This is a genomic window from Microbulbifer maximicatervae (SeqCode) (assembly GCF_052467825.1).
Genome location: NZ_CP174327.1, coordinates 582,664 through 640,142, shown reverse-complemented (window position 1 = coordinate 640,142; position 57,479 = coordinate 582,664). Strand labels below are relative to the sequence as shown.

Sequence of the window (57,479 nt, the reverse complement as noted above, 5' to 3'; positions counted from 1 at the left end):
GGCCTAGGGATTTGATACCGAATTCTTTCAGCTCGAACTCAGTGGTTCCACTGAAGCCCTGGCGGTAGCCACCCCAAGGGTCTTTACCGCCACCGATATTGGTAACGTCAATTGTGATTGGCTTAGTGATACCGCGGAGGGTCAGTTCGCCATTTAGACGGGCTTTGCCGTCTTCCAAAGGTTCAAAGCTAGTGCTCTTAAAAGTAGCAGTGGGGAATTTGGCAGCGTCGAGGAAGTCATCGCTGCGCAGGTGCTTGTCGCGCTCAGCGTGATTGCTATTGAGGCTGGTTACATCGATGTCGACATTGATAGAAGATTTTTCCGGCTGCTTTTCATCGTAAAAGAAGGAGCCGTTGAAGTCATCGAAACGGCCGTATAGCCAGCTGTATCCAAGGTGCTTGATACGAAACTGCACAAAAGCGTGAGCCCCTTTGGTGTCGATTTTGTATTCCGCTGCTTGAGCTACAGTCCCCATCAGAGCTGCAATAAGAAATACAGAGAGCTTCTTCATGTCATTTTTTCCTTATTTGGTGGTTGAGAGTGTTGTTTGTACGTGTGAGTGATTGTCTGTAGAACTTTTTACACGGATGCCGATGATTCTGCGCAGTGTGCCGTCACGGTCAATAAAGTGGTGCTTGAGGGCTGCCAAGACATGTGCTGCTACGAGTCCAATCAGGCCCCAGGCAAGGATTTCGTGGATAGATCCCGCAATGTCTTCCTGATTGGGAATTCCTTGTAAGGTTGCAGGGATGCTCACTATGCCGAAGACATCGATAGGGCGGCCATCGGCGGTAGAAATCAGATAGCCGGAAACCATGATTGCCAGTAGTAACAGGTAAATCAGTCCATGAGTGGCGGTGGCGGCAAATTTCTGCCAGTTGGGAGTTTGGGGGTTGCTCGCCGGAGATGGGTTGGCAAAGCGCCAAGCCAGCCTGAAGAGTAGAAACACAAGCAGGATGATGCCTACCCCTTTGTGAATTTCAGGGCCTCGTTGATACCATGGATCGTAGTAGGATAGCTGGCGCATCCACCAACCGAGAATAAAAGTCCCTATGATCGCAGGGGCCATTATCCAATGGAGGACGATGGCTACCCAGCCGTAGCTGGAGGAGCTGTTTTTGGCCTGCACTTCTCTCTCCTATTGGTAGTACGTCACACTTAGATTTGCTAAGTGCCACTAGGGTACAGCCTTTGGGCTCTACCACCAATGGGGAGTTCATGAGTATGGGAAAGGAGTCAAAGGTGTTAGTAGGTAATGCCGCGCTATATCGAGCGCCCCGGAGAGCTTTCGCGCTCGGCCGCCTGAAGGATGCGCTCACAAGATAGCCGATCAAGCGCGGAAGAGCGCTGTGCCAGTTGGTCCGCCAGCCAGCTGGTGGAGTGCTCTTCATCCCCAAGGGCTAGTTGTTCCAGCTGCCAGATAACATTCAGTAGGGTCTCACGCTCAAACCCGGTCTCAACCGCCTGGCTGGTAAACAGATGGGGTTCCAGTTGTTCCAAATCGTTGCGCTTGAGCACTAACTCCGCATAGGTAGGGTACCAGCGGCTGCTAAACGGTTCTGGCCGCTGGTGGTAGTCGAAGGTGATTCGCAGCCGGTTTCCGTCGGCATCTTCCAGAAGCGGGGTGTCATGTTCGTAGGCGGGCAGCGCTGGATTGTTCCGCAAGATATCCACGATGGCGTGCCAGTCACTGGCATTTTCGTAACAGAGCCGGACGGGCTCTACCAGTTCACGGGTCCCCTTGTGATCTTCCAAGGACAGTTTTTGGCCTGGACGGTACCAGTACAGGTTAAGAAGCTGCTCATCGGCCAGGTCTGCAAGATGTGCACTGGTTAGTGGCTCTTCAGACAATGCACTCAGGTGGTCAACGGCCTGCTGTACGCTGAGCCATTGCTTGCGGTGGAAGTGTTGCTTATTACCTGTAATTCCCATTCTATTCTCCCGGCGCAATTCTACGACCTGGAGCCCCAAGTTTAGCAGGATGCAATGCTGCTCCAGTTACTATCGTGCCTTTGCGGCGTGGGAAGATAAAAGTTACTAATTCATGGTTATAGAAAAGGTACAATGGCGCCTTTTCATATCCAGGACATACTGAAAAAATGAGGCCGCTCACCGGGCTGCTGTCACTGGTTTTATCCGTGCAGTTTGCGCTGATGTATCGCCGATAGATTCAGACTATTCAGTCAAAAAATATGGGGTTGAAATGCGTGTTACTCTCCCAGAGTTGCAGCGGTTTGATATTGCCTCTGGCGCGGCTAAAGCCTAGGCGCTCGGCGCATGAATTTATTGTAGTGGAGCAGTTTCCCATGAGCCATAAATATACACAGCCATGTTAATTGCGATAGGCAGCCTGTAGCCCGGATTATGTAAATACACTGATGAGAGCAGAGTCCGCTTAGTTTTTGATAAGTGGATTTCAAGATATTAAAAAAGAAACGGGTAACCTGTGAATATGGCGTGACAGCCTGACCTGTAAGCCCGGAAAATTAAAAGAGCCTTTAGATGTTTAACTTTCTCCCCTCGTTTTTACTGTTGGTCATATCTTCGGTGTTGCTGGCCATTAGCACATTGGTTTGTGCAGCCCCCATACTCTTGTTTTCAGTTTTTAGGTTTATTCTCCCTTTTGCCTTTCTGCAAAAACTTTTCATGGGTTTTTTTATTTCTTGGGCAGAAATGTGGATAACCCTAAATAAAGGCTGGATGAAGCTAACCCAAAGAGTCCAGGTGGATGTACAGGGGATAGAGCATCTCGATCAACATGGATGGTATCTGGTCACAGCGAACCATCAAAGCTGGGTTGATATCTTTATTATGCAGTCGATTTTTAATCGAAGAATTCCATTCCTGAAATTTTTTGTGAAGCAAGAGTTGATCAAAGTTCCTGTGATTGGAATGTGCTGGTGGGCACTCGACTTTCCATTTATGAAGCGTTACAGCAAAGAATTTTTGAAAAAACATCCAGAGATGCGCGGTAAGGATCTTGAAGCGACGAAAAAATCTTGCGAAAAGTTTAAACTAATGCCCACCAGTATTATGAACTTCCTTGAAGGAACAAGGTTTAGCAAAGAGAAGCATCAAAGACAGCAATCGCCTTTCAAACATCTTCTAAAGCCCAAGTCCGGAGGGATTGCTTTTGCAATGCACTGTATGGGTGAGCAGTTGAACCAGCTACTGAATGTCACCATTGTTTACCCTGATGGTATACCTACTTTTAAAGATTTCCTTTCTGGTAAGTTAAAGAAAGTGATTGTTCGTATTGAGAAAGTCCAGTTGCCCAGCCGGTTTTTTGAGAGAGACTACGCAACCGATCAGGAGTTTCGGGTGGAGTTTAATCAGTGGGTAAATGAGTTATGGACTGAAAAGGATGCCCTGATTGATAAACTTTTAACAGAAAGCAGGGCTTAAGTGGGGTTCGTAGAGAGGTTCACTCGTGAGCCTCTCTACTGGCCGAACGTTACTATAGCCAAATAGGGAGCTGAGCCCGGATCTCCTCGGGTTCACAAGCCACCAGATTTTTTCCTGTTTCTCCTGCTATTGTTGCGCGGGTTGGAGATTTCAAGGCATCCCTCAAGCTGCCAACCATATAGGGTTCTGCGACAATATACAGTTTTTCGTACTGGCCCTCCTGTCTTCCCCTCTCCAGGGTATGTGCAATTTCTCTGGCAAAATTCTCACCTTCACGGCGATGTAATCCTGCAGAATTACCTACTGAGTGCCTTCCTTGACCATAGCTGTCGAAAGTGCGTCCGGGTGCATCACTCTCTTGGTCTCTTCCAGAGAGCCGTGATTCTGGATGGAGAAGTGCCTGGATTTCATTGAGATTTCCCGCGCGTTTGTTGGCTTCAAAAATTCGCGCTTGGGACTGGTTAGCCACAAGGACCCATGCTAAGGCCATGAACATATCCTCGTTTAACTGCCTTATTTAATCCTAGTAAATAGCCATATTGGCCACGAGCCCTGGTTGCTTATTGATGGATATGGAGGTGGAAATTCTCTTTAGGTGCACTTGGAAAGGAAGTTTTTAATATTTATATGTACAAAAGAAATATACGACAGCTCTCATATTCAATTTGTAATGGCTTTTATCGGCACTTAATCCCTTCGTTTGTCGCAGTATTTCCTAGACTGTACTCAAGATGTAACAGGCGCAAGACGGACTCTTGAGTTTTCTGGCGCCTTTTGCGGCTTAGCGTAAAAAGAGGTTGTAGATATGAGTCTGATTCCCAGAGGGTCCCTATTGGACCTTGATAATATGTTTGAACAAATGCTCTCACCGACCCGTGCAATCGGATCTGAACGCGAGGGATTTTTTTCTCCGCGTATTGATGTGAGTGAGCGCAAGAATATGTATGAAATTAGCGCTGAGCTGCCGGGAGTGGGTAAGGACGATATCAGTGTAACCCTAGAAAATGGGGTTTTGACCCTTGAAGCTGAGGTGCACCGCGAGGTTAAGGAGAAGAAGGATGGCCGCGTGCTTCGTCAGGAGCGGCGTTACGGCAAGTTCTTGCGAAGTTTCAATCTTGGTGAAGATGTTCGCGAAAGTGAGATTGATGCAAATTTCAAAGATGGGATTCTCACGCTCACGGTACCAAAACATGAGGGGCATCCCCCGCAAAGAAAGCGGATTGAAGTGCACTGATCTATAGGGGTTAAGGGTGATGGGTGTTACCCATCACTCTCTTTGGCATTTGTCTTAAGAGTTTTGAGGTACCTATGAAAGTTAAACACGCAATGCATGAGGGGGCTACCTGGTGCACCCCGGATACTCCACTACAGGAGTTGGCAAAAATATTGCGCGATGAGGATATTGGTGCAGTACCGATTGGAGAAAATGACAAGCTTGTAGGAATAGTGACTGATAGAGATATTGTATGTCGCGGTGTGGTTCAGGGAGGTAATCTAAGCTCTCTATCTGCCCGCGATGTTATGACAGAAGGGATTGAATGGTGCTGGGAGGAGGATGATCTGCTGTCTGCTGTCCACAAAATGGAGCAACAGCTGTTACGCCGGATGCCGGTACTCAATAGTGAAAAGCGCATGGTCGGTATTCTCAGTTTAGGGGATATTACCAGTGCCATCGCCAGCAAGCAGGGTGGGCAGTTCGCAGCAGCGGTCTCCTCGCACCACTGAGTGTGGGACTTAACGCATAATGCTCTTTACAGTCGTCAATCTATATTGGCGGCTGTTGGAAGTCTTAGTGCTCTAGAGTGTCTTGTCTGAAGCCTGTGAATCCCTCGGCAACCTGATGGCTCCATCTACTACTGGGCTGTTGATAGTCTTATTTACTTCCTGTCTGAGCTTGATCATGTTCACGGTCGACCCCGATGTCCGTTAAATGTGATTATTTGGGAGGCGTGAAGGAAGAATCAGTCGTATAATCCCTACTTTTTTTGAGGTTACTTATGGCTGTGACTCAGGAGCAGTTGGCACAACGCAGTGGAAATCAGTGCGAGCTCTGTAAAGCAGAAAATGGCTTGGCGGTTTATGACGTACCCCAGTCAGAGGGCTATCCAGATGCGGCAGTATTATTGTGTCAAACCTGTAGGGACCAGCTGGAAAATCCTGCACAGCTGGAAAGTGCGCACTGGCAGTGTCTGTCGGAGTCTATGTGGAGTACCGAGCCGGCAATTCAAGTGTTGGCATGGCGTATTCTAAAGCGCTTATCTGGCGAGACCTGGGCCCAAGACTTGTTTGACATGTTGTATTTGGATGGCGATTTGCTGGCCTGGGCAGAGGCCGGGGCAATACCAGAGGCTGGTGAGTTGGTGATTCATCGGGATAGTAATGGTGCCCAGTTACAAGCTGGAGATAATGTAGTTATTATCAAAGACTTGGATGTAAAAGGAAGCAGTTTGGTTGCAAAACGGGGAACGGCAGTTCGCGGTATCAGCTTAAGCGATAATCCTGAGCATATCGAAGGACGGGTCGAGGGTCAGAGAATTGTTATTCTGACAAAGTTTGTGAAAAAGAGTGGCTGATAAATATTTCAGAAATAACTTCATTTTCTGAAAAGGGTATCTGCCGGCGGACCCGAAATACTCCCCTATCCGTCTTAATTATGAAAATAAGAAAGGTATAGTTTACCTTTCTTATTTTTTTGCAAAATATTTCCGCTTTTATAAATTAACTGATAATTTTTAGAGCAAAATACGGTGTAATATTGAAGACGATAATAGCAATTTTGTATTGTGCTAGATATTGAAAGTATGCACGGCCTAAATCTTGTTCATTAAGCTCAAATATTCGTGCGTGAATCCTGGTGATCGACTTCCTCAGGCAGACAAGTCCAATAGTTGATAGCAGTAGTATCAATATGTTTATAATCGAAGCCCAGCCTAAAAATAGTGTTAGATTTTCAGTTTCCATGTGAAATTTCCTTGCAGTTCTTTCTCGTATAAACCGATAGTTTTATGAGTAGATAGTGGAAAGTGCCACAATAGTCAGGCACTAGCTTTCAAATAAGTTGCGTTTGTGGATAGGGGTAGTCCCAGTTAGTTGAAGAGCTATGTTATATGATATAGCTATTGTCCGATGCTCATTATTCCTAGACACTGTGTGATAGTGCAAATGAGAGGTTGGCAATATGGTAGCTATAAAACATGAAGCCTATCTATGAAATTCGCAGTGGTGCGCTGGCTGGGTTTAATCTATTGGTGCCACAGCTCGGTGGTCAGTCATCAGATTTTTTAGCGCAAGTGGGGCTTCCTGCGGATTGTACACGTCGTCCAAATATCTTGATTCCCATTGCAACGCTGGTGGACCTCCTTAATTTGTGTTCACGGGACTTGTCCTGTAGTGACTTTGGCTTGCGATTGGCGGGGAAGCAAGGGCTACGTATGCTGGGCGTCCTTGGTAAGCTGATACTGGAAAGTGAGAATCTATCCAGTGCTTTGACAGTAACTCATCGGTATATGGTGTTACACAACCAGGCGGACCACTGGAAAATTTACCAAACCGATGACTGCTTGATTGCAGAGAGAGTTAATCACTTCCCCGACGCAATTCCCGCGCAACAGTATACTGAACTTTCAGTAGGCGCCGCCTATCGCCTGATACAGGAGATGGTTGGCTCTAAAGTATCTCCCCGCTCTGTTTCATTTCGGCATAAGCCCCAATCTTCGCTGAGTAGTTACCAAAATTTTTTTGGCATTGAGGCTAGTTTTGAGCAAGATCGAGATCGCTTGGTTTTTGATGGATCATTGATGAACTATCCCCTCGCTAAACCCAGCAGCGGTCTTATGAGATATTTTGAGGAGTTTTCCAAGTGCTTATTGGCAGAGCACAAGGGTGATATCAGCCGACAGGTTCAAGTCTTAATCCTTCAAACTCTCGGGGCCCAGCAGCACTCCCTGGAGCAAATTTCTCGCTTACTCGGTATGCCAATGAGAACGCTTCAGCGCCGTTTAAATGAAGCGGGAACCTCCTTTAAGCAGTTGGTACAGGGGGCGCGAATGAAGACTGCTCGCTGGCATCTACGGGCCTCAAGTATTGATGTGGGATTACTATCAGCAAGTTTGGGTTATACCGATATCAGTGCTTTCTCAAAAGCATTTCGAGCCATTCATGGAAGCTCCCCACTGCAGTGGAGGAAGCGACAAGCTATTAATTGTTAGTCAATTAAAGGAATTATTTTGAATAATTGTTCAGCGCTACCAATTATTACTATAAGGGTGAGCTTTTAGATTTTTCCTGATTTTACTTCAGCAGCGGCGCTTGGCTTTGCACCAATAATCCTAGGGGACTATGCTGGGCGCCACTGGAACGAATGATGAAAGGCAGAATTGAAAATGAGTGCAGAGACAATCCGTTGTAAAGCAGCTGTAGCTTGGGGGCCTGGGGAGCGTTTGGTTATTGAGGATGTCGATGTTATGCCTCCCCAACGGGGTGAAGTTCGCGTGAAATTACACGCCACCGGCGTTTGTCACACAGATGCGTTCACTTTGTCAGGAGATGATCCTGAAGGGGTATTCCCGGCAATCCTCGGCCACGAAGGTGCGGGTGTTGTTGAGTCCGTTGGTGAGGGGGTGACCAGTGTCTCTGTCGGGGATCATGTAATTCCTTTGTATACCCCCGAATGTGGCGAATGTAAGTTTTGTCTCTCCGGAAAGACCAATTTGTGCCAAAAAATCAGGGGCACCCAGGGTAAAGGGTTAATGCCTGACGGTTCGACACGCTTTTCGGTAGATGGGAAACCCATTTTCCATTATATGGGATGCTCTACTTTTTCTGAGTACACAGTCCTTCCTGAGATATCTGTGGCAAAAATTAATCCCGAAGCCCCCTCAAATGAGGTTTGTCTGCTGGGTTGTGGTGTTACTACGGGAATGGGAGCCGTTACCAATACCGCCAAGGTTGAGCCGGGCTCCTGTGTGGCAATTTTTGGTTTGGGCGGAATTGGTTTATCCGCAGTGATCGGAGCCAAGATGGCTGGTGCCTCACGAATTATTGGTGTCGATATTAATGAGGACAAATTTGCGCTGGCGAAGAAATTGGGAGCCACTGAGTGTATTAACCCCAAGGCTTACGATAAGCCTATCCAAGAGGTTATCGTAGAGCTTACCGATGGCGGAGTGGATTATTCTTTTGAGTGTGTGGGCAATGTTAACCTGATGAGAGCTGCCTTGGAGTCTTGCCACAAAGGATGGGGGGAATCCATTATTATTGGAGTGGCAGGTGCGGGACAGGAAATCAGTACACGCCCATTCCAGTTGGTTACAGGGCGGGTTTGGACGGGATCAGCATTCGGCGGTGTAAAGGGGCGCTCTGAATTGCCTTCTTTTGTAGAGCGTTACCTGGCTGGAGAATTTAAATTGAATGACTTTATTACTCACTCAATGCCCCTTGAGCAAATAAATGATGCCTTCGATTTAATGCACGAAGGTAAAAGTATTCGCAGTGTTATTCATTTCCAGCAAGCTTGATAGGACCACTTAAAATGTCGATTGAATTGGTTGGCAGTACTAAATCTTTTGACGGTTTGCAGCAGCGTTACCGACATAAATCCAGCACGCTCAACTGTTCTATGGTCTTCTCCATTTTTTTACCACAGGATGCAGAGGGGAATACACAGAGGAAATATCCTGTTGTTTATTGGCTATCGGGCTTGACGTGCACGGATGAAAACTTCAGTCAAAAGGCTGGTGCTCAGAGAGTCGCTGCAGAGTTAGGGATTATCTTAGTGATACCCGATACCAGCCCCAGAGGAGACGATGTGGCGGATGACCCGGGTTATGATCTGGGGCAGGGGGCTGGTTTTTATGTAAATGCGACTCAAGAACCCTGGAAGCAGCATTATCAAATGTATGACTACATCGTGGATGAACTTCCAAGCCTGGTAGAACTTCATTTCCCCACCAATGATCGACGCGGGATTTGCGGACATTCTATGGGCGGGCACGGTGCCCTGGTCATCGGTCTGCGAAACCCCAAGCGATATCAATCAATTTCTGCTTTTAGTCCAATTTGTAATCCTATTGCTTGCCCTTGGGGAGAAAAGGCGCTGGGAACTTACTTGGGAGCTGATCCCAAGAGCTGGGAACCATATGACGCAACAGTGCTAATGGGGCGCGCTGTAGAGAAAACTCCGATTTTGGTTTCTCAGGGGGAGCAGGATGAGTTTCTTGAGGAACAGCTGAGACCACATTCCCTGCAAACAGCTGCCGAAGCCAGTGATTATCCTCTTCGGATAGAGCACCATGCAGGTTACGATCACAGTTACTATTTCATCGCTTCATTTATTGAGGAGCACTTAAGGTTCCATGCAGACTCATTGTTGAGCAGGCATAGGTAATAGACAGTGTAAATCGCGGACTAGTGAAGTTAGCCCCTCAGTTGAGGGGCTGTTTGGGTAAAGGGTTTCGCGCCCTGGGCAAGTTGCTATGTATAAAGCGATACGAGCAGAATACATAGAGCCAAAGTGAGAGGCGTAAGCTTATCGTGCAACCGCCCGACACTCGCCAATAATTTCAGCTCTGTTCTGGTCAAAAGTTTGTTCGATCAGGAACCAGCCATTGGGACAGAAGCCACTTTCGGCTAGCAAGAGTTCCATTCTCTGCCGGGCAACTTTCTTCACATCTCCAGAATTGGCGCCGCCGGGACCGCCACCTCCTGGGCCACCACTACCCTTACCACTGCCGCCGGGACCACCACCACCGGGACCACCACCACCGGGACCACCACCACCGGGACCACCGCCACCTGGACCTCCACCACCCGGACCACCACGCTTACCGCCTTGGCCCTTGGGGCCAGCTCCAATGGTTGCCTTGTAGGTAAAGCGACGATGGCCCAGTTCGGTGATGTCAGTGACAAACGATTCAGTGGTGGGGATCTCTGGTGTAGAGCTACAGCCAGCAGCGATCAAAATCACAGCTGCAGATGCAAAGAGATGAACCTTCATTATTGTTACCCCATATTTTGATAAAAGCTTTAGTCCGACATTAGCTAACCACAAATGTTGGTTAAGCAGAGTAAACATTTGTAAAGGGGGGCTATTGCAGCAGGATTGTTTGTGCGCAAACCCAAAACTGTAAGGTACTGCATGTCCCGGAAGGTTCCGTTGTAGAATCCTTCACCGGTTTGCTCTATCCACAATATAGCTGCATTTTTTAGAGGGTTTCCGATAAATTTGAGATACTTCTGGTGATCAGAACAAGTCCCAAAGAGAAGCTATGGCTTACCTGGATGTCATTTAGGCCGGCTCCTAAGGAAGCCGGAGATAACATGGAATTAATCAGAATTTTCTAAATAATCCCCCTGCTAGCAAAGTGGTACGTGAATTGCCAACAATACTTAATATAAAGAGTTTTCCTATGAAACAAGCACTGCTTGCATTACTTGGATGTACTTTTGCAGGAATATGTTCTGCAGAGTCACTCAGCATTGAACGGTTATTCTCCGACCCGGCTCTGAGTGGTACCGCTCCCCGAGCGCTGGAATATTCACCTGATGGGCAGCGCGTAACTTTCCTCAAAGGTAGAGTTGAAGATTACAACCGTTACGATCTTTGGGAGTACAACCTGAAAGACGGTCAGTCCCGAATTTTAGTCAATTCCGATAGTCTGCACAGCGGTAGTGAAACTCTTTCGGATGAGGAAAAGGCAAGACGGGAGCGCCAGCGAATTTATGGTAGTGGAATAATGGAGTACAGCTGGTCAGAGGATGGTCGGTCTCTGTTGTTCCCTTTGGCCGGCGATATTTACTATTACGATCTCAAAGACCGTTCTTCGCGTCGACTGACTGAAACGGAAACCTTTGAAACCGATGTAAAGGTTTCTCCCGAGGGGCACTTTGTTTCGTTTATTCGCGACCAAAATATCTATATTGTCGATCTGAAAACCGGTAGGGAAAAGCAGCTAACCAGCGACGGCAAAGATCATATTAAAAATGGAATGGCTGAGTTTGTTGCCCAGGAGGAAATGGACCGGATGACCGGTTATTGGTGGTCTCCTGATGATCGGCATATTGCTTTCCTGCAAGTTGATGAGTCGCCAGTTGATCAGGTAACCCGTAGCGAAATCTATGCGGATCGTATCGAAATGATACAGCAACGTTACCCCGCTGCTGGGCGTGCGAACGCAAAAATCCGACTTGGCCTTATAGATATTGATTCGGGGGATATCCGTTGGGTCAACCTGGGAGATAATCAGGATATTTATATTCCCCGAGTAAAATGGGCCCGTGATCACCTACTAACTTTCCAGTGGCAATCTCGAGACCAGCAAAAGTTAGAGCTTCGTGCTTACAATCTCAATACGGGAAAAACCCGAACGCTCCTTACCGAGTCTAGCGATACCTGGGTTAACCTGAGCCATGATCTCCACTTTTTGGAAGATAGCGATGCTTTTATTTGGTCATCGGAGAGGGATGGCTTCAAACACCTGTATAAATATGATTTTGGCGGCAGATTACAGGCACAATTGACTAAGGGAGATTGGGTGGTTGACGAGTTAGAGGCTGTTGATGAGCAGGCTAACCGTCTGTATTTTACCGCACGAAAAGATACTCCAATCGAGAGGCATCTCTATGCAGTCTCCCTGCAAGGGGAGAGCGACATTAAGAGAATTTCACAGCGTAGTGGTATGCACTCTATCGAATTTTCTGAGGATGCCTCTGGATATATTGATAAATTTTCCAGCGTTACTACGCCCCCTCAGGTGAGCCTGCACAGCAGCTCAGGGGCCAGAATCACCTGGCTTGAGCAGAACGCTGTAAATCGTGATCACCCTCTCTATCCTTATAAAGATCAATGGATCACTCCGGAATTTGGCAGTATTGAGGCGCCCCATGGCCAGGAGCTTTTCTACCGCTTGTACAAACCTGCTAATTTTGATGCGAGGAAAAGTTACCCGGTAATGGTGTTTGTCTATGGTGGTCCACACGCTCAGGTGGTTACCAATAGCTGGGATAAACTATTCAACCAGTATATGGCCCAACAGGGTTATATTGTTTTTTCCCTAGATAATCGTGGTTCAGCAAACCGCGGTACCACTTTTGAGAATCCTATCTTTAAGAATATGGGATCTCCTGAAGTGGAAGATCAAATTACCGGCGTTGAATTCCTGCGTACCCTGCCTTACGTTGATAAAAATAAAGTAGGTATCTTCGGTCACAGCTACGGTGGTTACATGGCACTGATGAGTATGTTCAAAGCCGGAGACTACTTTAAGGCGGGGGTATCGGGTGCGCCGGTTACGGACTGGACGCTGTATGATACCCATTACACTGAGCGTTATATGGGCAATCCAACCAAGGATATGGATGCCTATGAGGCATCTTCTGTGTTTCCCTATGCGAAGGGCTTACAAGGTGATCTGCTGATTTATCATGGCATGGCGGATGACAATGTGTTGTTTACCAATACCACTAAACTCATAAAACAGATGCAGGACAACGGCCAACAATTTGAGCTGATGACTTATCCAGGCAAGAAGCATAGCTTGCGCGGTAAGCAGACTCGCATCCACCAATACAGCATGATCAAGCGATTTTTTGATCGGCATTTAAAGGGGCAGGATTAAAACTTAAATAATCTCCCAGAAGAAAAAACCGAGGCTAGCCTCGGTTTTTTTCTTAATTGAGGTACATGATCCCTAAGACTGAGGCTGATCAACCCGATCCAAATTCATTACTTTGGTCCAGGCCTGCACAAAATCATTTATAAACTTGTCAGCGCCATCACTAGAAGCATAAACCTCTGCGACTGCCCTTAATTCAGAGTTTGAACCAAAAATCAGATCTACAGGTGTGGCTGTCCACTTTGCCTGGCCACTTTTGCGATCTTTTCCTTCATAGATACCTTCTGATTTTGCCGACTTGGACCAAACAGTAGATATATCGAGCAGGTTCACAAAGAAATCATTCGTCAGTGTGCCGGGGCGCTGAGTAAGTACACCATTCTGTGAGGAGTCGGTATTTGCATTAAGTGCGCGCATTCCTCCAACCAGAACAGTCATTTCAGGCACACTCAGGGTTAACAGGCTGGCTTTATCAACTAATAACTCTGTAGGGGTTCTCCCATAACCATCGCCAAAGTAGTTGCGGAAGCCATCGGCCAGAGGTTGTAGTACCGCAAAAGAATTAATATCTGTTTGTTCCTGGGAAGCATCGGTGCGTCCAGGTTTGAAAGGGACCTGAATTTTATGTCCGCCTTGCTCTGCTGCTTTTTCAATGGCTGCTGCGCCCCCAAGTACAATGATATCTGCCATTGAGATTTTTTTGCCCCCGGATTGGGAACTGTTAAATTCCTGCTGGACTTTTTCCAGCGATGCCAGGACTTGTGATAGTTCAGAGGGATCATTTACCGACCAGTCCTTTTGGGGTTCCAGGCGAAGACGGCCACCATTGGCACCACCGCGAAAATCTGAACCACGGAAGGTAGAAGCTGAGGCCCAGGCAGTCCTCACTAGATCGGGAACGCTAATGCCTGCCGCCAGTATTTTTGCTTTGAGAGAATTTATATCCCGGCTGTCAATCAGAGGGTGATCAACTTTGGGGATAGGGTCTTGCCAAATTAAATCTTCTTCGGGTACCTCCGCTCCCAAATAGCGCGCGCGAGGGCCCATATCCCGATGAGTCAACTTGAACCAGGCTTTGGCAAAGGCGCGTTGAAATTCTTCCGGATTTTCCTGAAACCGTTTGGCAATTTCTTTGTAGCTGGGATCGAACTTAAGGGATAAATCCGTGGTAAACATGATGGGGGCATGGCGCTTGTTCTTGTCGAATGCATCGGGCACCAGATTTGCCGCGCTCTGATCATCGGGAATCCACTGAACGGCACCAGCTGGACTTTTTGTCTTCACCCAATTGAATTTAAACAGGTTGTCCAGATACTGCTGGCTCCAATTGATCGGGGCGGCAGACCAGGCCCCTTCTAGGCCGGATGTCATTGTGTCGTCGGCATTTCCTTTCCCACACTTATTTTTCCAGCCAAGCCCCTGCTGCTCAATTGGGGCGGCGGCGGGCTCTGGGCCGAGGCAATCAGCTTTCACTGCACCGTGAGCCTTACCAAAAGTATGCCCTCCAGCAATCAAGGCTACTGTCTCTTCGTCATTCATCGCCATGCGGGCAAAGGTTTCGCGGATATCTGTGGCGGCAGCCACCGGATCGGGATTGCCATTGGGGCCCTCCGGGTTGACATAAATAAGCCCCATTTGCACAGCGCCCAGGGGCTTGTCCAACTCTCGGTTGCCGGTGTAACGCTCATCTGCGAGCATCTTGGTTTCGGGCCCCCAATAAACCAGGTCGGGCTCCCAGTCATCCTGTCGCCCCCCGGAAAATCCGTAAGTGGGGAATCCCATGGACTCCAGGGCTACATTGCCGGTTAGCACCATAAGATCAGCCCAGGACAATTTGCGCCCATATTTTTGTTTGATGGGCCAGAGTAGACGGCGGGCTTTATCGAGGTTGGCATTATCAGGCCAGCTGTTGAGGGGATCGAAACGCTGTTGGCCGCCACGGGCACCACCGCGACCATCACCGATCCGGTAGGTGCCAGCGCTGTGCCAGGCCATTCGGATCATAAATGGGCCGTAATGACCGTAGTCTGCGGGCCACCAGTCCTGTGAAGTTTTGAGCTGAGTTTCGATGTCCTGTTTTACCGCTTTAAGATCCAGGGTTTGGAATTCGGCAGCGTAATCAAAGCTGTCACCCATTGGATTGGATCTTGGAGAGTGTTGCCTGAGGGGACGCAGATCCAGCTGATCAGGCCACCAAAACCGATTGGACTTTGGCTGTCCTTCTACTGCACCCTCAAGAATTACTGGATCAGTGACGACTTCCTCATGGGTATCTGCGACACTAAATGGCGCGACTATAAATATTGAGATTAATAAAGCGACATAACTACGATTATATTTTATTAACATTTACAGTATCTCCGTACGATCGTTGGTACATCCTTTGGCTCATTATTTATTTGATGATGAAATACCTGACTCTATTCCTTACCGCTGATTTCTTTTGCCCTTTGGCTGAAGCGTAGTCTTGGATATGGGGTTAATAGTATATAAATTTTATAGTGTCGCGTTTAAAAGGAATTAATTAGGTAGATTGGTAAACTTAATTACTGGTTCTTTTATTTAAAGGAATTATGGTTTTGGACTAGGGCGACGTTGATATTTTTATATTTTGAAGAAATTCGTGCCAAAAAATTTGGATTGTAAATATAAACCAGTGTTGGAGAAATAAGCTACACAGAACGGGATAAATAAGGCTCTCCGGACAGAGAGCCCTGAAGGCAATTAATTACAGAGTGTCTGTAAGGTAAGAAGAGGGCTCTGCCCGCTCTCTTTGGAGCTTAAATCCAGACCGTTAATGCCCCGTTCCGATGCGATGACCAGGCCGTTATTATTATCGTTTAACCAGCTGTCGACGATTCCTGAGGCTCCCAGGTCAATGAGATGCCGGCCGGTAGAGGAGGGGATAAAACTGCCCACCTGGAGTCCGAGAATAGAACTACCCCCGACAGAATCCCAAGTGGCCGACTCTTCCCGCCAACTTTGTGTTGCCATGTAAATGCCGTAGCTATTGCTGGAGGTATTGGTTACATTCAACTCGAGTGTCGCATCAATATACTGGCGACAGCTTAAATCTGATAGGTCAAAGCGAATGAGGCTATAGAGAGTTCCATAGGTTAGATCACTGCCGTCGGCGAGGAGTCCATCGCTATCAGCATCGAAATTATCATCCTCTTTTCTAGATGAAATAAACACATCGTCTGAAGCAACTTGAGATACCTCTTCACTAATAGAATCGCTGCAATCGGCGGTTACCCTGAGGGCTGGGGCAATACCGGTTTCTTGTGAAGAGATATCTACCCCATCACTGCCACTCAGTGAGGCAATGACTAAGCCAGTATTTTCATTGTTCAGCCAACTATCCAGAAGACTTGATGAACTCAAGTTCACCACTTGGGTTCCAGTAGACGACGGGGTAAAGCTGGCGGCCAACTGTGAAAGCACCGTTGATCCACCGACAGAATTCCAGGTGGCTGATTCCTCACTCCAGTTGGATTCTGCTAAATAGATACCGTAACTATTACTGGAACGGTTGGTGATATTTAACTCGATCTCAACTGAATTTATCATTGAGCAGTGAGATAAATTGGAGAGATCAAATTTAATCAGTGAGTAAAGCATTCCATAGGTGCTATCGCTGCCATCTGCCAGAAGGCCATCTGAGTCATTGTCAAAATTACTGGAAGAGTAGCGCGATGAAATAAATGTGTCATCAGTCACTGGTAGTGACAACTCGCCATTACCACTGTCGTCCTCAAGCATAACGCTCCTGCCAACGTTATTTTGTGCGAGAACCATAGCTTCACCAATTCGGTTGGCGCTCCACCAATTGATATTTTCCGGTAATACAAGAGGATTATTGGCTCGATCTTCTCGCGTCAGGGTACTTGCGCTGTTATCGAACTGTGCTGTGCGTACAGTGAGTTGGTCAAAGCTGACCTGGATAACTTTAAACTGCTGGATGCTGGCCATATCTATGGTCCAAAACTTGGCATCATTTGCTGAGCGAGCTGGTGCTCCCCAGCTTCCCTCACCAACGTAAACGGTGCCGCCTGTTTCGTTGGTTGAAAAATCGCTATTACCGGGGGCAACGACTTCGGTGACTTTGGTGAGATGGGTATCTGATTCGACCACCATATTCATGGCATAGTCATAAAAGGGTTGTGCCCACCAATTAAATAATGTGGGGTTGTCAGATTTACCGCTGTAGTGGGGGAACATGGGCTTGTGGTACTGGGCAAAGCGCCAGTGACTGTAGGCGCCAGTTCCTGCTAAATCACTCTCAAGCCAATTGTTCATGGCGGTAGCATAAGATGACCAGCCGCTTTCCTGGAATTGGCTGTTTAATGTATAGACGCGCAATAGGGGGGAAATTTGTACTGCGCCGTAGGTATCACTAGGGCTACAACTACCATCCGCATTGAAGTCCACACCAAAGACCTGGCAGGTGGTTGAATAGTTGTCATCCTCATGATTCCCATGCGTAGGTATTAGAGGGTAAATACGTTGATAGCTATAGCCATTAATTTCGTCGTTGGAGTAGGTCAGCGTCCAGTCTTGTAAAAAGTCATCCATTTCCGACGCACTGTTGGCGTTGGTAAAATCACCGCCATGCATAACGGCCAGCGGGCGAATTTTGGCTAGTAAAGCATTGCCCTCGCGCCGTGTTGTATGCCCCGTGCGGGTATCTCCCCCAGCGACTATGACGAAGGGAGACTCCTCCGCAGGAGCCGTTTTAAACCAGAACCGGTCGCCACAGCCGTCCTGATCACACACACGATAGTAAACTGCTGAATCCGGTGTTAGGTTTTCCAACCTGACAAAGTAGCTATCTAAGCTGCCATCGAAGGTAGATGTTGAATCAACCCCTTGACTGCTCCAGCTATTTTCATTGGTTGAATAGCCAAAATTAATATAAGGATTACTACTGTGGCCGTCTGGCGAAAAACCGATAACGGCACTGGTGGATGCATCACCATCCCAGGCCAATCTGTGGTGTTTAGTTGCTGAACTGGCATTAATTGCCAAACATAGAGTCGAGATAGCAAAAGCAGCGCTTAAGAACCGTCTCATCGGGGGTTTCCTGTAAGTAGTGGTTATTATTTTCAGGCGCAGCAGCTATAGAGATTAGTCGCAAAAACTTGTGCGGCGCGCCGGAATTATTGTGGATCTTTATTACAGGCCGTTGAATGATTGGAGACTAAACGAACGAAAGCGGCGTTTCGGTAGGGAATTGTGACGGTTTTTGCATTCATAAAATTAATTGCGCCAGCACCTGTTCCCAGGTATTGGTAGATGCCATATAAAGGCCTGTCAAAATTACGGGTCCAGTAATCTCCCTTTTGAGTTTTCGGGAAATATTCAGTCGCAATTAGAGGTCTGCCAGATTTACTCTCCTGCAGGATAATGGATCGTAACTCTGTAATATCGGGGAGCCTCCAGTTTTGCGTTGCACACAATTTCTGTTGATTGGTATTGCGAATCAAGTCCTCGGTATCACACCGCTCTTCTTCAAAATAACAATCTCCATTATTATCTATACCCTCTTCATATTGATACCATGAATAGGTCCACCTTCCATCGTGAATTCCTTCGTCGTCGGTTTTTACTTCCCAAAGAAGCCCAGTATCGGTATCGCAGATACAGGACCAGGGGCCTGCCCAAGCCTCGATAGGCTCCCCATTTTTATCAATTTTAACTAAGTGATATTCCCTTGGCAGAGGTTGTGATGGTTGGTGCAGTATGACTGCATAGACCGTGATTGCAGGAAAAATGAATACCCAAAATATGCGCACAAACATTATTGATCTGCCAACTTGATTTTGACGGGGAGGGCATGGCGAGTGTGGGCGATTTGCGAGTGATCAAAGGCAGAAACCCAGAGGCAAATACCGTCTTTTATTGCTACATCTAACGCTGACCCAGTATTTAAATTACGCACCATCTCCATAGACCATTGGCCGTCCTGCCAAACAGCATAGGCCCTGACATCGGCACGATCTCCCTCAAAGCGATTTGAGGTATAGAGGACTGAAGGCATAATCGTATTGATAGGATAATTGTCATCTTCAGCCGTGTATGGTTGGTAATCAAACCAGGAAATAGTCCAATCGCCCTTTGTATCCTCGTTTTGATATGGAGTCAGGCTGGAGGGAGTTTTGGGTAGTCGTTTTGGTGTAACGTTTTTTGAGGAGAACCACTCCCAGTTCATTAAGTATGCCCCGGACTCTTTGCCATCCTGGAGGTACCCTGCCGTATAGCGGCGTGCTCCTGGCCTTACAATGTCAGGCCTGCCAATATAATTGTCATCTGCCAGATGCATTTTATTGGTTCTTACCGCTTTCCAGTGCCAGAGATCGTGTATTTCATCGGATGAGCTGTAGTGGTAGCCCTTGCCGTGCCAATTTGCGGGCAACTGTGCTGATGGTTTGCGGCCCAGGTGAGAGGTTCCCGAAGCACCGAAATCACAGGAACTGGAAAGCAGGATGGCAAACTTATCTTCATAATGACGGGTTTCATTAAAACTTTGAAAACCTTGCTGTTGTATTTCCCAGTCAGAACCAACTTTTTTCAGCGGTAGGTGTTTCAGGCTTTCAGTGGGATCTTCCCAAGTGATATGAAAAAATATTTCCTGTTGGTTATGCAAGGCTCTCAAGTTGACGGTTGAGCTACCATCAATAAAGTTAGCACCTCCGTCAGTATGGATTTTAAGTGATATGGCTGAGGACCATGCGGATTCTTGGGGGATTCCATCTATGTTTATAAAGGTTTCCGGACTTATTTTCTCAACTGTAAGATCGTGGTAACTGTTATTTGTAACAATAATCCAAAGTAATAAAGTGATACAGCCGGTAGATAAGTAGGTAAAAATTGAAGTTCGATAGCCCGATCGAGTATTGGGAAGTAAATAACTCAAAGTCTTCAGGCCATAGGTTGTTAGGTAAACGCCAGCGTGAAGGAATATATAGAGTAGGATCGCAAAAGCACTATAAAAGTGTGCCTGGCGAAAGATAGAAGCATTGCCGGAACCAATAAATAAAATCCAGCCACTTAAGATCATGAGTATTAAAAAAAATGAACCGATGCGTGTTACTACTCTATGGTAGCTAATTGATGTTTTATTAGGTTCACTGTATGAGTTTGTATTTTTTAATTTAATTGTTACTTTATAGAATAAGTAACAGAGAAGGATGGCTGAAGTAACAATTGCTACAAAGAAGTGAATATCATGAATCTGTCCCTGGGGTAAAAGCTCTTCGATATTTCCAATACTTGGCTTAGTCAAGGTGGAGATACGGAGCCCCGTTAGCAGGCTACATAAAACTGCAATAATGGCCACGCTGTGCAGGATTATCCAAAGAGTACTCTTCGGTTGTTTGGCCATGGGAGTATTCCAAAAGGGGTTAGGCTAGTAAAAAAGTGTGGCATTTATATTAATTAAAATAGACTGTTTTCTAATGGTAGAGTCACGGCTCCTAAAAAAGGAAGAATGCACTGCGCTGTAGTAACGCATAAAGAATGAATTCCGATTCCGAGCTTACCGAGATGTAATCACAGCGAGTCTCAGTGGTAGAGTCACCTTTCCGCCTGACCCAAGAGTGTACTACTCAGTATTTTAACCTGTTCAGAACAAATAGCGGGATAACTTATTCTTGTCGGTATTCCGCATTCTGTAACTACTCATGCAGCTGACACTTATTCAGGCTTTCACTTTTCTCCAAATCTTCCGATATGGCCATAAGTTTCGGGTGGTCACTTCTCCAGTCAAAATCTTCATGGCGAAAATCAAGATAGGATAGTGCTGAGCACAAGTTAATATGTGGCAAACTAAGACTGGCGGGTAATCGATCCAGGTGCTTTTCCAGGTAATCAAGAGATCTCTCAATAGCACTGAAGTAGCGCTGCCACCAAAAATCAGACCTAAGTTCTTCCCGTGCACGCAGCTTTTCCATTTGCAGATGCACTGCTGCGTCCATTAATCCAGAGCTGACACTGTGAAAAGTATACAGATCCCAATTGTTGTCCAGTGGTGCAGATAAGTGACCATCCCCTAAGCTTTTATCAAGAAATGCACAGATGACTTCGCTGTCAATGATCGAGGAGCCATTATCCAGGGTTAGGCAGGGGACTTTTCCCAAGGGGTTACTGGAAATAAGTTCGTCGTCATTGTGAAAGGGGTGAGAGAAATGCTCTGTTACCACAGAGTGCAGACGCTGTTCTTGCACAACAATGCGCGCCTTGCGCGCAAAGGGGGAGGAAAAGGTCAGGTACAGTTGCATAGGCCAAGCTCTTTTTGGCTGCCTGCCCTTTCGGCAACTGCAGCGACCGCCAGTGCTGCTACGAGCAACTGTTAACGCGTACTTTAGTGATGGGTAATCACTGAAGTAATGCGGTTATAGAGGTGCTGTTTTAAGTAGGCTCTCTGTTTTTTGAGGCTGGAATAGTGATCGTCGTCGGTGCCAATACCACTATCCTGAAGGCCTCTTATTTGTTTATCCAGTTTGCTGTAGATGTCGTTTTCAAGTTTGAATTGAATATCGTCTTCGATGAGCTGCTTGATTGTGTCTGCATATTCTGGGAAATCCACCGAGAGCTCGTGTGAAGCAATGGGCATAAGGGACCTCCACAATCGATATTAGTTAATGAAGTGTAGGTTCAGTCTTGCCAGTTACAAAAATGCAATTCTAGCGCTGCTTCCCTTAATCAACATAGTTATAAAGTGAAGTTAATATAAGTTTGTATATAGCGATTTGATATATATAAAAGTTGAAGCTATTTTATTAGCAAATATTTTTTACTCTCTTTTTTTTGATTATTGGTAATTGTTAGTCAGGTGAGGCTTAAACAGAGGGCAGAGTGGAAGTGACAGGCACAAAAAAGCCCGACAATTACTTGTCGGGCTTTTTTATTGCGGTTCTGCTACTGGGCTTAGGCCGAAGCCTCCAGTGGGGCAAAGCGCAACTGGCGCCTCTGCAAAAGCTCACCGAGGTAGAGCTTTAAGTAGGCTGCAGCGGCCCGTTTCCCCTCTGCTGCGGAGTCTTCTGTTATTTTCCCAAAGCGGGAATAAGACTGGGAGCAGAAAGAGTCGTTAATGTTGATGGCACACATAAACCGGTCTCGCCAATCCTGAGAGGGTGGTAACTCAAACTCCCGAGACAGGTTCTTGATCAGAGTATCTGCCAGGCGCCAATTGTTTTCCATTTGTAGTTGGCGTAATGCCCAACTGGACTGAGGTCCAAAATGTACTTTTAGTGCCGCGAGATTCTCTTCATAGTAGCCGCGCACAAGGTCGCACAGCTGATTAAGCATATCCTGCCAGCTTTCTGACGGAGAAAAATCCGAATGGCCCAATACTACGTCACCGAAAGACTTATAGTGACGTTCGGCCAGGGCGGTTAAGCTGGCATCTACACTTGGGAAGAAATGATAAACAGACGCTGCTGGAACACCTGCAACCTGACTAAGGTTTGCGAGGCTAATATCCGTAGAGTCTTGTTCAGTAATTAATACTTCAAGGGCGTCAAGAAGCTTTTCATACTTCTCCCGGCCATTTTTGCGTTGTGGTTTGCGCGGACTGGCGGTGTCGCGCCGGCTGATTGCTCGTCGATCGATTTGGTTCAAACTACCTCCCCCTTTAGACAAGCGGTACTGGCCATGGGCTAGCATACGCTTTACTTCCATGTAAAAAATTGTCTTTTGGAATTGATTATTATAATCGTACCAAATTCGGGCGAGCAAGAAGAACTTGTTTGATTTGTGGGGTAGTTCCACCTTAATTAATTAAATTCGGCTAGCAGGTATTTCTGCCAGCCGAATGGAAATGTAGCTAGTGATAATGTAGCTCTGTCGCCTTTCCTCGGAAGACGTAATAAGAGAAAACGGTATAGGCGAGGATGACGGGAACTACTATTACCGCACCCACAAGAATAAATTTTAATGAGGCGGTGGCACTGGCTGCCTGCCAAATATTTAGTTCGCCGGGAACAATATCAGGGAAAAAGCTGAAGGCCAGGCCGATAAAGCACATCAGGAAAATAACGACGACCGTAAAAAAAGGAACCGCTTTATGTCTGTCCGCAGGCTTAGGCATTCTCGCCAGCAAAACATCATTGGAGACAAAAGCGATAAAGCACAGGGTGGGGACGAGTAGTACAAACATAACCAGAGGGTAGGTAAACCATCGGTCGAATACGGTTGGGTTTACCAGTGGGTTGATGGCCGATACTGCAACCACCCCAAGCAGGGTGGCCCGTCCTGCGTAACGGGTCCATGTGGTCGCTCGTTTTTGCAGCTCCGACTCGGTTTTAAGAACCAGCCAGGCGCCGCCAATATAGGCGTATGCGGCGGTAACTCCCAGAGCGCTGAGCGCTGAAAAAAGCTGTGCAGACCAGTCGGGCTTAAAGCCAATCACGTACTGTCCCAGCATGTACCCCTGCGCAAGGCTGGTAATGATAGACCCCGCTTTAAAGGTTCGATCCCAGGTTAGCTTTTTGTCGATGGCAGCCTTGGCACGAAAGTCGAATGCCACTCCTCGCATGATTAGCCCGACCAGCATAATCGCAGCTGGTATATATAGGTGCATTAACACCAGGTTGTGTGCGATTGGGAATGCAATCAGGAGCAAACCGATTGCCAGCACCAGCCAGGTTTCGTTGGCATCCCAAAAGGGGCCAATGGATGCGATCATGGTATCCCGCTGGGATTCTTCCTCTTCTCCCATGGGGAGCAAAATGCCCACACCAAGATCGTAGCCATCCAGAATTGCGTAGACTATTACCGCTAGGCCCATAAGGGCGACAAAGGCGACAGGCAGCCAATAGGCCGCTGCAGAAGCGCTACCGGTCATTTGCCTTCTCCCTTGTCATTTTTCTCGGTATCTTTTGGGCGGTTGGTTAAGCTAGTTCCGGCGAATAGTTCCTGAGTTTCAAACTCCTCGACTTTTACAGACTTCAGGGCCATCACTTTCAGGGTTCTTATGTACGCATAGAGCAATATCACGTAGACAACCAGATAGAGGGTTAGGGAAAAACCGACATGAGAAGGTGGTACTGGAGTAACAGCGTCGGCGGTTTTCAGTACTCCTGTTACGAGCCAGGGTTGGCGTCCAATTTCTGTGACATACCAACCGGCCAAGGTGGCTATCCAGCCGGAGAATGTCATCGCGACCAGGGTTTTAAGCATCCAGCGAGGCAGCTCACCTTTACGCAATAGATAGACCCCTCCCCAAGCGGTTAGCAGCATCAATATGCCTATGCCGACCATAATGCGGAAGGCGAAAAATACGGGGGCTACCGGTGGGTGATTATCGGGGAAATCATTAATTCCTTTGATCTCACCATCCCACTCATGGGTAAGGATAAGGCTGGCCATCTTGGGAATGCCGATCGCCAAATGGTTGGTTTTCTCTTCTCCGTCGGGTATCGCAAATAACAGCAGGGGTGCGCCGCGCTCTGTTTCCCAGACTCCCTCCATTGCGGCGACTTTTTGCGGTTGGTGCTCAAAAGTGTTGAGTCCGTGTAAGTCACCCACATAGATTTGAATCGGAATAAAGATGGCAGCGAGAATCAGTCCTGTTTTAAGGGCGAGCCGGGGCGCGCGTTTGGGGTCTCCTTTAAGAATCCGATAAGCGGAAATCCCCGCAACAAAGAAAGATGCCGTCAAACCCGAAGCCAGCAGCATATGTGTAAGTCGGTAGGGGAAAGAGGCGTTAAAGATAATTTCCATCCAGCTTGCCGGGTAGGCGACTCCATCCCGTAAATCGAATCCGGCAGGTGTTTGCATCCAGGAGTTGAGAGCAATAATCCAAAAAGCGGATAGAGTGGTTCCTGTTGCCACAATAAAGGCAGATAAAGTATGTATTTTGCTTGGCACCTTATTAATGCCAAACAACATAATGCCGAGAAAGGTTGCTTCGAGAAAGAATGCAGTAAGTACTTCGTATCCGAGAAGCGGGCCGGCGATATTGCCGACCTGGGCCATAAAGCCGGGCCAGTTTGTTCCGAACTGGAATGACATGGTGATGCCACTCACTACGCCGAGAGCAAATGTCAGGGCAAAGACTTTTACCCAAAAACGATATGCGCGCATCCAGACCGGATTATTAGTTTGGTCGTAGCGTAATTTAAAAAAGAAAACGATCCACGCGAGTGCGATGGTGATTGTTGGAAATAGAATATGAAAGCTGATATTTGCGGCAAACTGTATCCTGGAAAGGATCAGGGTATCTAGCATGAGAGCCTCTGCTGGTCTGAGATCTTTGAACCAGTGAGCCGATTAGCACCTCCTGTGCTAATCGGCACTGCAAGAAAATATAGAGGCAGGTGTGTGTTCCCGCGTATACAATCCTGCAGGAGCCGACTTTGGATCGGCAGCGGCACGGCCTTGTGCCGTTTTTAATCCAGCACTATGGGCTGCTGGATTAAAAATATGCCGGGGCTTTTAGCCATGGATTTAGCCCTATGGGTTTCTCCCCGGAATAAGTGCTTCAGATGAAGGTGTTATTTCGCTTTGAGTGCAGCGGTATATTCCTCGTGCTAGCGTTTTTTTCGCTAGTTTGAGGTGTTCTGTCCACCTGTCATCTTACTTTTGAGTTCCAGTAGCTTGACGATACCGGAGCCTAGCTTCATCAATTTAAGCAGGTCCTGGTGTTCTAGCTTGCTGAGTGTGTTGGCAAATTCTTCGAGCAGCTCCAGCAAGCTGTAAACTTCCTGGATTTTTTCCTGTGCCTGGGCATCCAGCTCATCTTGGGGTTCATTGAGCAGTAGCTGGCGAAGCAGACTTAATGTAGGGTCGAGCTCTCGCTTGCGGCGCTCCTCGAAGACAGTGCGAGCGAGGTCCCAGATTGACCCAGCTGCAGTGAAATAATCTTTGCGATCGCCCGGTTGATGGTGCAGCTCAACCAAGCGCCAGGCCTGTAGCTCTTTGAGCCCCATACTGACATTGCCACGACTGATCTTCAGTGCCTGGGCCAATTGCTCGGCATTGAGTGGCGTGGGATGAATGGTGAGTAGGGCAAACATTTGTCCCACCGTGCGATTGAATCCCCAGCGGCTACCCATTTCACCAAAGTGCAGTACGAATGCCTGGGCTTGACTCGATAGTTTCATTTACTTCTTAAGTTTCAGAAATTTCTGAAAATTGTAAATGTAAATTGATCTATGTCAATCACCAATTTAGAAAATAATGTGAGGCCAGCGAGAGGCTCCCGGATTCTGATCTGGGGAGAGGCTGGCGCAGCCGGGGTTATATGCTCAAGCTACTTTTGGCTCTTTGGTACCAGTTATCGGGCACGATAAAGCCTCTGCTGGCTTCGCCGTTTTTATCGACGGCGGCGATGCACAGTGGGTGGGTAAAGCTTTCGGGCAGCAGCGCCTCTAGCAATTGATCGGCAGTCATGCCGGTGGTGCTGCTCTGAGGCGCCAGCCAGGCTTGCTTGGGGAGCGCTAGCCACTCGAGAGCACTGCAGTTTGCCTGGCTCAAGGAGAATGACCGAAACTCAGATAACGATACCCACCAAAGATCATGACTGGAGGGCCGGTGAAGTGTATCCAGCAGTTTGAATAGTCTCCCGGGCATTAGCGCCCACTGGCGATCTATCTCTAGGCCGTGCTCTTTCAGCATTGATTGAACTGCCGGCATTTCAATCAGTGGCAGTTGATGATCTGCCATTCTTGCCAGTTTGATATCCAGTCGGTCCTTGATTCCAGGCCCCACCCAATGGATATCGGTAACCTGGAGATAAAATTTTACGGCAATTTCCCAGTGTTCACACTGGTTGCTGGGCAGGTGTTGCACGACGAAGTCGAGTTCCCCCAGTGTCTTGCCGCCGGACCTTAGAGGGAGGTTTTGGTAGAGCAGCTGGTAGTCGGGATGTTTGTCAAAGGCAAATGACCAGAGCCTTTCAAAGTAAGTGCCCAAGCGGTTGTTGGGTTTGTTGAGGTTGAGTTCGTGCTGGTAATTATCCAGTTCAGGGGAAAGTGCATTTTTTACTTTCGGGCAGGAGAAGTATTCCAATAGGGACTTTCGTCGCGTGGGTAGAAGCCAGGGGAGTTGGTTAGCTGCACTAAAAGCTGTAACGGAGTCCTCGCTAGTGGGAATATCCGAACTTCCCACGGACCACATTAAGTTGTCCCAATTATCTACCTGTCCGCTTTTCAGGGAGGAAATCATGGCCTTCTGTATCGTTTCCTGAGTCATTAAACTTCTGTATATTGCTAAAATACAAGACAGATTGGTGAAATCATCTATGATTGCTTTACCATCTGAACTAAAAATAATAATTACACTTATAAGAATCGATCCGAGCACCAAAAAAATCAGTGAATTACCGATGTCGAAATAAGTCGCCTGGCAGTGAAGTTTCTGCCTTGATTTCGTTATCCATCTCCAGTGCCAGCTTTATTCTGGGAGTTGATTTTGGTCGGGTATTTTTCTTACAGTGACTGATACTGGAGAAAATCATGGAATCAGGTCCCCTTATTTCGATCGGCTTGCCTATCTCGCTGTTTATCATCATGGTGGGAATAGGGATGACCCTAACTGCCAGGGATTTCCATCAGGTAACGGTAAAGCCCATTGGCCTTATTATCGGAACTTTTACCCAAATTCTCCTGATGCCAGCTATAGCAATTGGCCTCTGCTGGGGATTAAATCTACCACCGGCCATTGCTGTTGGCCTAGTCATTATTGCCGCCTGTCCGGGAGGCACAACATCGAACCTGTTTACCTTGATGGCTCGCGGTAACGTGGCGCTTTCTATTGTATTAACAGTTTCTGCCAGCCTGATTACTATTGCCAGTTTACCGCTTTTCGCAAATTATGCGCTTCGAACTTATTTCGGCGCTGACCAGACTATAACTCTGCCATTCGCCAGTACAGTGGTGATGTTATCCAGTATTGTCCTCTTGCCTGTTGTGATAGGGATGCTATTTCGCGCCTGGAGACCGCACCTGGCTCGCCGCGCAGAGGGAATAGTCAGTATTTTTGGCGGGGTTGTATTGCTTGCACTGGTAGCAGGCCTTATCTGGGGAATTCGCGATCGCCTTGCAGACTTGATGGTTCAAGCTGGCCCCTCGGTCATTCTATTGAATCTCTGTGGTGTGCTATTGGGGCTTCTTATCAGCCGGGTTGCTGGCCTGCCAAAGCGGGAGGGGGTTGCGGTTGCAACGGAACTCGGTATTAAAAACAGTACCATCGGAATGATGGTAACCCTCACGCTTTTACACTCGAGTGAGATGTCCGTGCCCTCAGCAGTTTACGGTGTATTGATGTTCCCATCTGGCGTTCTTTTGGCGTTATATGGTCGCCGTGGTGCAGCGAAAAAACTGGCCTCTGAGACGGAAGGAGCAGGTGAAGTAGGGTAGTAAATGTTGCATTTACCGAAAACTAGACCATACCTTTACTATTGAGGGTGTGGTCGATCTTGGAAAATTGAGCTCGCCTATACCAATTTCTGTTACTGCACTATGAATTTCAATAATTCTAATGTGCGGTCACAGATTACTGAATGTCCTTTTTAGGTATATGTCTAAAACCAGACATTGAGTTGTCTCAACCCCAGATTGTAAAGTCAATATGTTCAAGGGTTTTACGGCGAAGCGCAGCAAGAAAAATACAATCAACAACAACCTAAAATTAGATGCTCTGGTCTGGAAGAGAATATTGGAGCAGTCGACCCTCAGTGGTAATGATTCTGGGGTAGGTAATGCGGCTAAACACAGTATTGTTGTTTCTCTGACTAGCTATGGAAAGCGAATCCATGATATCCATTTGTGTATCGAGAGTTTATTTCAGCAGTCGCTAAAGGCGGATTTAATTGTACTTTGGCTATCGACCAAAGAATTTCCAGATTATATGTTGCCCAATATTTTAATGAAGCAGGTGGATCGTGGGTTGAGAATTGAATTTGTTGATGAAGATCTAGGACCTTACACAAAGTATTATTATGCGCTTCAAAAATTTCCTGATAGCCTGATAGTCACGGTGGATGACGATATCCTCTACCCGATGGATGCCATCGATATGCTGTATCAGTCATATTTAAAGTTTCCGTCACATATTTTCTGTCATCGAGCTCACAGGATAGGTGTTGATAAAAAAGGTAATGTATTGCCTTACAATAAATGGAGGACAACGCGGGAAACTTGGAAGTGCAATATGAATATCAAACCTTCTTATCGCGTTTTTCCTACTGGAGTTGGGGGTGTTTTATATTATCCCGGCTCTTTACATCCCGATGTTCTGAATAAAGATAAATTTTTGGAGTTATGTCCTAATGCGGATGATATCTGGCTTAAAGCCATGAGTATGAGGCAAGGAGTCCGTTGCGCAAGAGTGCCAGATGTTCGTTTCTGGAGGGATAGGTTTTTAACAATCCCTGGGTGTCAGGCTAGCGGCTTGAAGAAACAGAATTTAAAGGGAAAGTGTGGTAACGATAAGAAAATACGCAGAGTATTCTCTGAATATAATTTATCTCAGTTACTGTTAGAGTGAATAGGCGCTGCTTAATATAGAGTTAATGTAGCTGTCGCACTCTAAGGTTGATATTTTGCTTTCAGTTTAATCTCAAACTGCTACCACTTATAACGAAACCCTAATTCCAAGCCTCCGGAAAAACTATTCCCCAGGTTTTCCAAACTGCTGCTGTAATAAATTTCTGAATAGATAGAACAGTGATCACCGCACTCATCGTAGCTCGCGCCCAGGCGCAATTCACCGTACCAGGTATCAGGTTTTTGACTGAGTCGGGTTTCCGATACGAGTAAATTAGTCCTCTGGTCGATATTGTAAATAAGGCTCGGAGTTGCGAACAGAGAGAACCTTTCCAGGGGAATTGAGCCATACATATTGCGACTGCTCTTACGCTGGCTCTTGCGCTTTTCAAAGATGGTTCCCAAGCGTAAGAGGAAGCCATTGTTATTGATATCTGTAGCTTGTACTGCATAGATATCCTGCAAGTTATTGGCTTCCTCCGAGGTGTAAATCAATTGCGCATGGGGTGTCCAGGAATAGTAATCATGCAGTTTAAAACTCTTGCCGCCCTCGATAGACAAGGCGTAACCAAATGCTTCATCGCTATTATTGAGTTCGCGCAGTGATTTGGCATCCATTTCAAAGTCAAACCAATTTAGCTTAAGTTGACTATCAATAAAAATGCCATCCAATCCATACCAGGTGACAAATGCGCTGACGCCGTAGTTACTCGCATCGATTGAGCCATCACCAAAAAATGAACTCACATCGTTATTTGAATCGCCGTAGTGCAAAGCGGCGCTGCCAATAAGTTGGCTTCCAAATACGGAGACTTGTATTGGTAAATCAAAGCCCACTTGTACTTGATAGTAAGTCTGTTTCCAGTTTGCACGGGTACTGGATTCATTGGGGTCAAGGGTAATATGCCGGGCAGAGTTCCTGATCCAAAGTCCACGATTATCAATTGCCTGCTCTTGGGCATCGCTATACTCGCTACTGGCCAAGTCCAAATAGCTTGTACCTACCCAATAGCGATTGCCCAGGCGGCTGCGCAGTGAAGAGGGAATATTGAGTGTTCTGAGAATTTGCGGGAGGGCTTCGTAGAGTACTGCAGTAGGTTGCCAGCGGATCATTCCGCCTTCAGGAAATACTGAAGAGTTATCCACAGTTGAACGCAAATACCAGCTGCCTTCATCACTTCCTCCTGCGCCGTTCTGGTGCAATGTGTAAGCATAGGCTCCACCTATCACTGCCTGCTGATCATCTTTACTGACAAAGTCCCCTGCCAGAGTGAATTGTGCATTTGATTCGCCTTTGACGGAAACCACCTTAATACCATTGCCCTCTGTCCGCTTTCCTTTACCTGAGCGGTTAAAGACAGAGATAGTGGTGGTGCCAGAGCTGTCTCCTTCCACAATTAGTTGATCGCTCTGTGAAAAATCATCTTCAAGGACGGCGTCTACCCATAGGCGCCCATTATTAGAGCGGTATTGCCCATAATTTCCATTATCGTCTTTGGCTATGGTGAGGGTGTTGAACCTATTGTTGGATAGATCAATGGTTCCACTATTGGATACATCTCCTGAAATTACATAACTGTCGCTATCAAAAAATGCCTGTCCACCCCAGCGAATGTCCAGGCCGAGGGAATTCCCCTCCGAATCGAGACCTCCTCCGACAGCTAAACTCCCAGTAAATGTCATTTTGGAGCTACCCCAGATAACGACTCTTTCCCAGTTATTTAGAAGAGTCCCATCAACGGAGTAATCCAATTTAAATATTAAATTGTCGACTTCACCATCATTTGCACTGAGATCATCACCACCATCCAGTATGACGTCTCCATCGAAAGAGTGTGAATCTATCAGTAGGGTGTCTGATCCGGAGCCGCCTCGAATTTCGTTACTGATGCCCTCATCCCAATAGATGTAGTCATCGCCGTTTCCGCCATCCAGGTAGTTAAAAATGAACCCTCCATCCAAGGTGATTGTATCGTTTCCTTCTCCTCCCCAGACGTGAAAGGACAGCCCATCGAGTAGAATCAGGGTGTCATCTCCATCGCCTCCATGAATGCCTCCTCCCCCCAGATAATTCCCTACATCACTGGATCGCTCGTCGAGAGTTATCGTATCGTTGCCAGCGCCACCGTCGGCAAATAAGGTAACAATTCCTCCCGTGATAATAATTTCGTCATCTCCCTCTCCCGCAAGTACATTTTCCGCCGTCCCACCGTTGAGAATGATGGTATCGTTGCCGGCATAAGTTTCTATGTCCGCACCATCGGGGTCATTGTCTTCGTCACAGGTGATTTCATCTGCGGCAGTGGTGCCACTATTGCCGGGGGTACATTGTGCTAGAGAGTGGCGGCTAAAAATAAGCAGTGCAGAAACCGTCATAATGAGTAGGAATATTTTTACGAATCCTACAGAAGAAAGCTGGAAGCCAGTTTTTTGGGGAGACACAGTTATTCCTTTTATTGTGCCAGACAGTTGTAATACCGATTAGGTTTTTAGCGGCGAAGTTATAGTTGGGGACAACGCAGCTCGTGTATGAAATAACTTCAAATTTTAAGAGTATTCGCTGTCGCCCAACTGTATGAAATTGCTCCGGGAACTAAAATTTAATACCTACCCCAAAATTTATGATCCAGGGGTTGTAGTCAAAATGGGCATAGAGGCGATCCCTGCCTAGTTCAGTGGGGAAGTCGACGGTGGCATCGGTGTCTGCCAAGTAGTAAACCGTGGACAAGTTAAGCACTAGAGGATACCTCCAGTCGCGGAAATCAAAGATATAATCCAGGCCGGCTTGTAACCCCCAATCCCAGGAGTGCCCCATGTTTAATGATCCTGGTGCAACTGACAGTCCAGAGTCTAAAAGGTATTCGTTAAACTGGCGGCTGATTTCAACCGTGTGAAAGTTGGTGTAATTGATCCCTGCACCGACGTAAGGGCGAGCGCGATAGGATGGATCTAAGAAGTACCAGTTGCCGAAAACCATTGTCGTTGTAGTGCTAAAGTCGCCGAGCTGGATTTGGTTTCGCCCAGGGTTGCCGGTGAAATTATCCAGTTTTGTACCATAGCTGGCGCCATTAATATGCATTAATTCTATGCCCCAGCGATCGCTGGGCCGCCACACTCCCGAAATTTGCCATGCATGAGTCGTGTCGATTTGCCAGCTGCTGTTGTATAAATCCCATTGCTGTAAAACTCTATACTTAAGCGCTGTACCCTCATCGTTTGGCTGGACATAAGTCAGGCCAAAACGAACAATGAATTCACCCCATTCGATATCACGCCAATCATCCTGGGCATGGGTCGATAATGCTGAGAGAGTGAAAAGTAGGGTAATAATTCCTTTATTAATTCCTTTTGCGGTCATCTCGATATCCATCTCTGAAAATCCGGACACAGGCAAAACAGCTTATCTGCCATAGGTGGCTTTGGTTGATAATTATTGGCAGTGCATGGGCCAAGTACCCCAAAAAGTAGCAGGACTGAAAAAGACCGCAGGGAATTTTTCAAAATTTGAGGCCTAAATTATCTAGCCAGGTTTACAGGGAGAAGGGAATTTATAAGGAGAGAAAGAATAATGCGCTTGGTGCCTTTGGGGGTATAAGTGTCTATTCGAGTTTACAGGGAAATTTCCACTGCGAGTATTGGGTGCAGTGTATTCTTTCCCTCTTTTCCAATGATAAGGCTGGGCTACGGGAGATTACCCAGGGGCACTTTTTCCAGATTGCGGGCGTACTCCAGGAACTTCTGTGCTGCTGGTGATAGCGGACGTGATTTGCGTCGAGCCAAATACCAGTGGGTGACAATGGGAAGCTCTTCGACATCGAGAATTGACAAGCCTGCACGCCCGCCAAATGCCAGGGTATGCTCCGACAATATAGAGACCCCGAGACCGGACATAACTGCGTGCTTAATGGCTTCATTGCTCTCAATGGTCATACGGAGCTTGAGGTCTACATTACGTTTGCGCAGGAACTGTTCAATGGCATGGCGTGTACCGGAGCCCTCTTCCCGATGTAGGAACTGACATCCTGCAAATTCTTGCAGGGAGATTTTCTTGCGGGAGGCCAGTGGGTGCTTCTCAGGCGCGATAGCCAGTAATCGGTTGGGTAGAAACTCAACCAGCTCCAGGTCCTGGCTCTTTGGAGGATGGCTGAATACGTAGAAGTCATCTTCATCCTCACCAGTGTAATCAATGATCTGTTGGCGGTTGCCCACCCTGAAGTGGATATCCAGTCGCGGATGCTGCTGATAAAACTCCCCGATCAGGTGTGGGATAAAGTATTTGGCGGTGGTCACTACTGCCAGTTGTAAGCTGCCGGTATCCAACCCTCGCAATTGGGCCAGTTTCAGGTCCAGATACTCGTAACTCTTCAGGATTTCCCGGGCACTTTCTACCAGGGTTTGCCCGGCCTCCGTAAATTGCAGTTGCCTGCCCACCGAGTAATACAGAGGTAAACCCACCGCATCGGAGAGTTTGGCCAGTTGCATCGATACGCTCGGCTGGGTTAGGTGCAGTTTTCTGGCTGCGGCGCTGATATTGCCCAACTCATAGACGCAGAGCAGGATCTCCAGTTGTCGAACGGTTCCAATGCGGGCATGGGCACGAGTTAGGGGCACAAAATCACCTATATAGGTTTTGGTTTATAGTTTACATAATAAATATCTATTTTTATCTATCAATAGCAATTCCGATAATGCGTCAATTTCAATAACCAGTGGGGGCATTATCAATGCAGAGATCACAACTCTTCTTTGGCGTGGTTGTCGGCTTGTTAGTTTTATGCGCAGGCTTGTCAGTAAATCTTGCCGGTATGAACGGGGTTCCCTTGATGGCTGTAGGCCTAGTAGTGGTTCTGGCCAATGCTGCTTACTGGCTGATGGCGCAGCAAACCCCGAAACGCATACGTATCTCCAATAATCGCTCCAGACAGCGCCGGGGACAGCGATAGAGATGCAGTTGGATATTGTTGTTGGTTTCTTTCTGCTGGGCGCCTTTGCCCAGCTGGTTCGCAGTGACCTGCGTTTACCCAAAGGTCTTTACCAGAGCTGCGTTATCTTCCTGCTAATCGCCATCGGCCTAAAAGGTGGTGCTGCTTTAAGTGCGTATTCCGCTGCCACCCTGGTTCCTCAGTCCCTGGCGGTGGTGGCTTTTGGTGCTCTGTTACCTATGGCGGCTTTCCCTATCTTGCGCTGGATTGGCAAGTGGTCACGTGTGGATGCGGCGGCAACGGCGGCGCACTATGGGTCTGTCAGTGTTGCCACCTACGCGGTGGCGGTGGCCCTGCTACAGTCACAGAATATTGAATACGAAGCGTATTTCCCTCTGTTTGTAGCACTTCTTGAAGTCCCGGCAATCATTGTCGGCATGCTGTTGGCGCGGCAATCGATGGGCAGTTCGAGCAAGCGCCGGGTGTTTCACGAGGTCACCTGCAACCAGGGAGTACTGTTGCTCCTGGGGGGAATCGTTATCGGAGCCTGGGCTGGAGAGCGCACCGCTTCAGTAATGCCTTTGTTTGGGACCCTGTTTCATGGCATATTGGCGCTCTTTCTGCTGGAAATGGGGCGTGTCGCTGCGGCGCGGTTGGCCGATGTTAGAGGGCAGGGGGCTTTCCTGCTCAGCTTCGGCATTTTTATGCCGCTGATTGGCGGTGCCGCTGGCGGTATCTTGGGGAGTTTGTTGGGTTTGTCGCCTGGTGGTATCTTTCTGCTCGCGGTGCTCGGTAGCAGTGCCTCTTATATCGCTGTGCCTGCGGCTATGTCCGTTGCCCTGCCGCAGGCCAATGCTAGTGTGTCCATCACTTTGTCCCTGGCAGTTACCTTTCCTTTCAATGTGCTGGTGGCGATTCCCGTCTATCTGGCGCTCGTTCAATATTGGAGTTAATCGCAAGTGAAGCCGATTCCCTTTGAAAAAGTCACTATCGTAATGGGTTCCCGCTCAGATTGGGCCACCATGAGCAACGCGACTAAGCCTCTGGAAGAGCTCGAAGTTCCCTTTGCTACTGCTGTGGTTTCGGCCCACAGAACTCCCCAGCGTATGGTTGAATTTGCTAGCCGTGCCCACGAATCCGGTACCGAAGTGATTATTGCCGGCGCCGGCGGCTCCGCCCACCTGCCGGGTATGATCGCTGCTTTGACTCCCCTGCCTGTGATCGCAGTGCCGGTTGAGAGCCGCTTTATGACGGGTATGGACAGCTTGTTATCCATTGTACAGATGCCACGCGGTGTGGCGGTAGCAACCCAGGCGGTCGGTGCTTCCGGTGCCTACAATGCAGGTTTGATGGCTGCGCAGATGTTGTCTTTGGCTGATGCGGAATTGCAGAAGCGCCTGATCGCCTGGCGTGAGCGTCAGACCGAGCAAGTCCCGATCACGGTTGAGTGATAGGAGATCGTTGTGAGTAAGAGACGAGTTGCCATTATTGGCTGTGGGCAGTTGGCACAGATGATGGCTCAAGAGGGGCAGCCCCTCGGAGTGGAGTTCAGTTTCCTGGCTGAGACCGGTGAAAACACCGACTGTGTGAAGGGACTGGGGACTATCGTGGAGATGGAACCGGGACAGGACCCTGAGGCCTTGTATCAGGCATTGGGACGCCCGGAAGTGATCACCAGTGAGAGAGAGCAAGTGAGTGTGGACTTGCTGCGCTCATTTCAGCCCTTCTGTCCGGTATATCCGGACCCGCATATTACAGAGAAGGCCCAGCACCGCTTGCGTGAGAAGCGAGCACTCACAGACTCTGGACTGCCTGTTGCACCTTTCGCAGCAGCACAGGGTGAAAAAGAGCTGCGGGAAGCGGTCGACCAACTGGGATATCCGGCGTTTATTAAGAGCTGTGAAAATGGCTACGACGGCAAGAACCAATGGTGTGTGAAGAGTGCTGCAGACTTGGATGCTGCCATTCCCCAAGCTGGAGATCAGGAGTGTGTGGTTGAGGCTGGGGTGAATTTCGCCTGTGAAGTCTCCATTATCGGTGCTCGTTCGGCATCCGGTGAAATCAAAGCTTATCCGCTGACGGAAAACCGTCACCGCAACGGCACCTTACTGCTGTCCACCGCTCCCTACGACAACCCGGAGCTGCTCAAGGCCGCAGAGGGTTACCTGGCGACCCTGCTGAAGGACTGGGACTATGTGGGTGTATTGGCCGTTGAGTGTTTTGTCAGTGAGGGCGGCCTGATTGTCAACGAAGTGGCACCGCGAGTTCACAACAGCGGTCACTGGACCTTTGTCGGCCCTGAGGCCAGCCAATTTGCCAATCATATCCGCGCGATACTGGATATGCCCCTGGGCGATACTGCCTGCCCGGTGCCAGTTGCGATGGTCAATATGTTGGGGGTTGATGTAGCTCCGAAGCAGGATAACGATGGTGTTTGGCTGTACGGCAAAGCACTTCGCCCTGGGCGCAAAATGGGTCATGTCATTTTACAGGACCCGGATATGGAGCACCTGCGTCAGCGCAGCGAAAGTATGATTGAAGAACTTTACGGCGAAAAGATTTAGTGCTTACTGAATATTGCGCATCGGGTTCTTGAACTTGAGTTTGTAGCCGGTACCCCGCCACATGGGAGTGCCGGCTCGATAAGCCGCCCGGGCAATCATATGGACACCAATTGGCACTGTAAGTAATAAGAATAAAATAGCGGCTATGGCCCTGGCTGTTACCTGAGCGTCGCTAAAAAGAATTGCTACGCCCGCCAGCAATAATCCGCAACACACCGTAGCCCCTTTTCCCGATGTACTCATTCGAGTGTAAAAGTCCGGCATTCGCAGCAAGCCCAAAGCGGCGCTGAACCCAAAAAAACTGCCCACCAGAATTATCAAAGCGATAAAAATTTCATCAAATGTCATCATGATCCCTATGGCTGTGGGTGACTGTGCGCGAGCCGCTTTTTTCAATAAAACGGGCAAAGGCCACACTCACTAAAAATGCGACCAGGGCCAGGGCGATGGCAGCGTCCAGATACACGGGTTGTCCCGAGGCGATTGCCAGTAGTGCACAGTAGGCTACCGCCAAAATATTGAGAACATCCAGGGCGACAACCCTGTCTGCTAAGGTGGGGCCCAAAGCGATACGCAGGAAGCACATCACCAGGGCGAGTAACAATAGAAAGGAAGCAATATTGATTGCTACTGTGACCAGTGGCGAATGAATATCGATAATTGTGAGAAACATCAGGAAACGGCCTCCTTAACCCGTTTCTCAAATCCCTCCCTAATCTCCTCGCGAAAGGTTTCTGGATCACTGACAAACATAGTATGTACGATTAAGGCATCATTGTTGGGTGTGACATCCAATACCATAGTGCCCGGTGTCAGCGAAATTAAGTTAGTGAGAATAAAAATCTGGTTTCTATCGAGCCTCTCCATGGGTAGTCGTACTACCAGGGGCCGGCTTTGCAAGCGGGGCGAAAAGACTTCGTAGGCGGCACGCAGGCTGGATAAAACAAGCTCCTCGATAAAGAAAAAGAATAAATGAGCCAAACGGGGCAAGCGGGTAAAATAAGTCTGTGCCCCGGGTAATATAGGTGAGACTCGCAGTGCCAGAAATCCGATCAGAAAACCAAAGAAAAAATTTGCCATGGAAGCATTACCGGTCAGGGCCGACCAACTGATCGCGAGCAATAAATTTAATAGAAAAATACGCATTTCTATTTATCCATCCCAAAGTTAATGAGTGGTACCTGGTAACACGGCGTTCAGGTAATCATCAGGCTCCAATAACTCTCCGGCAGCCCCCAGGGAGTATTCAATAAAAGGCTCGGGAACCAATCCCAAAGCCAAAGTGATTAATGCCAATAACGCGACTGGCAACAGCCGCTGGAAGCGCTCTGCGCCGCTGAGGCTATATAAATTTTTGCAGTGCTCCTGGGGGTGTGGCTTCCAGAATGCCTCTGCCCATATTTTACTCATTGAAAACAGGGTAAGTGCCCCGGTAATCAGTGCGACGGCAGCGACGATATAGGCGGCCTGGTCGAGGCTTGCTTTGACTAATAGCAGTTTCGCCCAGAATCCAGATAATGGTGGGAACCCCGCTAGGCTAAATGCGGCGATAAAAAAGAAAGTAGAGAGAAGTGGGCTGGCGCGATATAAACCACCAATTTCATTGAGCTCATAACTGCCAGTAAGGCGCTGGGCAGTACCGCTGATTAGGAATAAATTTGTCTTTGCCACAATATTGTGGACCATGTAGAACACAGATCCGGCCAATGCTAAAGGGCTGTTCAGTGCTAATCCCAATACCAGGAATCCAATCTGGCTGATGATATGGAATGCGAGTATCTTGCGGAATTCGTACTGTGCTGCTGCGCCCAAAACACCCGTCAGCATGGTGAGTAATGCAGCTCCCAATAAAATATCCCGGGTGAATTCCAAATCATTGGGAAATATTAAAGTAAAGGTGCGAATTAGCGCATAGACGCCGACTTTGGTCAGAAGACCGGCAAATACAGCGGTTACAGCGACCGGTGGAACATGGTATGAAGCGGGCAACCAGAAAAAGAGTGGAAATATTGCCGCCTTAATTCCAAAAGCGCAGATAAAAATAACTGCCAATGTTGAAATCGCGACGGGATTTTGTACCTCGGCCAAAGAAATATGCAGCTGCGCCATATTAAGGGTGCCGGTGAGTCCATAAAGCAACCCGATAGAGGTCAGCATCAACAGCGTGGATACAAGGTTTAATGCTACATACTTGATGCCACCGTCCAGCTGTATTTTTTCACCCCCCAGTACCAGCAGCGCGAAAGAGGCAATCAGCATCACCTCAAACCACACATACAAATTAAATAAGTCACCGGTGATAAAGCTACCGCTGACACCGGCCAATAACAGTTGAAAGAAACTGTGAAACCCAAGTTTTACCCGTTTCTCACTGATATCTGAAATGGCAAATAGAGAGACACACAAACCCACGATGGCACTGATCAACAGCATTACCGCGCTGAGCCGATCGGCGATCAATGTGATTCCGAAGGGAGCCTGCCAGTCTCCCATTTGCCCAGCTTGAGGGCCCTGGCTTTCTACCAGGACAAGAATATAAAGGTTAATGCAAAGGGCGGTAAGGCACCCCAATATCGAAATACCAGAGCAAAGGTATCTACGGCCTCGAGCGGGAAATGTGATTAACGCCGTGGCGATAGGGATTAGGAATGGCAGGGCCAATAACCAACTCAAGTGGTCTTCTTCCTCTTGGGTTTCACAGGCTCGGCAATACGCATGCTATCCACATCTAATGTACCCAGCTCACGGTAAGCCTGGGCGATCAGAGCTAGGGCAAAGGCCAGCAGGCCAAAGCCAATTACGATCGCGGTTAGGATCAGGGCCTGGGGTAGGGGGTTGGCGACGATAATTTGCGGGGCTTCCTGATCCTTGGGTACCAGCGGTGGTGAGGCGCGGGTCAACCGCCCCGCGATAAAAATTGCCAAGTTGGCGGCATTGCTAATCAGTACCAAGCCGAACAGATAGTGCAACAGGTGGCGGGCCAGCATAAGGTAAACGCCGGTAGCAATCAGGATGCCGACGACAACGGCGAGGGGAGCTTCCATATCAGCTGGCCTCTTCCAAGGCAAAAATTAGTGTGAGAACGGCTCCGAGTACTGTCAGATAGACCCCAATATCAAAAAATAAAAGATTGCTGATAATGATTCCGCCATTTTCCTTACTACCTACAATGGCAAACCACTGTCCAGAAAAGGGGCCGTCTCCCCAAAATAGAGCCATCAATCCAGATAATCCGGCGATGACAACTCCCCAGGCGGCGAGGGTCCCTGGAGGTATGCGCAGAGCACTTTGTGCCGCCTCCATCCCCCAAGCCATGGCAAACAGGGCAAAAGCAGAAGCGGCAATTAAACCAGCAATAAATCCGCCTCCGGGATAATTGTGTCCACGTAACAGCATATAAATGGAGAAGACCAAGATCAGGGCTACCAACACACGGGTCGCTGTCTGTAGGATAATAGAATTCACTGCTTGCCCCGTCTTAAATGATGACCGAGTAAGGTCACCGCAGCGACAGCTGCGGTAAACACCACAATAATCTCCCCGAAAGTATCCAGGGCCCGGAAGTCCACCAGAATGACATTGACGATATTGCGCCCATGAGCCTCGGGTACAGCAGCTTCCTTGTAAAATTCACTCACAGGGCTCTCGAATGGGGTTTGCAGAACCACCAGAATGCTAATGGTAAATAAAAGGCCAACTGTGGCACCGAGCAGTGCATCCCTGGGACGAAAGCCTTCCTTCTTGCCGGGAGTAAATACGGGCAGACGCGGAAGAATCGCAGCAATTAATACCAAGTAGAGTGTTTCCACCAGAATCTGTGTAATGGCCACATCCGGTGCACCAAAGAAGAGATAAATTAGAGCGATACCCACACCGAGAGCGCCGAGAGCGCAAATGGCGGTGAGAGGTTTACGCGCAAAACCCGCAGTAAATGTACCTCCTACCGTCAGCAGTATGGCTGCCCACTCTTTTAAATTAAGTCGTGGCGCAGTGTATTCCAGTGAGAAGTGGCCGGTATGAACAAAGGCATAAAAAAGGGCCATCGAGAGCGTAACAAAAATGACTGTGAGATAACGACGCATAATTCCATTTTGCAATATGCGTGTTTGCAGTGCGGCAAAAGCTTTTAATAATTCTAAGGATTTATCCCACAGTAAATCGGCGCTAGTTGGCGCATGGGTAAAGTCCCAGTTTAGCCAGGCACGCATACGTTTTAAATTGACATACATAATCACCCCGAGCACAAAAGTAAGAATGCTCATCAGGAGCGGAATGTTAATACCGTGCCAGAGTTTCAGGTCGATGGTTTCCGGAAGGCCAAGTATCGCTGTCAGTGCCGGTTCTACCAGTCCGCCACCGACTAAGTCCGGGGCCAAACCAAATGTGAGGCCGAAGGCACTTAAAACCAGTGGGCTTATCCACAAACCGGGGGGAGCCCAGCGAATACGGCTGGCATCTTTGGGGGGAGGCCCAAAGAAGGGTTTGATGGCCACCATGCCGGCTACTGTCACCGTTACCGCATTGGCAAAAATTGCTGCTGTGCCCACCAGTGCTGGCTCTGAAGCTACCGCCAGTGCACCTTCATATTTAAGTTCTTTACCAATAAATCCAAGGAACGGCGGGAATCCGGCCATGGATAGGGCTGAAGCCAGTGCAGCTATAAAAGCAAAGGGCAATAACTTCGCCAGGCCATGAAGCTTGGTTAAATCCCGAGTGCCTGTCTGCCGATCGATAATGCCCACCACCATAAACAGTGCGGCTTTATAAAAAGAGTGAACCAGCAAGAAAGTAATTGCAGCGGCGACGGCAGCTGAAGCATCAGAACCCAGAAACATGGTGATAGTGCCCAGAGCGATCACGGTGGTATAAGCGAGGGCCAGTTTCAGGTCTGTTTGACGCAGGGCGGCCAGTGCCGCTACTGCGGCAGTGGCAATACCGGTGCAGGTTAAAATCCACTCCCAGTATTCAGTGTGAGCCAGTACCGGATGTAGGCGCGCAAGAAGGTAAATACCGGCTTTGACCATAGTGGCGGAGTGTAGATATGCGCTCACCGGTGTTGGTGCCGCCATGGCATTGGGCAACCAAAAATGGAAGGGCAGCTGTGCCGACTTTGAGAATGCTCCGATAAGTACCAGTATCAAGATAGGAAGATACAGTGAACTGGATTTAATCTGTTCTCCTTTTATTAACAACTCTTCAAGATCATAGCTATCGACAATTTGACCCATTAATAGGAAAGCGGTTAGTAAGCAAAGTCCTCCTAAGGCAGTTACCAGCAAGGCTTGCAAAGCTGAGCGTCGTGCAACAGCACTGGAGTGGTTAAAGCCAATCAGCAGATAGCTCGCGACTGTGGTCACTTCCCAAAACACAAATAAAGTAATGAGATCGGATGCCAATACCAAACCCAGCATTCCGACCATAAAGAGATAGAGATAGAGGAAGAAACGTCGCAATAGTGGATTGCCGCGTAAATACTCTGCGGCGTAAATGGTAATAAAAAAGCCAATACCGCTGATTAATAAAGCAAATAAAAAGCTGAGGCCATCAATATAGAAGCGTAGGGATACACCCAGTTCTGGAACCCAGCTAATGCCAAAAGAAAACTCTCTACCAGCGGAAATGTCGGGCAGATGAAAAAGTAATGACAAAGCGATAATGGCCGGAGGAATCGGAGAAAGCAGGGAGATCCATCTTCCCGGCGTTTTTTTATCGCCATTGCGACTTTCCATGTCGCCTGCTGATCCCATTATTTTATCCCTGGTGACTCGATGCCTATATACAGCAGTGATTCACTGCCAAGTTAATAGTTTAGGTGTAAACCAGAGATTGTCGCTTTTAGGGTGAGTAGTCTTGTGCTTGTGAATATGAACATGCCGGTTAGATAGAGTTTAATGCCTGTTACGAGAAGCGGTATCTTAGAGCAGGTTTACAGTCTACACAGAATTAGTCTGTTGATAGATCGCCTATTATCGAGGCAAGTCGAACCATAGTGCGATAAGATCATTTGCTGAAGCGGTTAATACTATTTTTTCCCGATAAACTCCCAAGCCATCTCCCGCCACGAGCAGATGGCTGCCATTGAGTTCGGCATTACCAGCGATGATATGAAGATATCCTGGGCGCTTAAGGGTATCCAACCTTAAACTCTCACCGGTGCGTAGTTGGAGGCGAAATAAGCTGGCATTCTGGTGAATAATTAGTGAGTTATCGCGTCCATTGGGAGTTGCCAATGGAGTTAGCGCCCCAGCTTGAGTAATTGTCTTTTGTTCATAGCTTGGTTGAATATCTTTCCGGTTAGGTTGAATCCAGATTTGTAGGAATTTAAGATTTTTAGTCTTTGAGTGGTTATACTCTGAATGGGTAATACCTTTACCTGCACTCATTCTTTGAATCTCACCGGCGGGAACGACAAAGTGGTTTCCCTCGCTATCTAAATGTTCGATAGCACCCTCCAGAATGTAGGAAATAATTTCCATATTCTGATGACCATGAGTGTCAAATCCTGCCCCAGGCTTTACGGTATCATCGTTAATAACTCGCAGCGCGGAAAACCCCAGATGATGCGGGTCATAATAGTGCCCAAATGAAAAACTGTGTTTGCTGTGTAGCCAACCAAAGCGGGCTTGCCCCCGTTCCCCTGATGGTCTGAAGTAGTACATAGCCGGTTCCTTATCGGTAGAAATAATTTGGCTATGGTAGGCTGCTGTGGTTATAGGAGATATTGGATAATAATGAATCGGTTATTCGTATTAATAGAATGTTTAAGATTCTTCAGAGGTTGGCATATCTAAGGTCAGTAATCTTAGCTCACCAATAAACTCTCTAGCGGCAGGGCCTAATTTATCCGGGTCTTTAAAGTTCAAGAAAAAACTTGTGGAGCGCAGGCTGCCGTTTTTTAACTTAAGCTTTTTAAGTGTCCCCGCATTGAGTAACTTAGAAATTAGGGGTATGGGTAGCCAGGCGAATCCGAGGCCCTGTTCAATAAGATCCAAGGAGGCCCGTAAACTACCCACCTTCCAGCGCTGTTCGGCTCCCAGCCAGCCTGAATCCCTGTTTGTCTGCATAGCTGAGTCCCGCACAATAATCTGTCGATATAATTTCAGATTCTCGTAAGTCAGTTCGCAATTTAATTGATGCAGTGGATGATCTCTATGAGCGACAGCGACAAATTCTATACGGCAAATTTCATCGTTGAGAGCATTTTTCATACGAAAGACAGAAAGGCCTAAATCCACAAGCCCTTCTTGGATCAACTCATTGGTACCGGACAATACGGTATCGACAATATCGATATTCACCTGGGGATATCTCGCCGAAACTTTCTCCAGTGCCTGAAAAACCACACTTTGGGGGAAGGCGCCATCTACAGCGATACGCAGTTCTGATTCCACGCCTTCACCAAGGGTTTTGGCAATATCCTCGATACGGGAGACTTCATCCAGCAGGTATTGGCCACGGCGCAACATGAGGTTGCCAACTTCCGTGAGTATCACTTTGCGGCCAGATACCTCAAAAAGCTTGACTCCGAGAGCAGCTTCCAGGTTGCTAACCGCATTGTGAATACTGGATTGGCTTTTGTGGACTCGCGCAGAAGCCTGATTAAAACCACCGGCATCCACTACCGCTTTAAACATGCGCCATTGTTCTAAGGTGGTTTTTTGCATTATGTAACCCCTGATTCTTATACCGGTAGTTGTGGATAAATATCAAGGGTAAAGCTGTACGGCCTAGAACCCCAAATACTTGCCCCAAGCGAGGGGCAAGGGCATTTATACCCGATTGTGGGGGCTGTTGTAATCGATCATCGGACCCACCGGTACCACCTGGCTGGGGTTGATGGATTTATGGCTAAAATAGTAGTGGCGTTTAATATGGTGGAAATTCACTGTCTCTGAGACCTGGGGCCATTGGTATAGCTCCCGGACATAATTGCGCAGGTTGGGGAAGTCTTCCAGACGCTGCCGGTTACACTTGAAATGGCCGTGATAAACGGAATCAAAGCGAATTAAAGTTGTGAATAGTCGCCAATCTGCCTCAGTGATCTTATCGCCTGTCAGGTACCGCTGCTTACCTAATATTGCTTCTACCTTATCCAGGGCATCAAATAAGTCTAGGTAGGCCTCTTCATAAGCGGATTGAGTCGTCGCGAAACCACAGCGATAAACCCCGTTATTGATATTTTCATAGACCAACTGATTGATGGCTTCGATATCTTTCTGTTTGTCTTTGGGATAAAAGTCCTGTGTATCACCGGTAATTTCATTAAACGCACTATTAAACATGCGAATTATTTCGGATGACTCATTGCTGACAATGCAGTTTTGCTGTTTGTCCCAAAGTACTGGGACCGTAACGCGGCCGGAGTAGTCGGATTTATTGCGAGTGTAAACCTGATGCATAAAGTCATATGCAAATAGTGCATCACCGCTACTACCCTCATCGGTATTGAAGCTCCATCCCTGCTCAAGCATATCCGGGCTTACAACGGAGGTGCTGATATGTTCTTCCAGCTTTTTCAACTTGCGGAAAATCAAGGTGCGATGAGCCCAGGGGCAGGCCAGGGATACATATAGATGGTAGCGCCCGGAATCAGCTTTAAAGCCACCTATGCCACTAGGCCCTGCGCTGCCATCGACAGTAATCCAATTGCGTAACTGTGCAGCCTCTCGCTTAAATGCGCCACCTGAATTCTTGGTGTCATACCACTGGTCGTGCCACTGGCCATTAATTAACAATCCCATGTCATACTCCTAAGTAGCGGTTGTTTTGTGACTGGCTTCAGATGGAATCAATGTGTTTTCTTTCTGTTGTCCAAGCTGAAACGCCCAGCGCCATGGGCTGCTATCACCAGAAAACCACCGGCTATAGCCAGGTTCTTAAAGAACATTAGAAACTGCATTTGATCTTCCAGGTTGTTATGGAACAGGAGCGCAGTGAGTAAGCTAAATCCGGCGAATGCCAGAGCAGTTAATCGAGTTTGAAAACCCGCAATCAGAGCTAAGGCACCGGCTATCTCAAATAGGATTACCAATGGGAGCAGAAACTCGGGTATACCACCGTAGGCCAGGTATTGAGCGCTACCCTCATAGTTTTGGATCTTGTTAACGCCTGCCAGTAAAAAGATTGCTGCCAAGCCAATACGTCCGGAAAGGTCTGCGACGGCTGGAAACAAGGAACCACTGGGGGAATTTGATGCTGTGGATAAAGTGGAAGTATTCATTGTGTCGGTCCTTAAACTGTAAATTGAGTGCCACTGCGGAGTAGCTGCTGTGGATAAAGGGCAGTTTATAGAGGACGAGTAGAATGAAAATTGGTTAAATTCGACCATATCATTCGAATAAATCGAACATCGGATTGGCCGAGTTCATTGAGAAGTGGACAAAAGGCCGCTCAAAAGTGATAGCCGATACCTATTGAGTAGACCCAGGGGTCAATATCTACATTCACATTAATGCGGTCGTAGTCGTTATCTTCTGTGCGGAAGCGAATTTTTGCCTTGGTATCGATACTTAAGTACCAGATGGCCGCATTAAACAGCCAGTTGCTCTCTCGTCCAAAGGCAATATCTATGCCCACTTCCCCTGCCAGGCCCCAGGAATTGCTCAGGCTCAAGGATGCTCTTGAGTCTGCACCCAGGGCTGTATCGAAGTAGTTTTGTGCCGTGCGGCTGATATCTTCATCGAAGAAATGGGTGTAGTTAATTCCCACACCAATATAAGGCTGTACCCAGGACTCGGTGCATACCGGATACCACTGTACGCTGAGGGTTGGCGGAAGGTGTTTGATGTCACCCAGGGATACCCGGCCCAGTGGATCACCGGTATCCGGGTCCGGTAAACCGCGCACATCAAGATCGTGCCGGAAAGGTACAGCTGCCAGTAATTCCAGTCCCCAATGGTTTGCAAATAACCAGGTACCAGTGATGCTAGCGGAGTAGCCTGTATCCACGTAGACCCGGGTGTAGTCTAAGGGGGTGCCATTTAGGCGGAGTCTGCCAGAGTCGTCGTTTGGATCGACCGCAGCAGCGCCAACGCGAACGATAAAATCTCCCTTTTTATAGTCCGCAACCGACTGACCGGTAAGCAATAGTACCGTGCAAAAAACTAGTGTCAGATTGATTCTTTTCATGCCCAACTTTCCAGAAGTACGACTGAAAATATGTAGGAGGGTTGATAGCTACAGGAATACTGTAATCTATCGCTAGATTATTAGTGTAGATGTCTTCGAGGTCTGGGTTTATAGATAGCAAGAGCTGAGGCGCAGTAATTTATTGGTATAACTTTGTAAGCTTCTGCTGGGAATAAATTCCTATTTTCTGAGAAAGATTGCCCAGAAAAGGGTTTGGTTTCCTATTGCGCGGATAATTGTAGAATCGGTTAATTTATTGAGTGAAATTGCCCTGTATTATTTTGTATTTTTACGTTGATATGTATTTAGCGATTCCTGATCAGTGTATTTTGCTTGATGTGCAGTAAAACTCACTATCAATGATCATATAAGACACCAGGCTAGAGATTTAATAACATGCTTAAGATAATACAGGGAGCAATGCAGCTCACAGGGCGACTATCCCCAAAGTTATCGGCAAATATTGCAATGTATCTGTCTTCACGACCCAGACGCTATGCTGACTCCGAGCGTGAGAGATCGCAGCTGGCCCAAGCCAAGAAGATTACCTACCGGGGTGCTTTAGGTACAGAAAACACAGCCTGGTCCTGGGGTGAGGGCCCCGTAGTGATTCTATGCCACGGCTGGGAGGCCAAAGCCGCAAAAATGGCAACCCTAGCAATGGCAATTGCCGATCAGGGTTTCCAAGCGGTAGCCATCGATGCTACCGCTCATGGCCACTCTGAGGGCAAGGTTTGTAATTTCGATATTATGGCGAAAGATATCTGCTCTCTAGCCAGCCAGTTTTCGGAAATATTTGCCATCGTCGGTCACTCGATGGGCGGAATGATGACAATGCGTGCGCGGGAGTTTGGGCTTAAAGCCCATTGCTACGCAATTCTCGGCTCACCGAGTGCTCCCTTGCCCATTATAGAAATTATGAAAAATATGCTGAAGGTGAGCCCTGGAACAGCAGAGCTATGCCAAGACAAGATAGCCAATCAAATAGGGTACTCTTGGCAGGAGTTGTTGCAGTGCAAAATGTATACCCCAGAAGATACCCCGCTCTTAATGATTTACGATACTGAAGACGATGAAGTGCCGATTTTTCATGGAGAGAGAATTCATAAAACCTGGCCCGCAGCGGAGATGATCAAAATTAGCGGCGTCGGGCATCGGAAAATAGTTTGGGATGTTGAAGTGATAGAGCTTGTAAATAACTTCCTTCAGCAGCAGAAAAGTAAAAAAATAGTAGCCAAAGGTACTTTAAATAAAATAGCTTGAATACTGATAAAGTCATCATCTTATAAAAATGGGCCTGAAAGGCCCATTTTTATTTGTGTGAAAGAGAGCTACGTTTAGGAGTTACTATTTTGGGCTGCCAGAAATTTTTGATATTGATAGGCCGCCCCCAGCATACACAATCCCACTAACATACATACGACTATCTTCTGTATTAGTGAGAAGTCCTGCATGTCCCAGAGCACAATCTTCAGTGCAGCTATGCCGTAGATAATTAGTGACAACTTAAGTAGTTTCTGGGTTTCAGGTTTCAGTGTCTGGAACAATAGTAGGGTTGCATGGACAACGAGAGCGAAAGAAACTGCCGGTAGCCACATGGCATCAAATAGCTGTGCTAGTAGAGCTACGTAAACAATAATCGCGGTAACATGCACCAGCCACATATTTGCCATTCGATGACCAGACCAAACGGCTCTCGTAGGCAAGGTTTTGTGGTAAACCAGCAGGACAGCGATGCCAAGAGATACTAGGTTATAGGCTCCAATCCACTCTGCATTGTGCGATTTTACAATGACAGCTCCGACTTGAATCAGTGTGATTAATTCAAAAATACCCAGTGTCAGCATGTAGAAGGGCGTAAGCTGGTTGCGTACTGGTGCCAGCTTGGGTTGGCTGAAAAAGAGGCTTCCAAAATAGAGCTGGGTGAGTAGTAATGACAGGACAAAGTCATGAGTTAAAGTGTAACTGACAGCTATCAGTACTGCCGCAAAATAGTAGAAAGCCAGCGGGAATACAGGCTTCAGCGCCCAGTGAATAGCATGCTGCCACTCCCTACCTGCGGGATATCGTTTTAAGCCCTGGCCAAGCCATATGAGCCCTATGAAGCTGGAGACTCCCAGCAATAGCCCCTCCATCGCCTTGCCCTGCCAGCCGACAAACTCCTGTAGGAGACAACCGCCGATAGTGATAAGGCTTGCAGCAGAAATCAAAATGCGAACTTCTTGTTTTAGATGTTCCATCCGCAGCCATGTGTAGAGGAATAAGGCAATACCACACGAGAACCACATAGCAACAGTGAAGTAGTCACTGGCCTTATACAGTATGGTAGGTAAGGCAATAATGGGTAGTAAAGCGTAAAAGAGTTTACGCAGTGCCAATGCCAGCTTCTGCCCTGGTGATTGTATTTTCAGCTGGTGATAAAGCTCCGCAAGCAACCAAAGTCCCAGGAAAGCTTCAATACTGGCGATTTTTCCGTAGGGGATTTGATCGTAGAAATGAAGGTTGCCTACAACCGATGCACTGGCTAACAGTGGGACAAACAACAGAAGGTAATGCCAGAGACCGAGCCACTCGCTAAATGCTGAATTCATGCGCTGGCTACGCCAGATCAGGAAAGTCATTGGCAGTGGTGCCAGCAACCACATCCCTTGCGGCCAGATAATACCCACCGATAGCAGGAAGCTCGCAGATAAAAGCAGTCCGAAAGCATTCTCTGCGATATAAGTGAAACGTTGTTCTGCGGGAGTGATTTTACCGGCACTACGGCGTAATAACTGGGTGAGAGCAAAGGCCCCAGCAGTGAGGGTCAGCCAGTTAGTCCAGCCTGCACTCACCTCTAAGGATAATAGTAGTGGAGCAGGAACCAAGCTCTCAGCCACCCATACGAGAGCTTGCAAGAATAAGGTTACGCCGGCGAGGGCTAGAGCGATATAGCCCTCACTTCGCACGCTGACAAAACCAAAATGTATTCCAAGGTAAATCAGCAGGAGGCCTTCCAGGCACCACACAATGCCCAAAAAGTCAGGGCTGCAAAGTGCCAGAATTGCCAGGCCTGTTAACAAGCCCCCATGGAGTAAAGCCATTGCGAGGATACTGCGGGCCGAGGAACTATTAACACTGTATCCGAATAGGTGGCGTGAGTAGATGGCGAGCGCGGCCCAGGGTATTAGGTTGAGTAACCAAACCACACCTAGTGCATTAGCAGTGGGTGTTAGAGACCAGCTAATATGAATAAATAGCACCAGGTTTGCTACCAGCAAACCGAGGCGCCTCCTATCCATTTCCTTGCCATTAAGCCCACCCAGTATGTAATGGGCAAACCCGTAGAAGAAACCATGCAGTATCAGTAACAGACCCCAGTTTGAGCTAGACTCGCCCAAGTTTGCGACTGAAAACTCGAACATCCCTGCGCTGAGCACCATGGTGACCACTGCCAGCTGAGGCCATTGAATCAACTTGGACAAACGCAGCATTGCGAGCGCGAGTACCAACAAGTAGCTGAGATAAATAACTGCGGATGGATCAAAATGATTGGCCACCAAGGGCATCGTGGCCCCACCCAGCAGAGTCACCATGGAAACAACCCGGGTCTCGAATAGTAGGGCGAGTAAGTAAGCGACTCCGGTAGTTACCACAAGCAGTCCCACACCGATAGGAATCGGAACCAGCTGATAGTAAGGCCCAGCAAAGTAACCACATAAGTAAAGCAGTATGACCCCGAGAGCGATCAGTCCTGAGCCGTAGTCCGCCATGTTGGGCATGCGCCGCCTGAACATTACCCCACCAGTAGTAGTCGCCGCTGCTACAAGGAAGCCCAAAGTCACTTTACCTACAGGCCCCAAATAGGCATTGAAGGAAAACTGCAACAGATAAGCAAAGCCAAACACCAGCGCCAGGATACCGGCAGCGGTCATAAAGAAGACAGGAGCCTTCCCTTGGCTTTGATAGTGCCGGTAGAAACTCATCAGGGAGCCCCATACTCGGCTAATGGGTTCCAGAGCAGGTTCCAATAGACTCGGTAGCTCCTCAGATAGCCATTTAGCCTGTCTACTTGGCTTCTCGGTTCTGTTAGGAGCAGTGGCAATAGTACTTGCTGGCTGGGTTGGAGTTTCAGGAAGAGAGGGATTAGGTTGCTCTGTCGACGGGGATCTGGAGGGATGAGTACCCATCAATTGGGATAGCTCATCTTCAGGCTCATCCACTGTCGGGAGCTGACTTGCTAACTGATCCCTAGTAGCTTGCTGTATCTGCGCTTCTAGAGTCGATAACCGTTGTTCGAATATCTCAATGCGACGGCGATTGTCTCGCTCCAGCAGGGCTAGTTCCGCGCGAAGTGATTGCAGTTCACTTTCCATATATCTTTCACTATTGTTTTTAGTGAGATTATCTCTCGTTACGCTCGGCTACAAGTATATGTAATCAAGGTTTTTGAAAGACCTTTTACCAGAGGTTAATCGCACAGCTATCTAGTTTCAGGGAGTTGTTCACGCAATATTCCCGAATAGCCAAATGAGAACCCTATAATCGGTAACGAAATCGATACCTCAAAGTGATATTGATTGTTAATGATTGATTTGCCTGCGACGATCCTGGGCCTTAAGACCGAGGGAATTGGGATATGAAGAATAGAAACTGACTGTGGGTCCCAAAACCAGTTTCCTTCCTCTATGGAAACGCCAAGTCGGATATTAATTATCCCTGTTTTTTCAATCCAATAACCAGCTTTTTCCCTTGTCCCTATAGGTACAAATTCTGAAATCATTGAATGGCTATTTGAGAAAGTACGAGACCAGACTAATTTATGCTGGGTGTGCTGAATATTTACTGAAAAAGGAGATTCCTTTGTATTTTGTGGGACACCCAGCTTTCCAGCAATTCGTTTGCCTATAATTCCAGCTAGTCCAGAGCCGAACTGAACTTTAACCTCCCCGGAGAGCTTTGCCCCTGTTGTATGTAGGCGTTGTAGTAGCGGGTTTAGCTTGTTGAAGTCGGAGCCAAACCAGTTGGTGACAGCATTTACCATGCTATTTTGATTGCATTGCTAGTTTCTCAATTAGCATTGGATCTTAGCTGTGTCGTTTCACGGTAGCGTGCTAATTCGTTCAGAAGCCACCTTTGGGATTCTTCTTTAGGCTTATCGGCACACTGAATATGGTAGGGCTTACCACTAAAGGTGCTCTTGGTCGCACTTAGCCTAATAAAATCCTCTGCGCTATCAATTTTGTTGGAGAAATACTTATATTTCTTCTCCATATGCTCCACTGCTTCCTGGCTGGTGTGCTCACTATCGTTGCGGATAAAGGTACACTCTGAAGCAGAGACAAACTCCATTAGGTGGTTTATTTCGTTGATAGGAGTATCTGCCTGAGCCAGGTTGGAGGACATACTTAGCGGGATAATAGTAAGTAAAGTTGAGATACCTTTAATCATTTTCCCATTCCTTGGCTGTGGAGTATCAGGGGAGTTCATTAGCGGGCCGAGAACTGGTATAGGGTCAAGAGGAGCGCTATACCAGAACTATATCAAGGCCAGCAGCCTGGTGCTTTAAGTGTTCTTAGTGACTACCACTTTTGCAGTGCACTGTACGCTCTTGCTAGCTTCCTCTCCAACAACTTCAGAAGATTCAGTCAAAATTTTTGAGATAGTAAGTTCAGAGGCAGAAATCACCTCCATCATTTCCTTCTTACAGTTGGTGATGTTGAAGGCATTAGAAACAGCTGGGTCATAGCTGATTTTGTGAGAGAAGTCTCTCTCTTCTTCACCATTACGGCTTCTTTTGATGCTTTGGAACGCCTCTTTACCCGCATCTACAGTGTCCCCGATCACGTTGCCGGGTTGTACCTCGAGTTTCATACAAGAAGCAGTAGCAAGGGCTAGTGTAATAATGCTCAAGAGGTTCTTCATTTCTTTTTGGGCTCTGGAAATTGTAATTTTCTTTAAAACAGTACAGTGTACTAGGTTAAGGTATTTTACATGAAGAATAACAACGAGTCCTACAAGTGGCCTTTATAACAATAAGAGTAAGCGATTACTTGGCTATTTAGTGGACTTTTTGACTAAAAACTAGCCTGTCAGTTAAAGTATTACTTGTGAAAGTATCCCTCTGGCTGAGATAGATAGTTTTGAAAAGTGTTAACCGCAGGATAAAAGCTATTTTTTATAAGCTGCTTTTAAGTATCCAGACAGGTTAAGTTAGCGTGTTTATATATGGGCCAATATTTTGAACTATGTGTTTTTATTAGTATCTGATGATCTCTGAAATATAAATATACTAAAAATAAATGGTACTATTGTTATGTTTCGACTTTTATTCTTAGCTCTAGTGATTTCCACTCTGTCTTGTTCTGTTCTTGCTGAGAGCCCAGTTGTCAATGGAGTGAAAAATTGGCATTCGGTTAAATTTAAAAATGAGCTGTTGCTAAATTTACACCTCTATTTATATGAATTAGCGAGAGATAAAGATTTACATAATGATTTAAAAAAGGGGGGAACTCTTTCTGTTGAGGAGCAAGAGATTTTTGACCTGGTAATTAGCGAGTATAGGAAATATGGCGCTGACAAAAATATACATATCATCAGGTCTAATTCTGAGATTTCAGATTTAACTGCACTCTTGTTATCACATCACGCCGTTAAGCAAGGTTCTGTGGAAAATGTTCTATATGCACATATAAATAACCTATCAACCATTTATAAAGCAAAGTTGTGGCCGGTCCATCAAGCGAGAAATCTTAGTTGGTACCTGAATTTGAAAAGTAAACTTGATGTTTATGGATATAGGGTTTCTAGCAGCTTGGAAAAGCTATTTGATGAAAAGCTGGTTCTTGATGAGCATACGGTAAATATTGTTTACAAACCTGGAATGCGCCAGGGCGCTACCACTTCTGGGAGAAGCTTTCAAACGATTATTAATAGTACCTATTCAGATTATACTGACTGGTATGCGTTTGAGATGTTTTTCCATGAAATCTCTCATGCTAATGGAGTAGGTCGAAATAGTAAGTTGCAGCGGGTCATTAATACAGAATTTAGTCGGCTGGGGCTGGACAATCATAAAGGAATTTGGCATCCGATACAGTTCTATACCGTTGGAGAAATAGTTAAGAAAGTGATATTCGAGGATGACTCTGAGTATGTACCTTATGCCGAAATACATGGCCTGTATAGTGGGCATTGGGACTACAAAGTACTACTTGATAAGTATTGGAAGCCTTACTTGGATGGAAAAGTTTCTATGGAGGTTGCGATAAGTAATATTGCGGTAGCTTTATCAAAGAAGGCTGCTTGATCTTATACTAATATAACTAATTAGTAATATTGATGCATTTACGGTGCCTCAAGATACTTGTAAACTTGAGGCTTATTAAATTCTCAGGTTTTACCTTTTACCTAAGGATAGCTCGGTCTACTCATCATCCTGATGATATAAGCCTATTTTTTTCCAGGGTAATTAGTCTTTGCATAAGATAAAGGTATGGCTTTAAGGCTTAAAAATATTATCTCTTATGAGTAGTCTGGAAAAAGAAGCCCCAGAAAATAGAATTCTCTGAGGCTATCTATTTCTAATCAATAAGCGCTTATGCCTTTTGAATAGCGCTGATAGACTTTAGAAATATTTATAGAAATGCCACTTACAGCTAGCAATTCATAATGAACAAGTCCAGCCTACGCCAGATCACGGCTGGTAGAGAGGGTAGTCGGTATATCCTACTTCGGTGCCGCCATACATAGTGTTTGGATCAACCTGATTGAGTGGCCATTCATTGCGAATACGCGTGGGAAGATCCGGGTTGGCAATAAAAGGTCGGCCAAAGCCAAAGATATCTCCATGACCTGCGTCAAGCACCCGCAAAGCTTTCTCGGGGGAATACTTTCCTGCATACATGATGCGTCCGCCAAAGATTTCACGTACTTCTTGATAGAAATTCTCAGGTAAATCCGGTGCATTATCCCAATCCGCCTCGGCCAGTGACAGATAGGCAATTCCAGCTTCGTTTAGCAGCTTGATAGCCTCGATATAAGTCTTGTGGGGATCACTCTCTACCAGACCTAGGTAGACTCTGTCCTCATCGGTACTTTCGAAAAGCGGTGCAAACCGGACACCGAGTCGTTCGCTGCCGACTTCTTCTGATACCGCTGCAACAATTTCTTTAAGGAAACGCAGACGATTTTCCAAACTACCACCATACTCATCATCGCGATGATTGGTATGTTCTGAAATAAACTGGTTCACAAGGTAACCGTTGGCACAGTGTAGCTCAACACCATCAAAACCAGCTTCCATCGCATTTCGCGCGGCTTGGGCATAGAGTTGAACCAGTTCTTTAACTTCCTCTGTTGTCAGCGCACGAGGCTCACTGGGTTCAGCCAGGGCGCCTTGTCCTGGACCTGTCTCGATAAATACCTTAACTGTGTCTGCACGGATAGCAGATGGCGCAACGGGCGCTGCATTGCCTGGCTGTAGTGAAGTGTGAGATACACGCCCAACGTGCCATAGCTGGGCAAAGATAATACCGCCTTGATCGTGCACGGCTTTGGTTACTTTTTTCCAGCCTTCGATCTGTTCCTTCGAATAGATTCCGGGTGTCCAAGCGTAGCCCTGGCCCCTGGGTTCGATTTGCGTGCCCTCTGTAACCATAAACCCAGCACCAGCACGCTGTGAGTAATAGTTAGCCATCAAGTCATTGGCAATATTTCCAGGCTGGCTACTGCGTGATCGGGTCAGGGGTGGCAGAACAATACGGTTTTTCAGGGTGTAAGGGCCCAGGTTGATCTCACTGAATAGTGACTCGTTTTTCATAATGACCTTCCTGTTAAAAACTGACTGCAGCGAGTGTTTGAAAAGACACAGGTAAAAAGCAGCGGTGATAAGGGCAACTGAATAGCCCCAGCGAGTTTTGGCTGTGCCTTGTGATGGTGGGAATACTAGAGGTGCAAGGATACAATTTGAAACAACTACTCTTTGTCTTGGTTACAAATATGAATGGTATAAGCCGCCTGGACCTAAAACAGCTACGTATACTGGAAGCACTGCTTCAAGAGAGAAATCTATCCCGGGTAGCCGAAAAGGTGGGGTTAACCCAGCAAGCGATAAGCGAACAGTTGCGTAAGCTGAGAGAAGTGTTTGATGACCGGCTGTTTATCCGGCAAGGCAACGGTATGGTGCCTACCCCTGTTGCTGAGCAGCTGGGAGGCAGGATCAGCAGTATTTTGAAGGATGTAGAGTCACTGCTAACTCCAATAGCGTTTGATCCGGCAACTTATAAAGGGATTTTTAGTATTAGTGCTACGGATTACGCGATTCAATCGGTATTGCCCCAGCTATTAGAGGTTGTCCGTAAATCTTCCCCGGAACTTAAAGTTATCGTCAGGGACTTTGAAACAGATAATCTCAATCAGTTAATGGTGGCTGGTGAGATCGACTTAGCGCTCACCTTTCCTGATTTCATTCCGGATGATCTTCCATACAAGCTGTTATTTGAGGAGCAGCATGTCTGTATAGCGGGAAAAAAGTCTCCACTGAAGGGTAAGTCATTAACATTGGCAGATGTAGCCGAGCTTCCGCAACTGATCATTTCACCATCACGGGCAAACCTCAAAGGATCACACGATGAGTGGTTTGCGATGCAGGGGCTAAAACGCAATATTGTTATGTCGATACCCAGCTTCTCTGCCGCCCCAGATATAATTGCAGCTACAGACACAATTGCGTTCTACCCCTCAAGACTACTACCCAATAAAAAAGTTATTCCTCTTAAGTTGGACACGCAAACACCAAAATTTGAGGTTATAGCAGCATGGCATAGCCGATCTAGCCATAGCCAGCTTCATATGTGGATGGTTGAACAGCTTATGAAACTTTTTAAGTAGCCTCTTGGGTAACCAATAGGCTCCTTTATAGAGCGTTAGAAGTATACAAAAGAATAATATTTGGAATTAAATCGCGGTGGGGAAATAAGATGGTTTATAGCGAACCATCTTATTTTTGAAAACTGAAACAGGTTGTATTTCTATTCCCGTAAGAATAACTCAGCTACTTCTTTTTTAGCGGCAACAACATAGGTAATCATTAGGTTTTCCTGATTAATATCAGTTAGATAATCGATATCTCTATGAACGGCTCTCAAAATAGAAAAGTTACCGGTGTTGAGGTCGTAAGACCATAACTGATCATCTTGATTGATTGAGTAAATCATATTCTCTTTGATCACAAACCTTTTCTCACTCCCCTGATGAACCAGCTCTTCGATTAGCTGGTCTTCCGCAGGGCCGGGCTGCCAGAAGCGATTCATATGATCCATATAGATCAGCTGGCCATCTTCGCTTCGTTGGGCCCAGTTAACTTGGGTATCGTTGATA

55 protein-coding genes (2 of these 55 only partly in view) are annotated in these 57,479 nt (G+C 47.3%); 17 read left to right on the top strand and 38 right to left on the bottom strand.

The window, feature by feature from the left end; all coding sequences use genetic code 11:
- From ACJJII_RS02850 to ACJJII_RS02840, 3 genes are all read right to left on the bottom strand, one after another.
- A protein-coding gene (locus ACJJII_RS02850; RefSeq protein WP_282931220.1) for a YceI family protein crosses the window boundary here: on the bottom strand, positions 1–511 show its 5' portion. It extends 53 nt beyond the left edge of the window; the window shows 511 of its 564 coding nt (coding positions 1–511); it begins with the start codon at positions 509–511; the stop codon falls past the left edge of the window.
- Between the two features lie 12 nt (positions 512–523).
- On the bottom strand, positions 524–1,129 hold the full coding sequence (locus tag ACJJII_RS02845) for a cytochrome b (protein ID WP_444892046.1): 606 nt from the start codon (positions 1,127–1,129) through the stop codon (positions 524–526).
- Positions 1,130–1,263: 134 nt separating this feature from the next.
- Entirely contained in the window at positions 1,264–1,932 is a 669-nt protein-coding gene (locus ACJJII_RS02840) for a hypothetical protein (RefSeq protein WP_413663348.1), read from the bottom strand.
- Positions 1,933–2,502: 570 nt separating this feature from the next.
- Between ACJJII_RS02840 and yihG the strand changes: the two genes are divergently transcribed.
- Complete coding sequence (gene yihG, locus ACJJII_RS02835; RefSeq protein WP_444918205.1) at positions 2,503–3,405, top strand: 1-acylglycerol-3-phosphate O-acyltransferase, YihG family; 903 nt, start codon at positions 2,503–2,505, stop codon at positions 3,403–3,405.
- 52 nt (positions 3,406–3,457) lie between these two features.
- On the opposite strand, the gene ACJJII_RS02830 is transcribed toward yihG, so the two are convergent.
- On the bottom strand, positions 3,458–3,895 hold the full coding sequence (locus tag ACJJII_RS02830) for a host attachment protein (protein WP_282931224.1): 438 nt from the start codon (positions 3,893–3,895) through the stop codon (positions 3,458–3,460).
- 315 nt (positions 3,896–4,210) lie between these two features.
- Between ACJJII_RS02830 and ACJJII_RS02825 the strand changes: the two genes are divergently transcribed.
- The 3 genes from ACJJII_RS02825 to ACJJII_RS02815 all read left to right on the top strand — a co-directional run bounded on the left by ACJJII_RS02825 (position 4,211) and on the right by ACJJII_RS02815 (position 5,978).
- Positions 4,211–4,639, top strand: a complete 429-nt coding sequence (locus ACJJII_RS02825) for an Hsp20/alpha crystallin family protein (protein WP_282931225.1) — start codon at positions 4,211–4,213, stop codon at positions 4,637–4,639.
- A 74-nt stretch (positions 4,640–4,713) separates the two neighbouring features.
- Positions 4,714–5,130: a CBS domain-containing protein gene (locus ACJJII_RS02820; RefSeq protein WP_282931226.1), complete on the top strand. Its 417-nt coding sequence runs from the start codon at positions 4,714–4,716 to the stop codon at positions 5,128–5,130.
- 272 nt (positions 5,131–5,402) lie between these two features.
- Complete coding sequence (locus tag ACJJII_RS02815) at positions 5,403–5,978, top strand: PhnA domain-containing protein (protein ID WP_282931227.1); 576 nt, start codon at positions 5,403–5,405, stop codon at positions 5,976–5,978.
- Positions 5,979–6,123: 145 nt separating this feature from the next.
- On the opposite strand, the gene ACJJII_RS02810 is transcribed toward ACJJII_RS02815, so the two are convergent.
- Complete coding sequence (locus tag ACJJII_RS02810; RefSeq protein WP_444911533.1) at positions 6,124–6,366, bottom strand: DUF6868 family protein; 243 nt, start codon at positions 6,364–6,366, stop codon at positions 6,124–6,126.
- Positions 6,367–6,599: 233 nt separating this feature from the next.
- Here ACJJII_RS02810 and ACJJII_RS02805 point away from each other — a divergent pair, with 233 nt between their 5' ends.
- The 3 genes from ACJJII_RS02805 (at position 6,600) to fghA (ending at position 9,790) form a co-directional block, all read left to right on the top strand.
- A complete protein-coding gene (locus ACJJII_RS02805; protein WP_444918204.1) occupies positions 6,600–7,613 on the top strand; it encodes an AraC family transcriptional regulator in 1,014 nt (337 codons plus the stop codon).
- Between the two features lie 174 nt (positions 7,614–7,787).
- Positions 7,788–8,921: an S-(hydroxymethyl)glutathione dehydrogenase/class III alcohol dehydrogenase gene (locus tag ACJJII_RS02800; protein WP_444918203.1), complete on the top strand. Its 1,134-nt coding sequence runs from the start codon at positions 7,788–7,790 to the stop codon at positions 8,919–8,921.
- Between the two features lie 14 nt (positions 8,922–8,935).
- Positions 8,936–9,790 (top strand): S-formylglutathione hydrolase, encoded by an 855-nt coding sequence (gene fghA, locus ACJJII_RS02795; RefSeq protein ID WP_444918202.1) that lies wholly within the window; start codon positions 8,936–8,938, stop codon positions 9,788–9,790.
- Between the two features lie 141 nt (positions 9,791–9,931).
- On the opposite strand, the gene ACJJII_RS02790 is transcribed toward fghA, so the two are convergent.
- Entirely contained in the window at positions 9,932–10,399 is a 468-nt protein-coding gene (locus tag ACJJII_RS02790; RefSeq protein ID WP_444918201.1) for a hypothetical protein, read from the bottom strand.
- Between the two features lie 412 nt (positions 10,400–10,811).
- On the opposite strand from ACJJII_RS02790, the gene ACJJII_RS02785 reads away from it, so the two are divergent.
- Positions 10,812–13,019 (top strand): S9 family peptidase, encoded by a 2,208-nt coding sequence (locus ACJJII_RS02785; protein ID WP_444918200.1) that lies wholly within the window; start codon positions 10,812–10,814, stop codon positions 13,017–13,019.
- A 72-nt stretch (positions 13,020–13,091) separates the two neighbouring features.
- On the opposite strand, the gene katG is transcribed toward ACJJII_RS02785, so the two are convergent.
- The 11 genes from katG to ACJJII_RS02730 form a co-directional block, all read right to left on the bottom strand.
- A complete protein-coding gene (gene katG, locus ACJJII_RS02780) occupies positions 13,092–15,365 on the bottom strand; it encodes a catalase/peroxidase HPI (protein ID WP_444918199.1) in 2,274 nt (757 codons plus the stop codon).
- A gap of 375 nt (positions 15,366–15,740) precedes the next feature.
- The gene (locus tag ACJJII_RS02775; protein WP_444918198.1) at positions 15,741–18,089 is read right to left on the bottom strand and encodes a DNRLRE domain-containing protein; all 2,349 of its coding nucleotides are present in this window, start codon (positions 18,087–18,089) and stop codon (positions 15,741–15,743) included.
- 86 nt (positions 18,090–18,175) lie between these two features.
- On the bottom strand, positions 18,176–18,817 hold the full coding sequence (locus ACJJII_RS02770; RefSeq protein ID WP_444918197.1) for an Lcl C-terminal domain-containing protein: 642 nt from the start codon (positions 18,815–18,817) through the stop codon (positions 18,176–18,178).
- The gene (locus ACJJII_RS02765; protein WP_444918196.1) at positions 18,817–20,400 is read right to left on the bottom strand and encodes an ethylbenzene dehydrogenase-related protein; all 1,584 of its coding nucleotides are present in this window, start codon (positions 20,398–20,400) and stop codon (positions 18,817–18,819) included. Before ACJJII_RS02765 ends, ACJJII_RS02770 begins: the two co-directional genes overlap by 1 nt.
- A gap of 292 nt (positions 20,401–20,692) precedes the next feature.
- Complete coding sequence (locus tag ACJJII_RS02760) at positions 20,693–21,295, bottom strand: glutathione S-transferase N-terminal domain-containing protein (RefSeq protein ID WP_444915520.1); 603 nt, start codon at positions 21,293–21,295, stop codon at positions 20,693–20,695.
- An 83-nt stretch (positions 21,296–21,378) separates the two neighbouring features.
- Positions 21,379–21,630 (bottom strand): HP1242/YdcH family protein, encoded by a 252-nt coding sequence (locus ACJJII_RS02755; RefSeq protein WP_282931240.1) that lies wholly within the window; start codon positions 21,628–21,630, stop codon positions 21,379–21,381.
- Positions 21,631–21,944: 314 nt separating this feature from the next.
- Positions 21,945–22,697: a TetR/AcrR family transcriptional regulator gene (locus tag ACJJII_RS02750; protein WP_444896086.1), complete on the bottom strand. Its 753-nt coding sequence runs from the start codon at positions 22,695–22,697 to the stop codon at positions 21,945–21,947.
- 145 nt (positions 22,698–22,842) lie between these two features.
- Positions 22,843–23,862, bottom strand: a complete 1,020-nt coding sequence (gene cydB, locus ACJJII_RS02745; protein WP_444918195.1) for a cytochrome d ubiquinol oxidase subunit II — start codon at positions 23,860–23,862, stop codon at positions 22,843–22,845.
- The gene (locus ACJJII_RS02740; RefSeq protein ID WP_444918194.1) at positions 23,859–25,247 is read right to left on the bottom strand and encodes a cytochrome ubiquinol oxidase subunit I; all 1,389 of its coding nucleotides are present in this window, start codon (positions 25,245–25,247) and stop codon (positions 23,859–23,861) included. Before ACJJII_RS02740 ends, cydB begins: the two co-directional genes overlap by 4 nt.
- 317 nt (positions 25,248–25,564) lie before the next feature.
- Positions 25,565–26,122 (bottom strand): GbsR/MarR family transcriptional regulator, encoded by a 558-nt coding sequence (locus ACJJII_RS02735; protein WP_282931244.1) that lies wholly within the window; start codon positions 26,120–26,122, stop codon positions 25,565–25,567.
- 136 nt (positions 26,123–26,258) lie between these two features.
- The gene (locus ACJJII_RS02730; protein WP_444918193.1) at positions 26,259–27,212 is read right to left on the bottom strand and encodes a DUF1853 family protein; all 954 of its coding nucleotides are present in this window, start codon (positions 27,210–27,212) and stop codon (positions 26,259–26,261) included.
- Between the two features lie 263 nt (positions 27,213–27,475).
- Between ACJJII_RS02730 and ACJJII_RS02725 the strand changes: the two genes are divergently transcribed.
- Both ACJJII_RS02725 and ACJJII_RS02720 read left to right on the top strand, forming a co-directional pair.
- A complete protein-coding gene (locus ACJJII_RS02725) occupies positions 27,476–28,378 on the top strand; it encodes a bile acid:sodium symporter family protein (RefSeq protein WP_444918192.1) in 903 nt (300 codons plus the stop codon).
- Between the two features lie 211 nt (positions 28,379–28,589).
- Complete coding sequence (locus tag ACJJII_RS02720) at positions 28,590–29,507, top strand: glycosyltransferase family A protein (protein WP_444918191.1); 918 nt, start codon at positions 28,590–28,592, stop codon at positions 29,505–29,507.
- Positions 29,508–29,587: 80 nt separating this feature from the next.
- Here the strand turns inward: ACJJII_RS02720 and ACJJII_RS02715 are convergent, their stop codons facing one another.
- The 3 genes from ACJJII_RS02715 to ACJJII_RS02705 all read right to left on the bottom strand — a co-directional run bounded on the left by ACJJII_RS02715 (position 29,588) and on the right by ACJJII_RS02705 (position 34,117).
- Positions 29,588–31,948 carry an autotransporter family protein gene (locus tag ACJJII_RS02715; RefSeq protein ID WP_444918190.1) on the bottom strand — a complete coding sequence of 787 codons (2,361 nt, stop codon included), beginning with the start codon at positions 31,946–31,948 and terminating at the stop codon, positions 29,588–29,590.
- A 151-nt stretch (positions 31,949–32,099) separates the two neighbouring features.
- Positions 32,100–32,894 (bottom strand): OmpW/AlkL family protein, encoded by a 795-nt coding sequence (locus ACJJII_RS02710; protein WP_444918189.1) that lies wholly within the window; start codon positions 32,892–32,894, stop codon positions 32,100–32,102.
- 293 nt (positions 32,895–33,187) lie between these two features.
- On the bottom strand, positions 33,188–34,117 hold the full coding sequence (locus ACJJII_RS02705) for a LysR family transcriptional regulator (protein ID WP_444896093.1): 930 nt from the start codon (positions 34,115–34,117) through the stop codon (positions 33,188–33,190).
- Between the two features lie 113 nt (positions 34,118–34,230).
- Between ACJJII_RS02705 and ACJJII_RS02700 the strand changes: the two genes are divergently transcribed.
- From ACJJII_RS02700 to ACJJII_RS02685, 4 genes are read left to right on the top strand one after another with little or no spacing between them, the layout of a single operon-like run.
- Complete coding sequence (locus ACJJII_RS02700; protein ID WP_444918188.1) at positions 34,231–34,449, top strand: hypothetical protein; 219 nt, start codon at positions 34,231–34,233, stop codon at positions 34,447–34,449.
- A 2-nt stretch (positions 34,450–34,451) separates the two neighbouring features.
- Entirely contained in the window at positions 34,452–35,381 is a 930-nt protein-coding gene (locus tag ACJJII_RS02695) for a sodium-dependent bicarbonate transport family permease (RefSeq protein ID WP_444918187.1), read from the top strand.
- Between the two features lie 6 nt (positions 35,382–35,387).
- A complete protein-coding gene (gene purE / locus ACJJII_RS02690) occupies positions 35,388–35,879 on the top strand; it encodes a 5-(carboxyamino)imidazole ribonucleotide mutase (protein ID WP_282931253.1) in 492 nt (163 codons plus the stop codon).
- A 12-nt stretch (positions 35,880–35,891) separates the two neighbouring features.
- Entirely contained in the window at positions 35,892–36,992 is a 1,101-nt protein-coding gene (locus ACJJII_RS02685) for a 5-(carboxyamino)imidazole ribonucleotide synthase (RefSeq protein WP_444918186.1), read from the top strand.
- A 3-nt stretch (positions 36,993–36,995) separates the two neighbouring features.
- On the opposite strand, the gene mnhG is transcribed toward ACJJII_RS02685, so the two are convergent.
- The 12 genes from mnhG to ACJJII_RS02625 form a co-directional block, all read right to left on the bottom strand.
- Positions 36,996–37,340: a monovalent cation/H(+) antiporter subunit G gene (mnhG, locus tag ACJJII_RS02680; RefSeq protein ID WP_413663319.1), complete on the bottom strand. Its 345-nt coding sequence runs from the start codon at positions 37,338–37,340 to the stop codon at positions 36,996–36,998.
- Positions 37,330–37,665 (bottom strand): cation:proton antiporter, encoded by a 336-nt coding sequence (locus ACJJII_RS02675; RefSeq protein ID WP_413663318.1) that lies wholly within the window; start codon positions 37,663–37,665, stop codon positions 37,330–37,332. Before ACJJII_RS02675 ends, mnhG begins: the two co-directional genes overlap by 11 nt.
- Positions 37,665–38,138, bottom strand: a complete 474-nt coding sequence (locus ACJJII_RS02670) for a Na+/H+ antiporter subunit E (RefSeq protein ID WP_413663317.1) — start codon at positions 38,136–38,138, stop codon at positions 37,665–37,667. The genes ACJJII_RS02675 and ACJJII_RS02670 overlap by 1 nt, the downstream gene beginning before the upstream one ends.
- A gap of 21 nt (positions 38,139–38,159) precedes the next feature.
- The gene (locus ACJJII_RS02665) at positions 38,160–39,665 is read right to left on the bottom strand and encodes a Na+/H+ antiporter subunit D (protein WP_444918185.1); all 1,506 of its coding nucleotides are present in this window, start codon (positions 39,663–39,665) and stop codon (positions 38,160–38,162) included.
- A complete protein-coding gene (locus ACJJII_RS02660) occupies positions 39,662–40,036 on the bottom strand; it encodes a Na+/H+ antiporter subunit C (protein WP_413663315.1) in 375 nt (124 codons plus the stop codon). The genes ACJJII_RS02665 and ACJJII_RS02660 overlap by 4 nt, the downstream gene beginning before the upstream one ends.
- 1 nt (position 40,037) lies before the next feature.
- Positions 40,038–40,457, bottom strand: a complete 420-nt coding sequence (locus ACJJII_RS02655) for a Na+/H+ antiporter subunit B (RefSeq protein ID WP_413663314.1) — start codon at positions 40,455–40,457, stop codon at positions 40,038–40,040.
- The gene (mbhE, locus tag ACJJII_RS02650; protein WP_413663313.1) at positions 40,454–42,739 is read right to left on the bottom strand and encodes a hydrogen gas-evolving membrane-bound hydrogenase subunit E; all 2,286 of its coding nucleotides are present in this window, start codon (positions 42,737–42,739) and stop codon (positions 40,454–40,456) included. The genes ACJJII_RS02655 and mbhE overlap by 4 nt, the downstream gene beginning before the upstream one ends.
- A gap of 219 nt (positions 42,740–42,958) precedes the next feature.
- Positions 42,959–43,651 carry a pirin family protein gene (locus tag ACJJII_RS02645; protein WP_444918184.1) on the bottom strand — a complete coding sequence of 231 codons (693 nt, stop codon included), beginning with the start codon at positions 43,649–43,651 and terminating at the stop codon, positions 42,959–42,961.
- 102 nt (positions 43,652–43,753) lie between these two features.
- Positions 43,754–44,656 carry a LysR family transcriptional regulator gene (locus ACJJII_RS02640; protein ID WP_444918183.1) on the bottom strand — a complete coding sequence of 301 codons (903 nt, stop codon included), beginning with the start codon at positions 44,654–44,656 and terminating at the stop codon, positions 43,754–43,756.
- Between the two features lie 105 nt (positions 44,657–44,761).
- Positions 44,762–45,733 (bottom strand): glutathione S-transferase family protein, encoded by a 972-nt coding sequence (locus ACJJII_RS02635; protein WP_444918182.1) that lies wholly within the window; start codon positions 45,731–45,733, stop codon positions 44,762–44,764.
- Positions 45,734–45,780: 47 nt separating this feature from the next.
- A complete protein-coding gene (locus tag ACJJII_RS02630) occupies positions 45,781–46,212 on the bottom strand; it encodes a DoxX family protein (RefSeq protein WP_444918181.1) in 432 nt (143 codons plus the stop codon).
- Between the two features lie 170 nt (positions 46,213–46,382).
- A complete protein-coding gene (locus ACJJII_RS02625; RefSeq protein WP_444918180.1) occupies positions 46,383–47,120 on the bottom strand; it encodes an OmpW/AlkL family protein in 738 nt (245 codons plus the stop codon).
- A 396-nt stretch (positions 47,121–47,516) separates the two neighbouring features.
- Here ACJJII_RS02625 and ACJJII_RS02620 point away from each other — a divergent pair, with 396 nt between their 5' ends.
- Positions 47,517–48,383, top strand: a complete 867-nt coding sequence (locus tag ACJJII_RS02620) for an alpha/beta hydrolase (protein ID WP_444918179.1) — start codon at positions 47,517–47,519, stop codon at positions 48,381–48,383.
- A 74-nt stretch (positions 48,384–48,457) separates the two neighbouring features.
- Here ACJJII_RS02620 and ACJJII_RS02615 read toward each other — a convergent pair whose 3' ends face one another.
- From ACJJII_RS02615 to ACJJII_RS02600, 4 genes are all read right to left on the bottom strand, one after another.
- Positions 48,458–51,475 (bottom strand): DUF2339 domain-containing protein, encoded by a 3,018-nt coding sequence (locus ACJJII_RS02615; RefSeq protein ID WP_444918178.1) that lies wholly within the window; start codon positions 51,473–51,475, stop codon positions 48,458–48,460.
- A 107-nt stretch (positions 51,476–51,582) separates the two neighbouring features.
- Positions 51,583–52,143 carry a DUF4166 domain-containing protein gene (locus tag ACJJII_RS02610; protein WP_444918177.1) on the bottom strand — a complete coding sequence of 187 codons (561 nt, stop codon included), beginning with the start codon at positions 52,141–52,143 and terminating at the stop codon, positions 51,583–51,585.
- 26 nt (positions 52,144–52,169) lie between these two features.
- Complete coding sequence (locus ACJJII_RS02605; RefSeq protein ID WP_444918176.1) at positions 52,170–52,550, bottom strand: DUF5329 family protein; 381 nt, start codon at positions 52,548–52,550, stop codon at positions 52,170–52,172.
- 114 nt (positions 52,551–52,664) lie between these two features.
- Entirely contained in the window at positions 52,665–53,024 is a 360-nt protein-coding gene (locus ACJJII_RS02600; RefSeq protein ID WP_444918175.1) for a hypothetical protein, read from the bottom strand.
- Between the two features lie 391 nt (positions 53,025–53,415).
- Between ACJJII_RS02600 and ACJJII_RS02595 the strand changes: the two genes are divergently transcribed.
- On the top strand, positions 53,416–54,408 hold the full coding sequence (locus ACJJII_RS02595) for a hypothetical protein (protein ID WP_444918174.1): 993 nt from the start codon (positions 53,416–53,418) through the stop codon (positions 54,406–54,408).
- Between the two features lie 387 nt (positions 54,409–54,795).
- Here ACJJII_RS02595 and ACJJII_RS02590 read toward each other — a convergent pair whose 3' ends face one another.
- Positions 54,796–55,920, bottom strand: coding sequence for an alkene reductase (locus tag ACJJII_RS02590; RefSeq protein ID WP_444918173.1), 1,125 nt, complete (start codon positions 55,918–55,920; stop codon positions 54,796–54,798).
- 179 nt (positions 55,921–56,099) lie between these two features.
- Between ACJJII_RS02590 and ACJJII_RS02585 the strand changes: the two genes are divergently transcribed.
- Complete coding sequence (locus ACJJII_RS02585; protein ID WP_444918172.1) at positions 56,100–56,990, top strand: LysR family transcriptional regulator; 891 nt, start codon at positions 56,100–56,102, stop codon at positions 56,988–56,990.
- Positions 56,991–57,130: 140 nt separating this feature from the next.
- On the opposite strand, the gene ACJJII_RS02580 is transcribed toward ACJJII_RS02585, so the two are convergent.
- Positions 57,131–57,479, bottom strand: partial view of a winged helix-turn-helix domain-containing protein gene (locus tag ACJJII_RS02580; protein WP_444918171.1) — the final stretch only. The gene runs 1,814 nt beyond the window's last position; 349 of the gene's 2,163 nt are visible here — the last part of the coding sequence; its start codon lies beyond the right edge, outside the window; it ends in the stop codon at positions 57,131–57,133.

Bases quoted from the DNA above. Each gene is read 5' to 3' on its own strand.
- ACJJII_RS02590 (WP_444918173.1), bottom strand. From the start codon at position 55,920: ATGAAAAACGAGTCACTATTCAGTGAGATCAACCTGGGCCCTTACACC.
- ACJJII_RS02695 (WP_444918187.1), top strand. From the start codon at position 34,452: ATGCAGTTGGATATTGTTGTTGGTTTCTTTCTGCTGGGCGCCTTTGCC.
- ACJJII_RS02755 (WP_282931240.1), bottom strand. From the start codon at position 21,630: ATGCCCATTGCTTCACACGAGCTCTCGGTGGATTTCCCAGAATATGCA.
- ACJJII_RS02820 (WP_282931226.1), top strand. From the start codon at position 4,714: ATGAAAGTTAAACACGCAATGCATGAGGGGGCTACCTGGTGCACCCCG.
- ACJJII_RS02620 (WP_444918179.1), top strand. From the start codon at position 47,517: ATGCTTAAGATAATACAGGGAGCAATGCAGCTCACAGGGCGACTATCC.
- ACJJII_RS02610 (WP_444918177.1), bottom strand. From the start codon at position 52,143: ATGGTAAATGCTGTCACCAACTGGTTTGGCTCCGACTTCAACAAGCTA.
- ACJJII_RS02585 (WP_444918172.1), top strand. From the start codon at position 56,100: ATGAATGGTATAAGCCGCCTGGACCTAAAACAGCTACGTATACTGGAA.
- ACJJII_RS02625 (WP_444918180.1), bottom strand. From the start codon at position 47,120: ATGAAAAGAATCAATCTGACACTAGTTTTTTGCACGGTACTATTGCTT.
- ACJJII_RS02645 (WP_444918184.1), bottom strand. From the start codon at position 43,651: ATGTACTACTTCAGACCATCAGGGGAACGGGGGCAAGCCCGCTTTGGT.
- ACJJII_RS02720 (WP_444918191.1), top strand. From the start codon at position 28,590: ATGTTCAAGGGTTTTACGGCGAAGCGCAGCAAGAAAAATACAATCAAC.
- ACJJII_RS02790 (WP_444918201.1), bottom strand. From the start codon at position 10,399: ATGAAGGTTCATCTCTTTGCATCTGCAGCTGTGATTTTGATCGCTGCT.
- katG (WP_444918199.1), bottom strand. From the start codon at position 15,365: ATGTTAATAAAATATAATCGTAGTTATGTCGCTTTATTAATCTCAATA.
- ACJJII_RS02750 (WP_444896086.1), bottom strand. From the start codon at position 22,697: ATGGAAGTAAAGCGTATGCTAGCCCATGGCCAGTACCGCTTGTCTAAA.
- ACJJII_RS02615 (WP_444918178.1), bottom strand. From the start codon at position 51,475: ATGGAAAGTGAACTGCAATCACTTCGCGCGGAACTAGCCCTGCTGGAG.
- ACJJII_RS02730 (WP_444918193.1), bottom strand. From the start codon at position 27,212: ATGACTCAGGAAACGATACAGAAGGCCATGATTTCCTCCCTGAAAAGC.
- ACJJII_RS02805 (WP_444918204.1), top strand. From the start codon at position 6,600: ATGAAGCCTATCTATGAAATTCGCAGTGGTGCGCTGGCTGGGTTTAAT.
- ACJJII_RS02675 (WP_413663318.1), bottom strand. From the start codon at position 37,665: ATGTTTCTCACAATTATCGATATTCATTCGCCACTGGTCACAGTAGCA.
- mnhG (WP_413663319.1), bottom strand. From the start codon at position 37,340: ATGACATTTGATGAAATTTTTATCGCTTTGATAATTCTGGTGGGCAGT.
- ACJJII_RS02770 (WP_444918197.1), bottom strand. From the start codon at position 18,817: ATGTTTGTGCGCATATTTTGGGTATTCATTTTTCCTGCAATCACGGTC.
- ACJJII_RS02740 (WP_444918194.1), bottom strand. From the start codon at position 25,247: ATGCTAGATACCCTGATCCTTTCCAGGATACAGTTTGCCGCAAATATC.
- ACJJII_RS02840 (WP_413663348.1), bottom strand. From the start codon at position 1,932: ATGGGAATTACAGGTAATAAGCAACACTTCCACCGCAAGCAATGGCTC.
- ACJJII_RS02660 (WP_413663315.1), bottom strand. From the start codon at position 40,036: ATGGAAGCTCCCCTCGCCGTTGTCGTCGGCATCCTGATTGCTACCGGC.
- cydB (WP_444918195.1), bottom strand. From the start codon at position 23,862: ATGACCGGTAGCGCTTCTGCAGCGGCCTATTGGCTGCCTGTCGCCTTT.
- yihG (WP_444918205.1), top strand. From the start codon at position 2,503: ATGTTTAACTTTCTCCCCTCGTTTTTACTGTTGGTCATATCTTCGGTG.
- ACJJII_RS02775 (WP_444918198.1), bottom strand. From the start codon at position 18,089: ATGAGACGGTTCTTAAGCGCTGCTTTTGCTATCTCGACTCTATGTTTG.
- ACJJII_RS02810 (WP_444911533.1), bottom strand. From the start codon at position 6,366: ATGGAAACTGAAAATCTAACACTATTTTTAGGCTGGGCTTCGATTATA.
- ACJJII_RS02700 (WP_444918188.1), top strand. From the start codon at position 34,231: ATGCAGAGATCACAACTCTTCTTTGGCGTGGTTGTCGGCTTGTTAGTT.
- ACJJII_RS02800 (WP_444918203.1), top strand. From the start codon at position 7,788: ATGAGTGCAGAGACAATCCGTTGTAAAGCAGCTGTAGCTTGGGGGCCT.
- ACJJII_RS02830 (WP_282931224.1), bottom strand. From the start codon at position 3,895: ATGGCCTTAGCATGGGTCCTTGTGGCTAACCAGTCCCAAGCGCGAATT.
- ACJJII_RS02815 (WP_282931227.1), top strand. From the start codon at position 5,403: ATGGCTGTGACTCAGGAGCAGTTGGCACAACGCAGTGGAAATCAGTGC.
- ACJJII_RS02735 (WP_282931244.1), bottom strand. From the start codon at position 26,122: ATGAAACTATCGAGTCAAGCCCAGGCATTCGTACTGCACTTTGGTGAA.
- ACJJII_RS02760 (WP_444915520.1), bottom strand. From the start codon at position 21,295: ATGCAACTGTACCTGACCTTTTCCTCCCCCTTTGCGCGCAAGGCGCGC.
- ACJJII_RS02600 (WP_444918175.1), bottom strand. From the start codon at position 53,024: ATGAAGAACCTCTTGAGCATTATTACACTAGCCCTTGCTACTGCTTCT.
- ACJJII_RS02725 (WP_444918192.1), top strand. From the start codon at position 27,476: ATGGAATCAGGTCCCCTTATTTCGATCGGCTTGCCTATCTCGCTGTTT.
- ACJJII_RS02605 (WP_444918176.1), bottom strand. From the start codon at position 52,550: ATGATTAAAGGTATCTCAACTTTACTTACTATTATCCCGCTAAGTATG.
- mbhE (WP_413663313.1), bottom strand. From the start codon at position 42,739: ATGGGATCAGCAGGCGACATGGAAAGTCGCAATGGCGATAAAAAAACG.
- ACJJII_RS02635 (WP_444918182.1), bottom strand. From the start codon at position 45,733: ATGGGATTGTTAATTAATGGCCAGTGGCACGACCAGTGGTATGACACC.
- ACJJII_RS02640 (WP_444918183.1), bottom strand. From the start codon at position 44,656: ATGCAAAAAACCACCTTAGAACAATGGCGCATGTTTAAAGCGGTAGTG.
- ACJJII_RS02595 (WP_444918174.1), top strand. From the start codon at position 53,416: ATGTTTCGACTTTTATTCTTAGCTCTAGTGATTTCCACTCTGTCTTGT.
- fghA (WP_444918202.1), top strand. From the start codon at position 8,936: ATGTCGATTGAATTGGTTGGCAGTACTAAATCTTTTGACGGTTTGCAG.
- ACJJII_RS02765 (WP_444918196.1), bottom strand. From the start codon at position 20,400: ATGGCCAAACAACCGAAGAGTACTCTTTGGATAATCCTGCACAGCGTG.
- ACJJII_RS02785 (WP_444918200.1), top strand. From the start codon at position 10,812: ATGAAACAAGCACTGCTTGCATTACTTGGATGTACTTTTGCAGGAATA.
- ACJJII_RS02630 (WP_444918181.1), bottom strand. From the start codon at position 46,212: ATGAATACTTCCACTTTATCCACAGCATCAAATTCCCCCAGTGGTTCC.
- ACJJII_RS02825 (WP_282931225.1), top strand. From the start codon at position 4,211: ATGAGTCTGATTCCCAGAGGGTCCCTATTGGACCTTGATAATATGTTT.
- ACJJII_RS02670 (WP_413663317.1), bottom strand. From the start codon at position 38,138: ATGCGTATTTTTCTATTAAATTTATTGCTCGCGATCAGTTGGTCGGCC.